The sequence below is a fragment of the Cupriavidus sp. 05T42 genome, assembly GCF_056396345.1.
Map to the genome: position 1 here is coordinate 1 of NZ_JBFTLH010000023.1, position 56872 is coordinate 56872.

57 protein-coding genes (1 of these 57 cut by a window edge) are annotated in these 56872 nt (G+C 65.5%); 32 read left to right on the plus strand and 25 right to left on the minus strand.

All coding sequences use genetic code 11. The annotated features are described in order from the left end of the window. A partial coding sequence (locus AC1EJR_RS23495) for an IS3 family transposase (RefSeq protein ID WP_284454490.1) occupies positions 1 to 113 on the plus strand: 113 nt, incomplete at its 5' end. A gap of 85 nt (positions 114 to 198) precedes the next feature. On the opposite strand, the gene AC1EJR_RS23500 is transcribed toward AC1EJR_RS23495, so the two are convergent. From AC1EJR_RS23500 to mutL, 3 genes are read right to left on the minus strand one after another with little or no spacing between them, the layout of a single operon-like run. After that, positions 199 to 696, minus strand: coding sequence for an N-acetyltransferase family protein (locus AC1EJR_RS23500; RefSeq protein WP_477113656.1), 498 nt, complete (start codon positions 694 to 696; stop codon positions 199 to 201). Between the two features lie 42 nt (positions 697 to 738). After that, complete coding sequence (gene miaA / locus AC1EJR_RS23505) at positions 739 to 1713, minus strand: tRNA (adenosine(37)-N6)-dimethylallyltransferase MiaA (RefSeq protein ID WP_477147625.1); 975 nt, start codon at positions 1711 to 1713, stop codon at positions 739 to 741. A gap of 10 nt (positions 1714 to 1723) precedes the next feature. Further along, positions 1724 to 3682, minus strand: coding sequence for a DNA mismatch repair endonuclease MutL (gene mutL, locus AC1EJR_RS23510; protein WP_477147626.1), 1959 nt, complete (start codon positions 3680 to 3682; stop codon positions 1724 to 1726). 110 nt (positions 3683 to 3792) lie between these two features. On the opposite strand from mutL, the gene AC1EJR_RS23515 reads away from it, so the two are divergent. Beyond that, positions 3793 to 4458, plus strand: coding sequence for a VTT domain-containing protein (locus tag AC1EJR_RS23515; protein WP_092301041.1), 666 nt, complete (start codon positions 3793 to 3795; stop codon positions 4456 to 4458). Positions 4459 to 4476: 18 nt separating this feature from the next. On the opposite strand, the gene AC1EJR_RS23520 is transcribed toward AC1EJR_RS23515, so the two are convergent. Next, positions 4477 to 5325: a SirB1 family protein gene (locus AC1EJR_RS23520; protein WP_092301038.1), complete on the minus strand. Its 849-nt coding sequence runs from the start codon at positions 5323 to 5325 to the stop codon at positions 4477 to 4479. Between the two features lie 13 nt (positions 5326 to 5338). Then, positions 5339 to 6889, minus strand: a complete 1551-nt coding sequence (murJ, locus tag AC1EJR_RS23525) for a murein biosynthesis integral membrane protein MurJ (protein WP_477147627.1) — start codon at positions 6887 to 6889, stop codon at positions 5339 to 5341. Between the two features lie 285 nt (positions 6890 to 7174). Between murJ and rpsT the strand changes: the two genes are divergently transcribed. Continuing rightward, positions 7175 to 7441, plus strand: coding sequence for a 30S ribosomal protein S20 (gene rpsT, locus AC1EJR_RS23530; protein WP_477147628.1), 267 nt, complete (start codon positions 7175 to 7177; stop codon positions 7439 to 7441). A 159-nt stretch (positions 7442 to 7600) separates the two neighbouring features. Here the strand turns inward: rpsT and AC1EJR_RS23535 are convergent, their stop codons facing one another. Further along, positions 7601 to 7906: a DUF3579 domain-containing protein gene (locus tag AC1EJR_RS23535; protein ID WP_092301029.1), complete on the minus strand. Its 306-nt coding sequence runs from the start codon at positions 7904 to 7906 to the stop codon at positions 7601 to 7603. A gap of 424 nt (positions 7907 to 8330) precedes the next feature. Here AC1EJR_RS23535 and argF point away from each other — a divergent pair, with 424 nt between their 5' ends. Together argF and ppnP are read left to right on the plus strand one after the other, a co-directional pair. Then, a complete protein-coding gene (gene argF, locus AC1EJR_RS23540; protein WP_477147629.1) occupies positions 8331 to 9254 on the plus strand; it encodes an ornithine carbamoyltransferase in 924 nt (307 codons plus the stop codon). A 77-nt stretch (positions 9255 to 9331) separates the two neighbouring features. Then, positions 9332 to 9643: a pyrimidine/purine nucleoside phosphorylase gene (gene ppnP, locus AC1EJR_RS23545; RefSeq protein ID WP_441592300.1), complete on the plus strand. Its 312-nt coding sequence runs from the start codon at positions 9332 to 9334 to the stop codon at positions 9641 to 9643. A 31-nt stretch (positions 9644 to 9674) separates the two neighbouring features. Here ppnP and murB read toward each other — a convergent pair whose 3' ends face one another. Further along, positions 9675 to 10685, minus strand: coding sequence for a UDP-N-acetylmuramate dehydrogenase (gene murB, locus AC1EJR_RS23550; protein ID WP_477147630.1), 1011 nt, complete (start codon positions 10683 to 10685; stop codon positions 9675 to 9677). 78 nt (positions 10686 to 10763) lie between these two features. Here murB and AC1EJR_RS23555 point away from each other — a divergent pair, with 78 nt between their 5' ends. Further along, a complete protein-coding gene (locus tag AC1EJR_RS23555) occupies positions 10764 to 11249 on the plus strand; it encodes a YajQ family cyclic di-GMP-binding protein (protein ID WP_092301017.1) in 486 nt (161 codons plus the stop codon). 42 nt (positions 11250 to 11291) lie between these two features. Here AC1EJR_RS23555 and AC1EJR_RS23560 read toward each other — a convergent pair whose 3' ends face one another. From AC1EJR_RS23560 to AC1EJR_RS23570, 3 genes are all read right to left on the minus strand, one after another. Continuing rightward, positions 11292 to 11753 (minus strand): DUF192 domain-containing protein, encoded by a 462-nt coding sequence (locus AC1EJR_RS23560; protein ID WP_092301014.1) that lies wholly within the window; start codon positions 11751 to 11753, stop codon positions 11292 to 11294. Between the two features lie 168 nt (positions 11754 to 11921). Beyond that, positions 11922 to 12113 (minus strand): hypothetical protein, encoded by a 192-nt coding sequence (locus AC1EJR_RS23565; RefSeq protein ID WP_092301011.1) that lies wholly within the window; start codon positions 12111 to 12113, stop codon positions 11922 to 11924. Positions 12114 to 12223: 110 nt separating this feature from the next. Beyond that, entirely contained in the window at positions 12224 to 12850 is a 627-nt protein-coding gene (locus AC1EJR_RS23570; protein WP_092301008.1) for a pseudouridine synthase, read from the minus strand. 238 nt (positions 12851 to 13088) lie between these two features. Here AC1EJR_RS23570 and icd point away from each other — a divergent pair, with 238 nt between their 5' ends. Continuing rightward, positions 13089 to 14339: an NADP-dependent isocitrate dehydrogenase gene (gene icd, locus AC1EJR_RS23575; protein WP_441643883.1), complete on the plus strand. Its 1251-nt coding sequence runs from the start codon at positions 13089 to 13091 to the stop codon at positions 14337 to 14339. A 90-nt stretch (positions 14340 to 14429) separates the two neighbouring features. Here icd and AC1EJR_RS23580 read toward each other — a convergent pair whose 3' ends face one another. Next, positions 14430 to 15161 carry a carbonic anhydrase gene (locus AC1EJR_RS23580; RefSeq protein ID WP_477113652.1) on the minus strand — a complete coding sequence of 244 codons (732 nt, stop codon included), beginning with the start codon at positions 15159 to 15161 and terminating at the stop codon, positions 14430 to 14432. A 200-nt stretch (positions 15162 to 15361) separates the two neighbouring features. Between AC1EJR_RS23580 and AC1EJR_RS23585 the strand changes: the two genes are divergently transcribed. Further along, the gene (locus AC1EJR_RS23585) at positions 15362 to 15826 is read left to right on the plus strand and encodes a VOC family protein (RefSeq protein ID WP_092300999.1); all 465 of its coding nucleotides are present in this window, start codon (positions 15362 to 15364) and stop codon (positions 15824 to 15826) included. Positions 15827 to 16032: 206 nt separating this feature from the next. On the opposite strand, the gene AC1EJR_RS23590 is transcribed toward AC1EJR_RS23585, so the two are convergent. Beyond that, positions 16033 to 16239 (minus strand): cold-shock protein, encoded by a 207-nt coding sequence (locus AC1EJR_RS23590; RefSeq protein WP_092300996.1) that lies wholly within the window; start codon positions 16237 to 16239, stop codon positions 16033 to 16035. A 538-nt stretch (positions 16240 to 16777) separates the two neighbouring features. On the opposite strand from AC1EJR_RS23590, the gene clpS reads away from it, so the two are divergent. The 4 genes from clpS (at position 16778) to AC1EJR_RS23610 (ending at position 21439) form a co-directional block, all read left to right on the plus strand. Further along, positions 16778 to 17104 carry an ATP-dependent Clp protease adapter ClpS gene (gene clpS, locus AC1EJR_RS23595; protein WP_008644942.1) on the plus strand — a complete coding sequence of 109 codons (327 nt, stop codon included), beginning with the start codon at positions 16778 to 16780 and terminating at the stop codon, positions 17102 to 17104. Next, on the plus strand, positions 17101 to 19398 hold the full coding sequence (gene clpA, locus AC1EJR_RS23600) for an ATP-dependent Clp protease ATP-binding subunit ClpA (protein WP_477147631.1): 2298 nt from the start codon (positions 17101 to 17103) through the stop codon (positions 19396 to 19398). The genes clpS and clpA overlap by 4 nt, the downstream gene beginning before the upstream one ends. Positions 19399 to 19582: 184 nt before the next feature. Then, on the plus strand, positions 19583 to 20590 hold the full coding sequence (locus tag AC1EJR_RS23605) for a tripartite tricarboxylate transporter substrate binding protein (protein ID WP_092300991.1): 1008 nt from the start codon (positions 19583 to 19585) through the stop codon (positions 20588 to 20590). A gap of 3 nt (positions 20591 to 20593) precedes the next feature. Further along, entirely contained in the window at positions 20594 to 21439 is an 846-nt protein-coding gene (locus AC1EJR_RS23610; RefSeq protein WP_477147632.1) for a VOC family protein, read from the plus strand. A 22-nt stretch (positions 21440 to 21461) separates the two neighbouring features. Here AC1EJR_RS23610 and dut read toward each other — a convergent pair whose 3' ends face one another. The 6 genes from dut to AC1EJR_RS23640 all read right to left on the minus strand — a co-directional run bounded on the left by dut (position 21462) and on the right by AC1EJR_RS23640 (position 28846). Next, positions 21462 to 21959, minus strand: coding sequence for a dUTP diphosphatase (dut, locus tag AC1EJR_RS23615; protein ID WP_454757327.1), 498 nt, complete (start codon positions 21957 to 21959; stop codon positions 21462 to 21464). 84 nt (positions 21960 to 22043) lie between these two features. Further along, positions 22044 to 23078 (minus strand): LLM class flavin-dependent oxidoreductase, encoded by a 1035-nt coding sequence (locus tag AC1EJR_RS23620; RefSeq protein WP_477110298.1) that lies wholly within the window; start codon positions 23076 to 23078, stop codon positions 22044 to 22046. 12 nt (positions 23079 to 23090) lie between these two features. Further along, the gene (coaBC, locus tag AC1EJR_RS23625; RefSeq protein ID WP_441643881.1) at positions 23091 to 24290 is read right to left on the minus strand and encodes a bifunctional phosphopantothenoylcysteine decarboxylase/phosphopantothenate--cysteine ligase CoaBC; all 1200 of its coding nucleotides are present in this window, start codon (positions 24288 to 24290) and stop codon (positions 23091 to 23093) included. Positions 24291 to 24312: 22 nt separating this feature from the next. After that, entirely contained in the window at positions 24313 to 24855 is a 543-nt protein-coding gene (gene lspA / locus AC1EJR_RS23630; protein ID WP_092300975.1) for a signal peptidase II, read from the minus strand. Next, complete coding sequence (gene ileS, locus AC1EJR_RS23635; RefSeq protein WP_477147633.1) at positions 24855 to 27734, minus strand: isoleucine--tRNA ligase; 2880 nt, start codon at positions 27732 to 27734, stop codon at positions 24855 to 24857. Before ileS ends, lspA begins: the two co-directional genes overlap by 1 nt. Before the next feature lie 113 nt (positions 27735 to 27847). Further along, complete coding sequence (locus AC1EJR_RS23640; RefSeq protein WP_477113649.1) at positions 27848 to 28846, minus strand: bifunctional riboflavin kinase/FAD synthetase; 999 nt, start codon at positions 28844 to 28846, stop codon at positions 27848 to 27850. A 190-nt stretch (positions 28847 to 29036) separates the two neighbouring features. Between AC1EJR_RS23640 and AC1EJR_RS23645 the strand changes: the two genes are divergently transcribed. Continuing rightward, a complete protein-coding gene (locus AC1EJR_RS23645) occupies positions 29037 to 30842 on the plus strand; it encodes an ATP-binding response regulator (protein ID WP_477147634.1) in 1806 nt (601 codons plus the stop codon). Positions 30843 to 30911: 69 nt separating this feature from the next. Here AC1EJR_RS23645 and AC1EJR_RS23650 read toward each other — a convergent pair whose 3' ends face one another. Beyond that, positions 30912 to 31571, minus strand: coding sequence for a response regulator (locus tag AC1EJR_RS23650; protein ID WP_477147635.1), 660 nt, complete (start codon positions 31569 to 31571; stop codon positions 30912 to 30914). Between the two features lie 234 nt (positions 31572 to 31805). Between AC1EJR_RS23650 and purN the strand changes: the two genes are divergently transcribed. The 6 genes from purN (at position 31806) to nadC (ending at position 38835) form a co-directional block, all read left to right on the plus strand. Next, positions 31806 to 32465, plus strand: coding sequence for a phosphoribosylglycinamide formyltransferase (gene purN / locus AC1EJR_RS23655; RefSeq protein ID WP_092300963.1), 660 nt, complete (start codon positions 31806 to 31808; stop codon positions 32463 to 32465). Next, positions 32462 to 33862, plus strand: a complete 1401-nt coding sequence (locus AC1EJR_RS23660) for an RsmB/NOP family class I SAM-dependent RNA methyltransferase (RefSeq protein ID WP_092300960.1) — start codon at positions 32462 to 32464, stop codon at positions 33860 to 33862. Before purN ends, AC1EJR_RS23660 begins: the two co-directional genes overlap by 4 nt. 12 nt (positions 33863 to 33874) lie before the next feature. Further along, the gene (locus tag AC1EJR_RS23665; protein WP_092300957.1) at positions 33875 to 35188 is read left to right on the plus strand and encodes a mechanosensitive ion channel family protein; all 1314 of its coding nucleotides are present in this window, start codon (positions 33875 to 33877) and stop codon (positions 35186 to 35188) included. 302 nt (positions 35189 to 35490) lie between these two features. After that, entirely contained in the window at positions 35491 to 36681 is a 1191-nt protein-coding gene (locus tag AC1EJR_RS23670) for a DesA family fatty acid desaturase (protein ID WP_477147636.1), read from the plus strand. A gap of 139 nt (positions 36682 to 36820) precedes the next feature. Next, positions 36821 to 37975 carry a quinolinate synthase NadA gene (gene nadA, locus AC1EJR_RS23675; protein WP_092300951.1) on the plus strand — a complete coding sequence of 385 codons (1155 nt, stop codon included), beginning with the start codon at positions 36821 to 36823 and terminating at the stop codon, positions 37973 to 37975. Then, entirely contained in the window at positions 37972 to 38835 is an 864-nt protein-coding gene (gene nadC, locus AC1EJR_RS23680; protein WP_441643879.1) for a carboxylating nicotinate-nucleotide diphosphorylase, read from the plus strand. The genes nadA and nadC overlap by 4 nt, the downstream gene beginning before the upstream one ends. 58 nt (positions 38836 to 38893) lie before the next feature. Here nadC and nadB read toward each other — a convergent pair whose 3' ends face one another. The 4 genes from nadB to radC form a co-directional block, all read right to left on the minus strand. Then, a complete protein-coding gene (nadB, locus tag AC1EJR_RS23685) occupies positions 38894 to 40513 on the minus strand; it encodes an L-aspartate oxidase (protein WP_477147637.1) in 1620 nt (539 codons plus the stop codon). Positions 40514 to 40693: 180 nt separating this feature from the next. Next, positions 40694 to 40864: a 50S ribosomal protein L33 gene (gene rpmG / locus AC1EJR_RS23690; RefSeq protein ID WP_008644909.1), complete on the minus strand. Its 171-nt coding sequence runs from the start codon at positions 40862 to 40864 to the stop codon at positions 40694 to 40696. A 13-nt stretch (positions 40865 to 40877) separates the two neighbouring features. Further along, positions 40878 to 41111, minus strand: a complete 234-nt coding sequence (gene rpmB / locus AC1EJR_RS23695; protein ID WP_006575661.1) for a 50S ribosomal protein L28 — start codon at positions 41109 to 41111, stop codon at positions 40878 to 40880. A gap of 204 nt (positions 41112 to 41315) precedes the next feature. Beyond that, positions 41316 to 42008 carry a RadC family protein gene (radC, locus tag AC1EJR_RS23700; RefSeq protein ID WP_092301061.1) on the minus strand — a complete coding sequence of 231 codons (693 nt, stop codon included), beginning with the start codon at positions 42006 to 42008 and terminating at the stop codon, positions 41316 to 41318. A 118-nt stretch (positions 42009 to 42126) separates the two neighbouring features. Here radC and AC1EJR_RS23705 point away from each other — a divergent pair, with 118 nt between their 5' ends. The 7 genes from AC1EJR_RS23705 (at position 42127) to AC1EJR_RS23735 (ending at position 49335) form a co-directional block, all read left to right on the plus strand. Then, a complete protein-coding gene (locus AC1EJR_RS23705; protein ID WP_092300942.1) occupies positions 42127 to 42618 on the plus strand; it encodes an FKBP-type peptidyl-prolyl cis-trans isomerase in 492 nt (163 codons plus the stop codon). Between the two features lie 26 nt (positions 42619 to 42644). Further along, on the plus strand, positions 42645 to 43610 hold the full coding sequence (ispH, locus tag AC1EJR_RS23710) for a 4-hydroxy-3-methylbut-2-enyl diphosphate reductase (RefSeq protein WP_177220010.1): 966 nt from the start codon (positions 42645 to 42647) through the stop codon (positions 43608 to 43610). Between the two features lie 676 nt (positions 43611 to 44286). Further along, complete coding sequence (locus AC1EJR_RS23715) at positions 44287 to 45489, plus strand: branched-chain amino acid ABC transporter substrate-binding protein (RefSeq protein WP_092300936.1); 1203 nt, start codon at positions 44287 to 44289, stop codon at positions 45487 to 45489. A gap of 218 nt (positions 45490 to 45707) precedes the next feature. After that, complete coding sequence (locus AC1EJR_RS23720; protein ID WP_477147638.1) at positions 45708 to 46643, plus strand: branched-chain amino acid ABC transporter permease; 936 nt, start codon at positions 45708 to 45710, stop codon at positions 46641 to 46643. A 13-nt stretch (positions 46644 to 46656) separates the two neighbouring features. Then, positions 46657 to 47811, plus strand: coding sequence for an ABC transporter permease subunit (locus AC1EJR_RS23725; protein WP_092300930.1), 1155 nt, complete (start codon positions 46657 to 46659; stop codon positions 47809 to 47811). A gap of 13 nt (positions 47812 to 47824) precedes the next feature. Then, the gene (locus AC1EJR_RS23730; protein ID WP_092300927.1) at positions 47825 to 48601 is read left to right on the plus strand and encodes an ABC transporter ATP-binding protein; all 777 of its coding nucleotides are present in this window, start codon (positions 47825 to 47827) and stop codon (positions 48599 to 48601) included. 17 nt (positions 48602 to 48618) lie between these two features. Continuing rightward, a complete protein-coding gene (locus tag AC1EJR_RS23735; protein WP_092300924.1) occupies positions 48619 to 49335 on the plus strand; it encodes an ABC transporter ATP-binding protein in 717 nt (238 codons plus the stop codon). A gap of 79 nt (positions 49336 to 49414) precedes the next feature. Here the strand turns inward: AC1EJR_RS23735 and AC1EJR_RS23740 are convergent, their stop codons facing one another. After that, positions 49415 to 50602 carry an acetylornithine transaminase gene (locus AC1EJR_RS23740; RefSeq protein WP_092300921.1) on the minus strand — a complete coding sequence of 396 codons (1188 nt, stop codon included), beginning with the start codon at positions 50600 to 50602 and terminating at the stop codon, positions 49415 to 49417. Positions 50603 to 50880: 278 nt separating this feature from the next. Continuing rightward, complete coding sequence (locus AC1EJR_RS23745) at positions 50881 to 51936, minus strand: CDP-6-deoxy-delta-3,4-glucoseen reductase (protein ID WP_092300918.1); 1056 nt, start codon at positions 51934 to 51936, stop codon at positions 50881 to 50883. A gap of 10 nt (positions 51937 to 51946) precedes the next feature. Between AC1EJR_RS23745 and AC1EJR_RS23750 the strand changes: the two genes are divergently transcribed. The 6 genes from AC1EJR_RS23750 to hutH form a co-directional block, all read left to right on the plus strand. Beyond that, the gene (locus tag AC1EJR_RS23750; protein ID WP_477147639.1) at positions 51947 to 52975 is read left to right on the plus strand and encodes an NAD-dependent epimerase/dehydratase family protein; all 1029 of its coding nucleotides are present in this window, start codon (positions 51947 to 51949) and stop codon (positions 52973 to 52975) included. A gap of 216 nt (positions 52976 to 53191) precedes the next feature. After that, on the plus strand, positions 53192 to 54154 hold the full coding sequence (locus AC1EJR_RS23755; protein WP_092300912.1) for an ABC transporter substrate-binding protein: 963 nt from the start codon (positions 53192 to 53194) through the stop codon (positions 54152 to 54154). A gap of 52 nt (positions 54155 to 54206) precedes the next feature. Beyond that, complete coding sequence (locus AC1EJR_RS23760; protein WP_477147652.1) at positions 54207 to 55052, plus strand: ABC transporter permease; 846 nt, start codon at positions 54207 to 54209, stop codon at positions 55050 to 55052. Continuing rightward, positions 55049 to 55828: an ABC transporter ATP-binding protein gene (locus tag AC1EJR_RS23765; protein WP_092300909.1), complete on the plus strand. Its 780-nt coding sequence runs from the start codon at positions 55049 to 55051 to the stop codon at positions 55826 to 55828. Before AC1EJR_RS23760 ends, AC1EJR_RS23765 begins: the two co-directional genes overlap by 4 nt. Before the next feature lie 5 nt (positions 55829 to 55833). Further along, complete coding sequence (gene hutC, locus AC1EJR_RS23770; RefSeq protein ID WP_477147640.1) at positions 55834 to 56607, plus strand: histidine utilization repressor; 774 nt, start codon at positions 55834 to 55836, stop codon at positions 56605 to 56607. A gap of 145 nt (positions 56608 to 56752) precedes the next feature. Next, positions 56753 to 56872: the start of a histidine ammonia-lyase gene (gene hutH, locus AC1EJR_RS23775; RefSeq protein WP_477147641.1), read on the plus strand. The gene runs 1443 nt beyond the window's last position; 120 of the gene's 1563 nt are visible here — the first part of the coding sequence; it begins with the start codon at positions 56753 to 56755; its stop codon lies beyond the right edge, outside the window.

Here is a 56872-nt window from a genome sequence, read left to right on the forward strand (position 1 = left end):
AACTGCAGGATGGACTGCGCCAATACATTCACTACTACAATCATGACCGCATCAAGCTCAAACTAAAAGGGCTGAGTCCCGTGCAATACAGGACTCAGCCCTTTCCGGCCTAGCCATCAACCGTCCAACTTCTGGGGGTCAGTTCACAACATCGGGCGTTTTTGTTTTTGGGCTTGCTCGATGCAGGGGCGCAGGGCCTCAGGGCTGGCCGCCGAGCTTGGTCAGCGCATCCCCGGTCACGCGGCAGATGCGCCAGTCCGGCATCACGTTGGCGCCCATCGCCTGATAGAAATCGATCGACGGCTGGTTCCAGTCCAGCACCGACCATTCGAAGCGCCCGCAGCCGCGCGCCACGGCGATGCCGGCCAGATGGCGCAGCAGCGCCTTGCCCAGTCCGTGGCCGCGCCACGCGGGCTCCACGAACAGGTCTTCGAGGTACAGCCCCGGCTTGGCCAGAAAGGTCGAGAAATTGTGAAAGAACAGCGCGAAGCCGACCGCCTGCCGGCCTTCGTCCGTCTCCACTTCCACCAGCACCGCCTCGGCATGTGGGCGGTCGCCGAACAGCGCGGTCTGGATTTTTTCCGGCGTGGCTTCGACGAGATGGGTGAGCTTTTCATACTCGGCCAGCGCGGCGATCAGGCGAAATAGCGTGGTGCTGTCTGCGGGCTCGGCAGGGCGGATGGCGAAGGCGGTCATGGGAACGGTAGTAAGCGGCGAATGCGGGAGCGTGCGGGAATGCTACCCCAACATCCCAGCCAGCCGGGCCACCTGGGCCACGTAGTCCGGGGCGAGGCAGTCCACGCTGACGCGCTCGGGCGTGCTGCGCAGCCAGGTGAGCTGGCGCTTGCAGAGCTGGCGCGTGGCGGCGATGCCGCGTTCGCGCATGGTCGAGGCATCGCAGGCGCCGTCGAGGAACTCCCACACCTGCCGGTAGCCGACGCAGCGCATCGACGGCAGGCCGAGATGCAGGTCGCCGCGCGCGCGCAGCCGTTGCACCTCGTCGATCAGGCCGCCGGCCAGCATCGCATCGAATCTTTCCKAGATCCGCGTGTGCAACACCGCGCGATCCGACGGCTCCAGCGCAATCACGCGGTAGCGCGCATCGGCCGCGCCGGTGAAGGTGCGGGCATCAGCCTGGCGGGCCAGCAGCGCGGACATCGGCTGTCCGCTTAGTCGGAAAATCTCCAGCGCGCGCTGGATGCGCTGCGCATCGTTGGGCGCCAGCCGGGCGGCGGTCACCGGGTCTACCTCGGCCAGCATCGCGTGCAGCGCCGGCCAGCCGCGTTCGGCCGCCCGGGCGTCGAGTTCGGCGCGCAGCGTGGCGTCGGCCTGCGGCAGGTCGTTCAGGCCCTGCGTCAGCGCCTTGTAATAGAGCATGGTCCCGCCCACGATCAGCGGCGCCCGGCCGCGCGCGCGGATCTCGGCGATCAGCCGCTCGGCATCGGTCACGAACTGCGCGGCGGAGTAGCTGTCGACTGGATCGATGATGTCGATCAGATGGTGCGGCACGCTGGCCAGTTCGTCGCGCGTGGGTTTGGCGGTGCCGATGTCCATCTCGCGATAGACCAGCGCGGAGTCGAGGCTGATGATCTCCACCGGCGTGTGCGCGGCCAGCGCCAGCGCGGCGGCGGTCTTGCCGGAGGCGGTGGGGCCGAGCAGGCAGACGACCGGCGGCAGGGCGGAAGACAGCGGAGCGGAAGACAGCGCAGACATCGACGAACTGTTACTGGCCACGCAGGAACAGCCGGTCCAGCTCGGCCACAGTGAGCTGCACCCAGGTGGGGCGCCCGTGGTTGCATTGGTCGGCGCGCTCGGTCTGCTCCATCTGGCGCAGCAGCGCGTTCATCTCTTCCAGCGTGAGCTTGCGATTGGCGCGCACGGMGCTGTGGCAGGCCAGCGTGGCGAGCAGCTCGTTCTGGCGCTCGGCCAGCACGCGCGAGCCGCCATAGGACTGGAGGTCGCGCAGCACGTCGCGCGCGAGCGCCTCGGCATCGGCCTGCTTGAGCAGTGCGGGAATGGCACGCACGGCCAGCGTGGTCGGGGAGACCGGGGCGATGTCGAAACCGAGCAGGGTCAGCGTTTCCTGATGTTCCTCGGCCGCGCCGATCTCGACCGGGCTGGCCGGCAGCGTGACCGGGATCAGCAGCGGCTGTACGGCCAGTTCACGCGCTTCGAGTGCCATCTTGATCTGCTCGTACAGGATGCGTTCGTGCGCGGCATGCATGTCCACCAGCACCAGCCCGCGCGCGTTCTGCGCCAGCACGTAGATGCCGTGGAGCTGGGCCACCGCGTAGCCGAGCGGGTGATCGGCCTCGGCGCCGTCCGTATCGTGCTGGACGAAGGGCGAGGAGGTGCCCATCGGCAGGCGGTCGAGCAGGCTGGGCGGTTCGTCGGCCCGGGCGGCCTGGGCATCGGCCAGCCAGGCGGGCGGCTGCGCGGACGGCTGCCAGGCGCGGCCGGCGCCATCGCCGGTGGCCTCGCGCACCATGCCGAGATAGGCCTGACGCGGCTGAGCGATGCCGAGTTCGGTCTGGCGGCCTGCGGAGTAGTTAACCCACTGCGGCGCCGCGCCGGGTACGCCGCCGGCCATGCCGCTGCCCCCGATCGGGCTTGCGTTCGGCATCATGGCGCCATCCGCTGCATCGGTATGCAGGCTGTCGCCCTGTTCGCCGGCCTGCCGCGCCAGGCAGCGCTGCACGGCGTGGTAGACGAACTGGTGCACCGCGCGGGATTCGCGGAAGCGCACCTCGATCTTCGACGGATGCACGTTCACATCGACCATTTCCGGCGGCAGGTCCAGGCACAGCACGTACGACGGGAAGCGGTCGCCATGCAGGACGTCCTGATAGGCGCTACGCACGGCGTGGTTGAGCAGCTTGTCGCGCACAAAACGGCCGTTGACGAAGAAGTACTGCTGGTCCGGCCGCCCCCGGGACGCCGTGGGCAGCCCCGCGAAGCCATAGAGGTGCAGCGTGCCGGCTTCCTCGTCCAGCGCCAGCCGGGCGCGTGCGAAGTCGGTGCCGAGCACCTGCGCGGTGCGCGTGGCCACGTCGCCGCCGTTCCAGTGCTCGAGCGGCTTGCCGTTGTGATGGACCGAAATCGTGACATCGGGCCGCGCCAGCGCCACCCGCCGGATCATCTCCAGGCAGTGTCCCAGCTCGGTTTGTTCCGTTTTAAGGAACTTTCGGCGCGCTGGCGTGTTGAAGTACAGGTGCTGCACATCGACCATCGTGCCGACCCCGCCCGAGGCGGGCTGGAGATGGCCGGTGTCGGCGCTGACCTGGGTGGCATGGGCGGCATCGGCGGTGCGGCTGGTCAGCACGAGGTGCGAGACCGAGGCGATGGACGCGAGCGCCTCGCCCCGGAAGCCCAGCGTGAGCACCGACTCCAGTTCGTCGAGCGAGGCGATCTTGCTGGTGGCGTGGCGCGTCAGCGCGACGGGCAGTTCGTCGGCGGGAATGCCGCAGCCGTTGTCCGTGATGACCATGCGCCGCACGCCGCCTTCTTCGAGCCGGATGGCCAGCTGCGTGGCGCCGGCATCGAGTGCATTTTCGAGCAGTTMCTTGACCACCGAGGCGGGCCGTTCCACCACCTCGCCGGCGGCGATCTGGCTGATCAACTGGTCCGGCAGGGCGCGGATGGGGCGGCTGGGCTGGGTGGTGCGGAGGGCGTCGGCAGGCATGCGGCGATTATACGTGCGGCCGGACACCTTTTCGGCACACTTGGGCCGCCCGGGTGACGGACGCGCCCGGCGGCTCTTGTATCATGGGGACCTTCTTCTAGGGGATCAGTTTGGACACCGTATTGCAACTGCTGGACATGGTCCTGCACATCGACAAATTCCTCGGCCAGTTCGTTCAGGACTATGGCGTCTGGGTGTACGGCATCCTGTTCGCCATCGTCTTCGCCGAGACCGGCCTGGTGGTGCTGCCGTTCCTGCCCGGCGACTCCCTGCTGTTCATTGCCGGCGCCATGTGCGCCACCGGGGCGATGAACGAGTGGGTGCTTTGCGGCCTGCTGTTGGTGGCCGCGATCACGGGCAACACGGTCAACTACTTCGTGGGGAGCTGGATCGGGCCGAAGGTGTTCGACCACCAATGGCGCTTCCTGGACCAGAAGGCGCTGCGCAAGACGCACGACTTCTACGAGCGCCACGGTGGCAAGACGCTGGTGATGGCGCGTTTCATCCCGATCGTGCGGACTTTCGCGCCGTTCGTGGCGGGGGTGTCGCAGATGACGTTCGCGCGCTTCCAGATGTTCAACGTGCTTGGCGCGGTGGCCTGGGTCTGCGGACTGGTGTTCGCCGGCTACTTCTTCGGCAATCTGCCCTTCATCAAGCAGTACCTGAACCTGATCGTGCTGGCGGGCATTGGTGCGGCGGTGGTGCCGCTGGTGCTGGGCGGGCTGTGGAAGCTGGTACGCGGCAAGCCGCGCACCCGTGCGGATCTCAAGGACTGATGGGGATGAGCCCAGCGATTAGCTGAGGCTCCGGCTCATCATCCGCAGCGCCGGCATKCGGTCGCGGATCTGGGTCGTATCGGCCGCATCGGGACGGGCCTGGACGTAGGCTTCCAGGTCCTCCAGCGCCGGCCGGAAGCACTCCAGGTTGGCATACGCCAGCCCCCGATCGCGCACTTCCTCGATCGAATTCGGCAACAGGATCACCAGGCGGTTCTGCACCGCCAGCAGCCGTTGCCAGCGCGATTCCTGCAGGTAGATCGCCTTCAGGTTGCGCAGCAGGCGGGCGACGATCTCGCGGTGGCTCGCCACCTGCAGGAACAGCCCCAGCGGCACCTGGTTCGGGTCCGAAATCCCCTCCCGTTCGAGGTAGGGGTCCAGCATCTCCTGCAACTGCTCCTTCGACAGCGTCTCCCCGGTGAGCGGGTCCAGCACCACCTCGCCGGCGGGGATGGTCATGCGCACGAGGAAATGATTCGGGAACGACACGCCCTTCAGCGGCAGCCCAATCTGCTGCCCCAACTCCATATAGAGCACCGCCAGCGTGATCGGAATGCCGCGCCGCTGGCGCAGCACCACGTTCAGGTAGGAATTGTCCGGATCGTAGTAGTCGTTGGCGTTGGCGCCGAAACCGAGATCGCGGTAGAAGAAATGATTGAGCAGGCGCAGGCGCTGGATGGCGGGCGTGCCCTCGGCAATCCGCCGCTTGAGCCGCAGCGCGAGTACGTCGAGGGAGGCCAGTTCGGCTTGGAGGTCGAGGTCCGGGTACGCGTCCTGGGCGATGGAGAGCGCGGTTTCCGTCAGCGGGATGCCGTTTTCGTCGGCCACGAGGCTGGCGAAGTAATCCAGGACTTTCGTGGATGTCATTGCGGGTTCCTGACTAGCCGGCGCGGCGCCGGAAGGCGGCGTAACGCAGCCCCATGATCCACAGTGTACCGAAGTAGACCACCGCCGCAAGTACCAGGCACGACGCCATCAGCGCGATGCGCGCAAGCGGCGTGGCGCCCATCGCCACCCAGTCGAAGTTCCGGGCGAACCACAGCAGCATGCCCGCCAGGATCAGCACCGCCGCGAGCAGCCGGGCGAGAAACAGGCCCCAGCCCGGGGCCGGCCGGTAGAAGCCGCGCCGGCGCAGGCCGAAGAACAGCAGCAGGGCGTTGACGGTGGCGCCGAAGCTGATCGACAGCGCCAGCCCGGCGTGGCCCAGCAGCGGCACGAAGACGTAGTTMGACGCCTGCGTGATGACCAGCACCAGCAGCGCGATCTTCACCGGCGTGCGGATGTCCTGCCGCGCGTAGAAGCCCGGCGTCAGGATCTTGATCAGGATCAGCGMCACCAGGCCGGTGCCGTACGACACCAGCGCCTGGCGCGTCATTTCCACCGCGTGGGCGTCGAACTTGCCGTAGTGGAACAGCACGGCCGTCAGCGGCGTGCCGAACACGAACAGGCCCACAGCGGCGGGCACGGCCAGCAGGAAGGTCAGGCGCAGGCCCCAGTCGAGCAGGCCCGAGTACTCCTCGCGGTCGTCCGTGGCGCTGGCGCGCGAGAGGCTCGGCAGCAGGATGGTGCCCAGCGCCACGCCCAGCAGCGCGGTCGGGAATTCCATCAGGCGGTCCGCATAGGTCAGGTACGAGACGCTGCCGGCGGCCAGGTGCGAGGCGATATTCGTGTTGATGATCAGGCTGATCTGCGCCACCGACACGGCCAGCAGCGCCGGCAGCATCTGACGGATCACGCGCCGCACGCCGGCGTCCGACCAGGCCGCGCGCAGGTTGAACGAGAGCCGCGGCATCACGCCGAGCCGGCGCAGCGCCGGCACCTGGATGACCAGCTGGAGCACGCCGCCCGCCAGCACGCCCCAGGCCTGGGCATAGATCGGCTGGCTCATGTGCGGGCCGACGAACAGCGCCGCCACGATCAGGCAAAGGTTCAGCAGCACCGGGGTGAAGGCCGGCACGGCGAAGTTGCGCCAGGTATTGAGGATGCCCGACGCCAGCGCCACCATCGAGATCAGGCCGATGTACGGGAACATGACGCGCGTCATGAACACTGCCGAGTTGTAGGTCTCGGAGTCGCCCCGGAAGCCGGTGGCCACCACCGTCATCACCACCGGGGCGCCGATCACGCCCAGCACGGACACCGCCACGAGCACCCAGGACATCACCGTGGCCACCGCGTCGATCAGGTGGTGGGTCTCGTCCGGCCCGCGCTTGCCGTGGTATTCGTTCAGGATCGGGACGAAAGCCTGCGAGAATGCGCCCTCGGCAAAGACCCGGCGTAGCAGGTTAGGTATGCGAAACGCCACATTGAAGGCGTCGGTCATGTCCGAGGCGCCGAAGGCCCGGGCAATCAGGATTTCGCGCACCAGCCCCGTGATGCKGGAGAGCATGGTCAGGCTGCTGATGGTGGCAAGCGCTTTGAGCAGGTTCAAGATGGGCCGTGAAAGTTGCTGCGGCGCCACGTATGAGGCGGGGGCCGGCTGGGAATGTGGCGGCTATTATACGGATCGGGCCGCGCGGCACGCCCAGGATGCGGCAGGTGCGTATCGGTCTTGCCCACCGTGCCGGCATGTGTGTATAATCGCCGATTCGCAAAGGACAGTCGCGTTCCGGATTCGTGTGTCAGAGCATCCCGGGTCGCACGATGTGACTTAATTGTTGCGTCCCAAATTATTGCGTCGCCCCGGGCGCGCATTCTGAATTCAGGAAGAAATTACATGGCAAATTCCGCACAAGCCCGCAAGCGCGCGCGCCAGGCCGTCGCCCAGAACGCTCACAACTCGAGCCTGCGTTCGCGTCTGCGCACCGCCGTCAAGGCCGTTCGCAAGGCAATCAACGCTGGTGACAAGGCCGCCGCTGCCGAGATCTTCAAGCAGTCGCAGACCGTGATCGACAGCATCGCCGACAAGAAGATCGTGYACAAGAACAAGGCTGCACGTCACAAGTCGCGCCTGTCGGCTGCCATCAAGTCGATGGCTGCCTGATTGCCGCACGGGCCGCTTCGGCGGTCCTGTAGCAGTCCGAGTGGTACCGCAGTGCGCCGGATCGGCATCGGTCCGGTATGAAAAAAGCTCGTCAATGCGACGAGCTTTTTTGCGTTCTGACGCCAGCTTGGCCCGGGTGTCCGGGCCGGGCAGGGATCTTCAGTCGTTCAGGAAGCAGGCTTCCACCACCTGGAGATTGTTGTCGCGGGCGAAGTTGAGGACGAAGTCGAGCGCCTTCGGCTCGATGTCGCGCAGGCGGGTGTCGACCACCACGTTCTTCACGCCGGCCACGATCACGGGCCGCACATAGGGCGAGTAGGTCAGGCGGGGATCGCCAGTGTCGCCCTCGGGGCGAAATTGCGCCATCACGCCGCACAGCCGCTCCGCCCAATCGCTCGGTCGAAAGGTCTTGCCTTCCTTGGTGACGCCTTGGATGAAGTATTCGCGAACGTTGGGGGTGGTCATGGGACTGCGGGGATAAGACGGTGACTCGACGGTAAACCCGCTGGACGGGCGCCCGTTTGACGTGTCCGGCCGGCGATTGGTTCGCACGCATCCGGATGGGAGAGCGGGGCGCTTTGTCTGCGGGGGCACTTTTGATGCCGGCGGCGGGCGGTGGCATGGGTATGCCGGGGCCCCGCGTGAATCAGCCAGTATTATATCTTATATAAGACCTGCGCATAGGGGCGAATCCTGTCGGGAAGCTGTCAGCGCGAGCATGCGGGCTGATCTGCCCGGGCTCGCCAAAGCTGGAATAATCCCTTATGATTCTTGCAATTACATTGCGTAAGCGACGCGAAAGGCGGCTCCGCGACACGCTCCGACCCTCAGGGACAGCCAGTACCGGCTTCCGGGTTGCGTGTCCTGATCGAGCCGCCTTCTTTGTTTTATGARCCCAACCCCGATCAAGCATTACCTCCAGTTCAGCGATTTCGGACCCGAAGAGTACGAATACCTGCTGGACCGCGCGCGGATCCTCAAGGCCAAGTTCAAGAACTACGAGACATGGCACCCGCTGCACGACCGCACGCTGGCCATGATCTTCGAGAAGAATTCCACACGCACGCGTCTGTCGTTCGAAGCCGGCATCCACCAGCTCGGCGGCCATGCGGTGTTCCTGAACACGCGTGACTCCCAGCTGGGCCGCGGCGAGCCGATCGAGGACGCCGCGCAGGTGATCTCGCGCATGGTCGACATCATCATGATCCGCACGTTCGGCCAGGAGATCCTGGAGCGTTTTGCCGCGCATTCGCGCGTGCCGGTCATCAACGGGCTCACCAACGAATACCACCCGTGCCAGGTGCTGGCCGATATCTTCACCTACATCGAGCAGCGCGGCAGCATTGCCGGCAAGACGGTGGCGTGGATCGGCGATGCCAACAACATGGCGTACACCTGGATCCAGGCCGCCGAGCGCCTGGGTTTCACGTTCCATTTCTCGGCGCCGCCGGGATACCAGCTCGATCCGGCCATGGTGCCGGCCACGGCCGCACACCTCGTCAAGGTGTTCGATAATCCGCTCGATGCCTGCCAGGGCGCGCACCTGGTGACCACCGATGTCTGGACCAGCATGGGCTTCGAGGCCGAGAACGACGTGCGCAAGCGCGCGTTCCAGGACTGGATGGTGACCACGGCGATGATGGACCGCGCCACCGATGACGCGCTGTTCATGCACTGCCTGCCCGCCCACCGTGGCGAGGAAGTGGAAGCGGCGGTCATCGACGGCCCGCGCAGCGTGGTCTGGGAGGAAGCCGAGAACCGCCTCCACGTGCAGAAGGCGCTGATGGAATTCCTGCTCTGCGGCCGCTACTGAACACCGCGCCACACCCGACGAAATGGGGCCTGCAAGGGCCCCGTTTTTACGTCCAAATCCCTGAGGAGAATGAACAAATGAGTCAGTTCGACAATGTTTCCGTCGTCAAGAAGGCCAACCTGTACTTCGACGGCAAGTGCGTGAGCCACACGGTGGTGTTTCCCGATGGCACGCGCAAGACGCTGGGCGTGATCTTCCCGGCCACGCTGAACTTCAATACCGGCGCGCCGGAGATCATGGAGATCAACGGCGGTAGCTGCCGCGTGCGTCTGGCCGGTTCGGAGGAATGGAAGACCTATGCTGCGGGCCAGCAGTTCGACGTGCCAGGCAACAGCAATTTCGATATCGAAGTGACCGAGACGCTGGACTACGTCTGCCACTTTGGCTGATTTGCCGGGGTGAGGGGGCCGCGCAGCGGCCTCAGAGGATCACCGGCTCCGGCTCGATCCGCACGCCGAAGCGCGCCTGGACCGTATCGACGATGCGGTCCGCCAGCTTCAGCAGCGCGGCACMCGTGCCGCCGCCGTGGTGTACCAGCACCAGCGCCTGTTTACCGTAGACGCCCACCGGGCCGTCGTCCAACCCCTTGAACCCGCACTGATCGATCAGCCAGCCCGCCGCGAGCTTGTAGCCGCCATCGGGCTGTGGATAACTGACCAGCGACGGGTGCGCGGCCAGCAGCGCGTTGCGCAGCGCGGCATCGACCACAGGATTCTTGAAGAAACTGCCAGCGTTGCCGATCTTGGCCGGGTCCGGCAGCTTGCGCGAGCGAATGGCCACCACGGCATCGCGGACCCGGGCCGCATCGGGCGCCGCCACGGGGTCCAACTCGCGCGCCAGTTCGCCATAGTTGAGCACCGGCACCCATGCCTTCGGCAGGCGCAGCGTGACGGCGGTGATCAGGTAGCGCTCGCGCCCCTCGCGCTTGAACAGGCTGTCCCGGTAGCCGAATGCGCACTGTTCGCGATCCAGGGTGACGAAGACGCCAGTCTGGCGGTCATAGGCGCGCAGGCTGGCGAAGCGCTCGCGCAACTCCACGCCATAGGCGCCGATGTTCTGGATCGGCGCCGCGCCGGCCGTGCCGGGGATCAGGGCGAGGTTTTCCAGCCCGGGGTGGCCGTCCGCGATGGTGCGGCCCACCAGCCCGTGCCAGTTCTCGCCGGCGCCGGCGGTGACCAGCCAGTCGTCGCCGTCTTCCGCCACCGCGTAGCCGGGAATTTCCATCAGCAGCACCAGCGCGTCGAGGTCGCCAGTCAGCACCACGTTGCTGCCGCCGCCCAGCACCACCAGCGGCAGGCCCTGCGCGCGCGGGTCGGCCAGCGCGGCCAGCAGGTCGGCTTCGGAGCGAATGTGGGCCGCGAGGCGCGCCCGGACATCGAAACCGAATGTATTGTGCCGGCGCAGGGGATAGAATTCGTGGAAATCTGCCATCAAGGGAAGGGTTTGCGGCCGCCGCGGCGGGCGACCCGGACTGCGGGGTAGGCCCGATTATACGTAGGAGAATCGAAAATGCCGTCGTTCGACGTAGTGTGTGAAGCCAATATGGTGGAAGTGAAGAACGCCGTGGAGCAGTCCAACAAGGAAATCTCCACGCGCTTCGACTTCAAGGGCTCCGACGCCCGTGTGGAGCAGAAGGAAGGCGAGCTGACCGCGTTTGCCGACGATGACTTCAAGCTCGGCCAGGTCAAGGACGTACTCATCAACAAGATGGCCAAGCGCAACGTGGACGTGCGCTTCCTCGACTACGGCAAGACCGAGAAGATGAGCGGCGACAAGCTCAAGCAGGTCATCACGATCAAGAAGGGCGTGACTGGCGACCTGGCCAAGAAGATCGTCCGCATGATCAAGGACAGCAAGATCAAGGTGCAGGCCAGCATCCAGGGCGACGCCGTGCGCGTCTCCGGCACCAAGCGCGACGACCTGCAGTCGGTGATCGCACTGCTGCGCAAGGATGTTTCCGACGCGCCGCTGGACTTCAACAACTTCCGCGACTAAGCGCCCGCCGGCGCGGCGGCCTGCGCCGCGCCGAGACCTGTCTTATTGCGCCTGCCGCGCCTGCTGCGGCAGGCCGCCAATCTTCGCGCCCGGCTTGATGCCCTTCTGCGCGAACCATCCCTTGTTCATCTCGAGCGCATAGCGCACCGCCGCGCGCGGGCAGTGGTTGTCTTCGCTCTGCGGGGCCATGTCCTCGATGTTCACGATGCTGCCGTCGTCGGCCAGGAAGGCGATCGAGAGCGGCAGGTTCGTGTTCTTCATCCAGAAGCAGTGACCCGCCTTCTCATCGAAGACGAACAGCATGCCGGCGTTGGCGGGCATGGTCTTGCGATACATCAGGCCACGCTCGCGCGCCTCCGGGGAGGCGGCCACTTCGGCCTGGATGGCATACATGCCGGCCGTCAGCGGGATCACGGGCAGCGCGGCCTGCGCCTGGGCGAGGCTGGCGAAGGACGTCAGCGCGGCGGCGCCGGCGGCCAGCAGAATCTTGGGCACGAGTTGCATGGCTTGGGAGAGGATTTGGATGTTCGACCGCCGAGAGCATAGCGCAGCCCGGCGCCACCGCGCTTGCGCGGACACATCGGCGCAAGAAAAAAGGCAGGCCGCCGATGCGCGCCTGCCTTTCCGAGGGGCGGCGCGCCGGGCTTGCGCCGGGCCGCCGCAGCACCGCCCTTACTGGGTGGTGGTTGCCGAAGCTGCCTTCTTGGTGGAGGCGTGCTTCGTGTGCTTTTTCTTGCTGGTCTTCGCGGGCTTGGTGGCTTCCTTGGCGGCCGGTGCAGCGTCCGTGGCGGGAGCGGCCGGAGCCTGGGCAAACGCGCCAGTGGCGAACAGTCCGACAACCAGGGCAGCGATCAGTTTTTTCATTGCGAGTACCTCAAAGTGGGTTCTGCGTAGGGAAATCGACGGGACCGTGGCTGTCCCGTCTGCCCTCTGAAACGGCGCGCGCAATCGCGCCGTTGACGTCGCGCTTGTCACTATTTGTAACGGCGCCTTACCGGTGGACGAGCCTGCGGGCGAGGGGATGGCCTTGGCGACGACTGCGGCAGACCGAGCACGGCCGGGTCGATCTCGCACCAGGCGCCAGGCGCCAGTCCCAGCTCGGGCAAGGCCAGCGCGCCGATGCCCACGCGCACCAGCCGCAGCGTGGGAAACCCCACGGCGGCGGTCATCCGCCTGACCTGGCGATTCTTGCCCTCGCGGATCTGCAATTCCACCCAGGTGGTGGGGATGGCCGCGCGGAACCGGATTGGCGGATCGCGGGTCCAGAGCCAGTTGGGTTCGTCGACGATGCGCGCCGAGGCGGGCAGCGTGCGGAAATCGCCAAGATCGACGCCGGCGCGCAGCGTGGCCAGCGCGGCGGCATCCGGCACCCCTTCGACCTGCGCCAGGTAGGTCTTGGCCAGCTTGTGGTGCGGGTCCGCGATGCGGGCCTGGAGCGCGCCATCATCGGTCAGCAGCAGCAGGCCCTCGCTGTCGGCATCCAGCCGGCCGGCCGGATAGACGCCGGGCACGCGCACGCAGTCGGCCAGCGTCGGCCGCGTAGGGTGCGCGGAGAACTGGCTCATCGTGTTGAACGGCTTGTTCAGGGCAATCAAGGTCATGGGCGCGAAGTATGCCAGCGCGGGCGGACTGCGGACAGCGGCCCGATTTGGCGAATCCCAAATCCATGTTGCATAATAATAAGACTAGTCTTATGTCTTATATAAGACTCATTTGACAATATCCATGCGAACCGAGCAGCGAGGCGGGCTTCCCCTCTACAATGCCTCGCATCAGTCACGCATTGGCGTTGCCGGGCACCGGCCGGGCAGCGGACACAACCCGCAAGTGGAGACGTTCATGTACCAGCACATCAAGGTCCCGGCAGGCGAGAAGATCACGGTCAACGCCGACTCCTCGCTCAACGTGCCGGACAATCCCATCATTCCGTATATCGAGGGCGACGGCACGGGTGTGGATATCACCCCGGTGATGCTCAAGGTGGTGGACGCAGCCGTGGAAAAGGCCTACGGCGGCAAGCGCAAGCTGGCCTGGATGGAGATCTACGCCGGCGAGAAGTCCACGCGCCTCTACGGCCCGGACGTGTGGCTGCCGGACGAGACGTTGCAGGTGGTGAAGGACTACGTGGTGTCGATCAAGGGTCCGCTGACCACGCCGGTGGGCGGCGGCATCCGCTCCCTGAACGTGGCGCTGCGCCAGCAGCTCGACCTTTACGTCTGCCTGCGCCCGGTACGCTACTTCAAGGGCGTGCCCTCGCCGGTGCGCGAGCCGGAGAAGATCGACATGGTGATCTTCCGCGAGAATTCGGAAGATATCTATGCCGGCATCGAGTGGGAGGCTGGCAGCGAAGGCGCCAAGAAGCTGATCAAGTTCCTGCAGGACGAGATGGGCGTCAAGAAAATCCGATTCCCGGAGACGTCGGGCATCGGCGTGAAGCCGGTTTCGCGCGAGGGCACGCAGCGGCTGGTGCGCAAGGCGATCCAGTATGCAATCGACAACGACAAGCCGTCGGTCACGCTGGTGCACAAGGGCAACATCATGAAGTTCACCGAGGGTGGCTTCCGTGACTGGGGCTATGAGCTGGCGCTGCAGGAATTCGGCGCGGAGCTGGTCGACGGCGGCCCGTGGTGCAAACTGAAGAATCCGAAGACGGGCCGCGATATCGTCATCAAGGACGCGATTGCCGATGCCTTCCTGCAGCAGATCCTGCTGCGTCCGGCCGAGTATTCGGTCATCGCCACGCTGAACCTGAACGGCGATTATGTCTCTGACGCGCTGGCGGCCCAGGTGGGCGGCATCGGCATTGCGCCGGGCGCGAATATGTCCGACACCGTGGCCATGTTCGAAGCCACCCACGGCACTGCGCCGAAATATGCCGGCAAGGATTATGTGAATCCAGGCTCGGAAATCCTCTCGGCAGAAATGATGCTGCGCCACATGGGCTGGACCGAAGCGGCCGACCTGATCATCCGGTCGATGGAAAAATCGATCCAGTCGAAAAAGGTGACCTACGACTTCGCGCGGCTGCTGGAAGGCGCCACGCAGGTGTCCTGCTCGGGGTTCGGACAGGTGATGATCGACAATATGTAAGGGCGGTTCCGGCCTCACTGGCCGAAGTCGAAGACAAAACCCCGGTGGCTGAAAGGCCGCCGGGGTTTTTTGTTGGATTGCGGGTACCCCTTACTGACTCAATCCAATCGTCCGCCCATTCAACGGCTGTACCGGCCGGGCGTTCATTGGATAAAGCGCCTTGAATGCCGCGATCTGCGCCGCCGAGATTCCTACCGGCTGCTTTATCACGTGCCACAGCACGCCCTCGCTGCATGGCGGCGTGGTCAAGCTGCCGGTGTAGGCAAAATAGGTGCGATCCTTCGGCAGCAGTGCCTCCGGGTTCAACGTGCCAGCCAGTTTCACCGGCTCGGCGCCGTGGGCCGGCATGGACGAGAAAACCTGTTCGATGATTGGATTGGCGCCGCCCTCCTCGAATAGCACGGCCACGACGGCGAATTGCCCGGTACTGTTCATATGGACCATGTGCGCGACCATCGGATAGGTCTTGCCGTCGATGACCTCTTCGCTCGGGGTATGGAAGTGGAACTGGATGAGTTCGTAGTCGCCCGAAGGCAGGTGCGCCTTGCTGCCGCTCTCTGGCCGCACGGCGATGGTGTGGCCGTTGTTGAGCACCTTGGCGCTGCCGGCGGCGTACGCGAAGTGGATCGGCTTGAACCCGCCGGGCACGGCACCGCGGATGTCAATCGGCGATTGTTCCTTGCCGAGCTTGCAAGTCGCGTATTCGGCGTCCAGGTCGCCCCAGGCGGGGCTTTCGTAGGTCCACGGTGCGTGATGCGGCGCTGCCGCAATCGCGCTCAAGGCGCACGTGGATAAGAGGGCGGCGGACAGCAACTGTTTCATGTGAAATTCCGTTTCTGAGGGGCGCGGCGCGCAGTMTACCGGCTCGCGTGCCGGACCAGAACGTCAAGACGGTATTTTCAGAAATGCACGATGTGCATGCCGCCGCGCCATATGCATTGCACCGCGACATGGTCCCTTCTGGCGATTGACCTCGCCATCCGCTACAACATCAGAACTCAGTGTTTTACGAGGAGACCTTCATGGATGACCCGTTTGGAAGACGCGCGCTCGGGGCGGCGCTCTTCTACAAGGATCCGCTGACCGCGCTCGACTGGCTCGAACGCGCGTTTGGCTTCGAGCGCGTGATGGTGATTACCGACAAGGAGGGCCATCTCGTGCATTCGGAGATGCGCTATCGCGACAGTTACCTGATGGTGGGGAGCGAGTGGGCCGACTACACGGCCAGCCCGGCGTCGGTTGGCGGCAAGAACACGCAGGCGGTGCACGTGCACATGCCGGACGGTCTCGACGACCATTGCGAGCGGGCGCGCGCCGCCGGCGCGGTGATCGTGCGCGAGCCGGAAGACCAGTTCTACGGCGATCGCGTCTATTCGGCGCGCGACCCGGAGGGCCATGTCTGGAGTTTCGGGCAGTCGGTGCGCAAGGTCAGCCGCGAGGCGGCCGAGCTGTCCAGCGGGCTGAATATCGAGGGGTGGACTGGCTGACGCATGCCGCGCCGACCGTGCAAAACAAGAAGCCCGGTTTTCACCGGGCTTCTTGTTGGATGCGTGGCGTGTCGCTTGTGAACCGCTACTGCAGCGTGCCGCGCTGGCGGACCAGCGTGGCACAGGATCCCGTTCCGGGGGAGCGCGTCCCCCCGCATCCGTTTGACCGCCGCGGCTCTGAGGCCCGTACGGTCGCGGCGCGACTTTTACTGCGCGTCCTGGATATTCGTGGCCTGCTTGCCCTTAGGGCCCTGCACCACCTCGAACTCCACGCGCTGGCCTTCCTTCAGCGTCTTGAAACCCGCCATCTGGATTGCCGAAAAGTGCGCAAACAGTTCTTCCTCGCCATCGTCCGGCTTGATAAAACCGAAACCCTTGGCGTCATTGAACCATTTGACGATACCGCTAGCCATAAACTCCCCCAACGAAAAAACAGATTTTCAAGCGGGGAAACCTGTGGCCAGCCGCATGACGCCGGCGCGCCCGCCGGGCCGATCCTTGTCGKATTCGGCCGGTGGAATCGCCGGGTCTTGTGGAGCGCGTGGCAAGACATTGCGATCCGCCTGATAATCAGGTGGAAAACGTCGTGCCGACGCCGGTCGTGGGCCTCCCTGCTCACGGAATCATCCGGGCCGGCCTTGTACGTTTGGCTCGCCGGTCGGGCCTGGATGTGCGACCGATTTTTCTGGMAAACCACCATACTGTCAAGCTGGCAGATTCCCCACTCGGCGTAGGGTGTGGCGGGATTGAAACGGCGCGGAATGGTACCTTTGCGACAGGCGTGCAGCCTGCCCGAAGGCCGGGCGCGCMGTGCACCACGGACGTGCGGCGTAAGTCGTTTGCGGCATTTCCGTGCGTTCGGACACGTTGGAACTTTCCGAAGGTGTGGCCCTTGAATACGTGGCCATTTCCCCAAATTGCAGACTTGTGAGTAAGGGTTAGAATAAAGCCATGGCGACACGGCTGGCGAATACCCCACAACGCGAGACAGGCACCGTCATCGAACGGAAGGAGCAACAGCTCAAACCCCCGGCGATGTACAAGGTGGTCCTGCTCAACGACGACTACACACCGATGGAGTTCGTCGTGATGATCCTGCAGCAGTATTTCAGCAGGGACCGGGAAACGGCGACGCAGATCATGCTCACCGTCCACCGGGAAGGCAAGGGCGTTTGCGGTATCTACACGCGGGATATCGCGGCGACCAAGGTCGAGCTTGTATCAACCCATGCGCGGCAGGCGGGCCACCCGTTGCAGTGCGTGATGGAGGAAGCATGATTGCGCAAGAATTGGAAGTAAGCCTGCACATGGCTTTTGTCGAAGCCCGCCAGGCGCGCCACGAGTTCATTACCGTGGAACACCTGCTGCTGGCGTTGCTCGACAACCCGACGGCAGCCGAAGTGCTGCGCGCGTGCGCAGCCAATATCGAGGACTTGCGCACCAGCCTGAAGAACTTCATTGCCGATAACACCCCAGTCGTACCGGGGTCGGACGAGGTGGACACGCAACCCACGCTGGGCTTCCAGCGGGTGATCCAGCGCGCCATCATGCACGTGCAGTCCACGTCCAACGGCAAGAAGGAAGTCACTGGCGCCAATGTTCTGGTGGCTATCTTCGGCGAAAAGGACTCACATGCGGTCTACTACCTGCAACAGCAGGGAGTGACGCGCCTCGATGTCGTCAATTTCATCAGCCACGGCATCCGCAAGGACCAGTCCGAGCCGGCCAAGCACGGCGAGGGTAATGCCGAGGGCGAGGGTGGCGACGGCAAGGAAAGTCCGCTCGAGCAGTACACCCAGAACMTGAACGCCCTGGCCAAGGCCGGCAAGATCGATCCACTGATTGGCCGGGATTCCGAGGTGGAGCGCGTGGTGCAGGTGCTGTGCCGCCGACGCAAGAACAACCCGCTGCTGGTGGGCGAGGCTGGCGTGGGCAAGACCGCCATCGCCGAGGGTCTGGCGTGGCGCATCACCAAGAACGAGGTGCCCGACATCCTGGAAAAGGCTGTGGTGTACTCGCTCGACATGGGCGCGCTGCTGGCCGGCACCAAGTATCGGGGCGATTTCGAACAACGCCTGAAGGGCGTGCTGAAGTCGCTCAAGGACAATCCGAACGCGATCCTGTTCATCGACGAAATCCACACGCTGATCGGCGCAGGCGCCGCCTCGGGCGGCACGCTGGACGCCAGCAACCTGCTCAAGCCGGCGCTGTCGTCTGGGGCGCTCAAGTGCGTCGGTGCGACCACGTTCACCGAATATCGCGGCATTTTCGAGAAAGATGCGGCCTTATCGCGTCGTTTCCAGAAGATCGACGTGGTCGAGCCCTCGGTAGACCAGACCGTGCAGATCCTGCGTGGCCTGAAGTCGCGGTTCGAGGAGCACCACGGCGTCAAGTACGCCGCCGCGGCACTGACTGCTGCAGCCGAACTGTCGGCGCGCTTCATCACCGACCGTCATCTGCCGGACAAGGCCATTGATGTGATCGATGAGGCAGGTGCTGCGCAGCGCATCCTGCCGAAGTCGAAGCAGAAGAAGACCATTGGCAAGGGCGAGATCGAGGACATCGTCTCGCGCATCGCGCGGATCCCGCCGCAGAGCGTGAACCAGGACGATCGCAGCAAGCTGCAGACGCTGGATCGCGACCTGAAGTCGGTGGTGTTCGGGCAAGACCCGGCCATCGAGGCGCTGTCGTCGGCCATCAAGATGTCGCGGGCTGGCCTGGGCAAGACGGACAAGCCGATCGGCTCGTTCCTGTTCTCGGGCCCGACCGGTGTCGGCAAGACCGAAGTCGCCAAGCAGCTCGCCTTCATCATKGGCATCGAGTTGCTCCGCTTCGACATGTCCGAATACATGGAGCGCCACGCGGTCAGCCGCCTGATCGGTGCGCCTCCGGGCTATGTCGGCTTCGATCAGGGTGGTTTGCTGACCGAGGCGGTGACGAAGAAGCCGCACTGCGTGCTGCTGCTCGATGAGATCGAAAAGGCGCATCCGGATATTTTCAATATCCTGCTGCAGGTGATGGACCATGGGGCGCTGACCGATAACAACGGCCGGCGCGCTGACTTCCGCAACGTGATCATCATCATGACCACGAACGCGGGGGCGGAGACCATGAACCGCGCCACGATCGGCTTCACGAGCGCGCGCGAGCAGGGCGACGAAATGGCGGACATCAAGCGTATGTTCACGCCGGAGTTCCGCAACCGCCTGGACGCGACCATCAGCTTCCGTTCGCTGGATGAGGAAATCATCCTGCGCGTGGTGGACAAGTTCCTGATGCAACTGGAAGAGCAGTTGCACGAGAAGAAGGTGGAAGCGAGCTTCACCGAGACCCTGCGCAAGTTCCTGGCCAAGAAGGGCTTCGATCCGCTGATGGGTGCGCGGCCGATGCAGCGCCTGATCCAGGACATGATCCGCAAGGCACTTGCCGACGAACTGCTGTTCGGCAAGCTGGTGACCGGCGGCAAGGTGGTCGTGGACCTGGACGAGGGCGATCAGATCAAGCTGACGTTCTCCGAGGCCGATCCGGAACCGCCGGAGGCACCGGAAAGCGAACAGCGCGCCGAGGCCTGAACCTGACGAGGCGTTGCGGGCCGGCCTCAGTGCCGGCCCGTTTGTTCCTGGATTGTTCCATTTCTGGGCGATCAACGATGCCCGCGCCAGCAACGTGGGCGATCATCGGGCAAAATGGAGGGTGGCGGCGTGCCGCCCTTTCTTTTTTGTACGCGGTCGGTTGACCGCCCAGCCTGAGTTATCGATGTCTTCTCCCGAACGCGCGCGGCTCCGCCGCCTGCTGCTTAAGACGCTGCCGATGGGGGCCATGCCCGCGTCCCTGGCGTCCTTCGCTGCCGTGACCCATGCCGACACCGGTATCGGCAACCGGCCGATTGCGATGGTGTTGCCGTTCCCACCGGGTGGCAGCGTGGACATCGTCGCGCGCCAGCTGCAACCGGGGCTGAAGACTGGCCTCGGCCAGACCGTCGTGGTCGACAACAAGCCCGGCGCGGGCGGCCTGATCGCCAGCAGCACCGTGGCGCGCGCCAAGCCGGACGGCACGACGCTGCTGATGGCGTTCGATACGCACGCGATCAACCCATTTGCGTACAAGAACCTCCCGTACGACACCTTCAAAGACTTCACGCCGATTACCCAGTTGGTGCGTTTTCCGCTGGTCATTGCCGCGAACCCGGGCGTGGGTGCATCGAACGTCAAGGAATTGATCGAGCTGGCCAAGGCCAAGCCGGGCGGCATCCGCTACGCCTCGTCGGGCATCGGCAGCCTGAATCAGCTTGCCGCCGAGGCGCTGGCCACCGAGGCGGGCGTGCAGTTCCTCCACGTGCCCTACAAGGGCGGCGGCCCTGCCGTGCAGGCCGTGCTGGCGGGCGAGGTGGACGTGTTCTTCAGCAGCTTCGCGGCAGTGCAGGCGCACGTCGCGGCCAAGACCATCAAGGTGCTTGGCGTGACTGGCACGAGCCGCATCCGCCAGTTGCCGCAGGTGCCGACCGTGGCCGAGCAGGGCTTCAAGGGCTTCGAGGCCTATTCGTGGATCGGCGTGTTCGGCCCGGCCGGCATGCAGCCCGCCACGGTGATGCGACTGCACGACGCGTTGGCGGAATCGATCCGTCAGCCCAAGGTGGTCGAGGCGCTGTCGGCACAGGGGTTCGAGATCGCCGTGGGTACGCCGGCGGACCTCGGCAACCTGGTGCGGCACGAGCACGACAAATGGCAGGCCGTGGCCCGCAAGGCCAATATCCAGTTCGAATAAGCGATGACGGCTGTCTCCGAACCGTTCGATCACGCCGTGGTGGTCTGCGGCGATCTTGATGCCGCCGCCGCCAATTGGCGTGCACTCGGCTTCACATTGACCCCGCGCGGCTATCACACGCTTGGTTCGCAGAACCACTGCATCATGCTGGCGCGCGATTATCTCGAGCTGCTCCACGTGACCGCGCCGAGCCCGAGCCGCCAGTATTACTGGGACGCCCAGCAGCGCGGCGACGGTTGCGCGGCGATGTCCTGCAAGAGTCGCGATGCGTTTGCCACGGCGGCACGACTGCGTGCGGCGGGCTACAAGACATCCGATCCGATCGAATTCTCTCGGCCGGTGCKGCTGGACGATGGTTCGGAGCATCCGGCCACCTTCCGCGTGACGGCTCTCGACGAGGCCCCCGGCGCGCGTTACTTCGTCTGCGAGCACCGCACGCCCGAGCTGCTGTGGCGTCCGGAATGGCTGGCGCACGCAAACGGCGCCACCGCCATCGAGGCAGCCTACTTGGTTGTGGAAGCGGGGCAGGTGGGGGCGGCGGCTGCCGCCTATGTGGAGATCACGGCCGGCAAGCTGATTGCCGCCGATGATCGCGTCGCGCGCATCGCGGTGGATGGCGCCGAACTGGTTATCTCGACGGCCGACGCGCTCGCCGAGGTGACGGGTACGCTACAAATCACCGCCGAATCGACGGGCTATGCCGCGATCCGGCTCAGGACCTCGGATCTGGCGAAAGCGCGCACTTACTGGGGCACGCAGTCGATTGCCACCGTGGACCTTGGCCCGCAGGCCACACTGATCCCGGCGGCCAGCGCCAACGGCGTGGCGCTGATCTTCGCGCAGGCCTGATCGAGCCTTACAGGTTCGGCGCTCAGCCGGCCTTGGCGTGATGCACGCCGGTCGAGCCGAAGCCGCCCGCGCCGCGGGCGGTGTCCGCCGAGAACTCGGTCACGGTCGTGAATACGGGCCGCAGCACCGGCACGAACATCATCTGGGCGATGCGCTCGCCGGGCTGGATCACGATCGGCTCGGTGCCGGGCGCATTGCGATTCCACACACTCACCATGATTTGGCCTTGGTAATCGGCGTCGATCACCCCAATCGAATTGCCGAGCACGAGACCTTTCTTATGTCCCAGGCCCGAACGCGGCACGATGGTGGCGGCCATGTACGGATTGCCCATGTGCACGGCGATGCCGGCCGGCACCAGTTGCGCGGCGGTGCCGGGGGCGATGCTGACCGGGCCGTCCACGCAAGCATGCAGGTCGATGGCGGCGGCCATGTCGCTCTGGTAGGCCGGCAGGCCCCAGTCATTGAGGCGGGTGTCCAGGACCTTGATTTCAACGGCGGGGTTCAGGGGTGCGGTCATGTGCAAATCCGGGTAGTTGGCTCAGGAAAGAGCCAGGAAAGTATCTGAAGAAGGCGGGATGGGATGATACCGCGCGTGCGCGGCTCAGCCGGCCGACGCGCCGGAGAGGTCGAACGCCTCGGCGAGCAACTGGTAGGTGCGCAGCCGCGCCGCGTACGAAGCCGTCACGCTCAGCACCACCAGCTCATCGGCCGCGAAGCGCTCGCGCAGCGCCAGCATGCGCTCGGCCACCACCTCGGGCGTGCCGCAGATGGTGCGCGGACGTTCGCGCTCGATGATCATGCGATCGCGCTCGCTCGGCGTGAAATCGGCCGCCTGGGCCAGCGAGGGGATCGGCGCGTTGACGCCATACGCCATCTGCAGGCGGCGGATGTCCACGGCGCGCTCCAGTTCTGCCGCTTCCGCCTCGGTATCGGCGCAGATCACGAAGACCGCCGCCGCGCTGTAGGGGGCATCCTCATAGCCGGGTTCGAAGCCGGCCCGGTACTGCTGCGCCACGGCGTGCCCGCCATGGGCATTGATGAAGTGGGCGAAGGCAAAGCGGAGGCCGAGCTTGGCGGCCAGCGCGCCGCCGAAATCGCTTGAGCCGAGCACCCAGAGTTCGGGCCGGGTGTCGATGGCCGGCTGCAGCAGCACGCCTTCGGCCACGTGGCCGGGCGGCACCTCGCCGCGCAGCAGCCAGGCCAGGTCCTGCACCTGCTGGGGAAACTGGTCGCCCCGGTTGTACTGGCCCATGGACACGGCCTGCGCCGTGCGCATGTCGCCGCCGGGCGCGCGGCCCACGCCCAGATCGATCCGGTTCGGGAACAGGCCTTCGAGCATGCGGAACTGCTCGGCCACCTTGAAGGGGCTGTAGTAGGGCAGCATCACGCCGCCCGAGCCGAGCCGGATACGGTTTGTCACACTGCCGAGCCGCGCCAGCATGACCTCGGGCGCCGGGTTGCACACGCCCTGCAGGCCATGGTGCTCGGCGCACCAGTAGCGGGTGTAGCCGAGGTCGTCGGCGAGTTGGGCCAGTTCGACGGTGGCGGCCAGCGCGTCGCGCGCGCTGTGGCCGGCAATCACCGGGCTCTGGTCGAGCACGGACAGGCGCAATTTGGGACGATTCACAGCAGTCATGCTTACGAAGGCTCAGACGGGTTTGCGCGGCAGGCGTTGGCCGATGGCGGCCACGAGGTCGCGTGCGAGCGAGAGCTTGTCCGCGCGCGGCAGCCGGGTCATGCCGCCCGCATCGAACAGCACGATCTCGTTGTCGTCCATACCGAAGGTGTGGTGGCCGATGTTGCCCACCAGCAGCGGCACGCCCTTGCGCTGGCGCTTCTGCTCGCCGTACTGCTCCAGGTTCTCGCTTTCGGCGGCGAACCCCACGCAATAGGGCGCATCGGCGCGCGCGGCCACGGCGGCCAGGATGTCCGGATTCTGGATGAACTGCAGCGTTGGCGTGTCGGTGTCGTTGGCCTTCTTGATCTTCTGCCGGGAGACCTCGGCGGGGCGCCAGTCGGCCACCGCTGCCACGGCGACGAAGACGTCGACATCACGCAACTGCGCCATCACCGTGTCGTGCATCTGCTGGGCGCTGCGCACGTCGGTGCGCACCACGCCGCGCGGCGTGTCCAGCGCGGTGGGGCCGGCCACGAGCAGGACATCGGCGCCGGCCTCGCGAGCGGCGCGGGCAATCGAGAAGCCCATCTTGCCCGACGACAGGTTGGTGATGCCGCGCACAGGATCGATCGCCTCGAAAGTCGGCCCAGCCGTGATCAGCACGCGCTTGCCGGCGAGCGGCTTGGGCTGGAAGAAGGCGACGAGATCCTCGACGATCTCCGCCGGTTCCAGCATCCGACCGTCGCCAATCTCGCCGCACGCCTGGTCGCCGGTGCCCGGGCCGAGGATCGCCACGCCGTCCGCGCGCAGTTGCGCGGCGTTGCGCTGCGTGGGCGCGGCGGCCCACATCTGGCGGTTCATCGCCGGCGCCACCAGTAGCGGGCATTCACGCGCGATGCAGAGCGTTGTCAGCAGATCGTCGCACAGGCCGTTGGCCACCTTGGCCAGGAAATCGGTGGAGGCTGGGGCGATCAGGATGGCATCGGCCTCGCGCGAGAGGTCGATGTGGGCCATGTTGTTATCGATGCGCGCGTCCCACTGCGACAGGAACACGGGTCGCCCCGAGAGCGCCTGCATGGTCACGGGCGTGATGAAGTGCGTTGCCGCCTCGGTCATCGCCACCTGCACGGTGGCCCCGGCCTTGGTCAGCAGGCGGACCAGCTCGGCCGACTTGTAGCAGGCGATGCCGCCGGTCAGGCCAAGGACGATGTGCTTGCCTCGCAGATCCATGGGTAGGCTCTCAGGGTTCCAGTCAGTGACGACGAACGCGTCGCAGTTCGTCCAGAATCAGCAGCACCGCGCCGACCGTGATGGCGCAATCGGCCACGTTGAACGCCGGGAAATGCATGTTGCGCCAGTGGAAGTCGAGGAAGTCGATCACATGGCCGTACAGCACGCGATCCACGACGTTGCCGATGGCGCCGCCCAGGATCAGGGACACCGCCAGGCAGAACAGCTTCTGTCCCGTATGGCGGTACAGCAGCCAGACGATGAACCCGCCCACCACCACGCCCAGCAGCGTGAAGAACCAGCGCTGCCAGCCGCCGGCATCGGCCAGGAAGCTGAACGCCGCGCCCTTGTTATAGACCAGCACGAGGTTGAAGAAGCGCGTGACCGGGCGCGACTCGCCGTACTGGAACGACCGCGTGATCAAGATCTTGAAGAACTGGTCGATCAGGACCACCAGCAGCGCGAAGGCCATCCAGAGCCACGGCGTGACGTTGGCACTGCCACGGCTCTTGGAGGTTTTGCGGGCCGGCGTGGCGCGCGTCGATCGGGTGGAGGACGATGCCATCAGGCGTGGCTCCTGTGTTCACCGGCGCCGAACAGGTTGCTGTCGCAGCGGCCGCAAAGGGTCGGATGTTCGGGGTTATGGCCCACATCGGCGCGGTAATGCCAGCAACGCTCGCACTTTGCGTGCGCCGACGGCGTGACTGTGACGAGCAGGTCGCCGCCTTCCGGCGCGGCCGTGACCTTGGCCGCAGAGGTCAGCAGCACGAAGCGCAGGTCGTCGTGCAGGCTTTGCAGGGCCTCCAGCACCGGGCCGCCGGCCGCGATCGTGACTTCGGCCTGCAGCGACGAGCCGATCTCGCCTTCCACACGCACCGACTCCAGCTGCTTGGTCACTTCCGCGCGCACGGCGCGGATTTCGTGCCACTTTTGCAGGAGATCGTCGGCGTTGTCGACGGCGGGCACCGCGTAGTACGTGCTCGTGAAGATGGTGTCCGTGTGCTCGGTGCCGTGGGCGAAGATCTGCCATGCTTCCTCGGCCGTGAACGACAGGAACGGCGCCATCCAGTGCAGCATGGCCTGGGTGATGTGATACAGCGCGTTCTGGGCGGCGCGGCGGGCCTGCGAGTCGGGCGCCGTGGTGTACAGGCGGTCCTTGAGCACGTCCAGGTAGAAGCCGCCCAGGTCTTCCGAGCAGAAGGTCTGGAGCTTGGCCACCACCGGGTGGAACTCGTACGCCTGGTAGTGCGACAGCACTTCMTTCTGCAGGCGGTCCGTCAGGGCCACGGCGTAGCGGTCGATCTCGAGCCATTCCGAGGCCGGCAGCGCATGCTTGGCGTGATCGTAGTCGGTCAGGTTCGACAGCAGGAATCGCAGCGTATTACGAATCCGGCGATAGCCTTCCACCACGCGCTTCAGGATTTCGTCCGAGATCGACAGTTCGCCGGAGTAGTCCGTGGAAGCCACCCACAGGCGGATGATCTCGGCACCCATCTTATTGGAGATGTCCTGCGGCGACACGGTGTTGCCGACCGATTTGGACATCTTGCGACCTTCGCCGTCCACGGTGAAGCCGTGGGTCAGCAGCGCCTTGTAGGGCGGCTTGCCGTACAGCATCGAGGCGGTCAGCAGCGACGAGTGGAACCAGCCGCGGTGCTGGTCCGAGCCTTCGAGGTACAGGTCTGCCAGACGGCCATCGGGGGTATCGGCGGACGGATCGTAGAGGTCGTCACGGTGCGAGCCACGGATCACGGTCCAGTGCGTGGTGCCGGAGTCGAACCAGACGTCGAGCGTGTCGCGGTTCTTCTCGTAGACGGCGGCCTCATCGCTTAGCAATTCCTTCGGATCGAGCGCCTGCCAGGCCTCGATGCCGTGCTGCTCCACGCGCTGGGCGATCTGCTCCAGCAGCTCCGGCGTGCGCGGATGCAGGGCGCCCGTTTCCTTGTGGACGAAGAACGCCATCGGCACGCCCCATTGGCGCTGGCGCGAGAGCGTCCAGTCCGGACGGTTGGCGATCATATTGTGCAGCCGCTGCTTGCCCCAGGCTGGGAAGAACTCGGTGGCCTCGATGCCGGCCAGCGCGGTTGCGCGCAGCGTGGGGCCGTTGTCGACCGGGTTCACGTCCATCCCCGCGAACCACTGCGAGGTGGCGCGGTAGATGATCGGCGTCTTGTGACGCCAGCAGTGCATGTAGCTGTGCTCGTACTTATGCGAGTTGAACAGGTTTCCAGACTCGCGCAGCACCTCCACGATCTTGGGGTTCGCGGCCCAGATCGACAGCCCGCCGAACAGCGGCAGCGTGCTGGCGTAGACGCCATCGCCCATCACCGGGCTGATGATGTCCGCGTCGGGCATGCCGTGCGCCTTGCACGACTGGAAGTCTTCCACGCCATAGGCCGGCGCCGAGTGGACGATGCCGGTACCGGTATCGGTGGTCACGTAGTCGCCGAGGTAGACCGGCGAGGTGCGCGCGTAGCCGGCATCGATCTTGGCCAGCGGGTGGTGGAAGCGGATTTCCGACAGCGCGTCGCCGCGCGCGGTGGCCACCACGCTGCCTTCCAGCGCGTAGGTCTTGAGCTGTTCCTCGACGCGGTCCTTGGCCAGGATCAGGAAGCCGCGCGGCGTGTCCACCAGCGCGTATTCCACTTCCGGGTGCATGTTCAGCGCCTGGTTGCTCGGGATGGTCCACGGCGTGGTGGTCCAGATCACCACCCAGCCGGGCTTGCCTTCGAGCTGCGCCACCGGCACGTGGAAGGCGCGCGCGAGCTTGTCGACTTCCGCGAACGGGAAGCCCACGTCGATCGACAGGTCGGTCTTGTCCTTGTACTCGACCTCAGCTTCGGCCAGCGCCGAACCGCAGTCGAAACACCAGTTCACGGGCTTCAGGCCGCGGAACACGTAACCCTTCTCCATGATCTTGCCCAGCGCACGCAGCTCATCGGCTTCGTTGCTGAAGTTCATGGTCAGGTAGGGGTGGTCCCAGTCGCCCAGCACGCCCAGGCGCTCGAAGTCCACCTTCTGGCGGGCGATCTGTTCGGTGGCGTAGGCGCGGGCCTTGGCCTGCACTTCCTGCACCGGCAGGCCCTTGCCGAATTTCTTCTCGATCTGGATCTCGATCGGCATGCCGTGGCAGTCCCAGCCCGGCACATACACGGCGTCCAGCCCTGTCAGCCCGCGCGCCTTGATGATCATGTCCTTGAGGACCTTGTTCACGGCGTGGCCAATGTGGATGTCGCCGTTGGCATACGGGGGGCCATCGTGCAGCACGAACTTCTTCGCGCCCTTACGCGCGGCGCGAATCTTCTTGTAGAGCTGCTTGTCCTGCCACTGCTTCACCCATTGCGGCTCGCGCTTGGGCAGGTCGCCACGCATGGGGAAGGGGGTATCCAGCAGGTTCACCGGATACTTGCTTTTCTCGGGCTTGGCGCGTTTCTCGTCGGACATGTTCGATTCTCGGGGCAATTCAGTGGGGCGCGGCGGGTGGAATGGCCGGCGCGCTGGTCATGGGGTATGGCGGGGCGGGTCCCGGCTGCTGCACCTTCGGCAGCGGCCGGCCGCTAGCTAATTCGGTCGGTGGCGGAGGTGGCGAAGTCGCGCCGGCCCGGGCCGGCCTCGGTGCCGCCGGGGGCGGCCAGGCCGAAGAAGGCGCGGGCGTCGAGGGTGTCCTGGGCGATGGCCGCCGTCAGGGCCTCGAGCGTGTCGAAGCGCGCTTCATCGCGCAGCTTCTTCATGAATTCCACGCGGACCAGCTTGCCGTAAAGGTTCTCGTTGAAGTCGAACAGATGCACTTCCAGCAGCACGCGGCCGGCATCCTCGACGGTGGGGCGCACGCCGATGCTGGCCACGCCGGGCAGCGGATGATCGGCCAGCCCGTGCACCTGCACCACGAAGATGCCGTTCACGGCGGGCCGCTTGTGCGAGATCTTGAGGTTCAGCGTCGGGAAACCGAGGTCGCCGCCGAGCTTGCGGCCGTGGATCACGTGGCCGCTGATGGCGTAGCCATGGCCCAGCAGGCGTCGGGCGTGTTCGAGGTCGCCGTCGGCCAGCGCCTGGCGCACGGCCGAGCTGGAGATGCGGATGCCGCCTTCGGAGACGGAGCCCATTTGTTCGACGTCGAAGCCGAACTGGCGGCCCGCTTCCTCAAGATAGGCAAAGTCGCCGGCGCGGCGGGCGCCGAAGCGGAAATCATCGCCCACCAGCACCCAGCGCGCGTGCAGCCCGTGCCAGAGCACGTTCTCGACGAAGGCTTGCGGAGACTGGGCGGCGAAATGGGCGTTGAAGTGCTCCACCACCACGCGGTCCACCCCGTTGCGGCGCAGGGCGTCGAGCTTGTCGCGCAACAGCGCGATGCGCGTGGGCGCGCGCTCGGGTGTGAAGAATTCGCGCGGATGCGGCTCGAACGTCATTACACAGAGCGGCAGGCCGCGGGCATCCGCGGCGGCGCGCGCGCGCGCGAGCAACGACTGGTGGCCGCGATGCACACCGTCGAAATTGCCGATGGTGAGCGCGCAGGGCGCCCGGCTTTCGGCGTTGGGCAGGCCGCGGAAGACTTTCACGAGGACGGCGGACTAAGCGTTTTGGGGAAAGGGGGCATTATAAGGCGAATGGGGCGGCTTGCCCCGCTTTGGGGGCGGACCGGGGCGGGCAGGGCGGCGCCTTGCCCGCAAGCGTTGACTTTGTGCGTCATCCGGCCCGCCAGGCGTGGCGCCCTCAGGCAAAAGGCGGCATGATATGCGCGACTCCGACATGCCACGGCCCCCTTTGAACGCGCTGCTCAACAAGATCTTGCCCCCGCCCGGGCCACAACTGGACACCGAGACGCGGGCCAAGCTGCTTGCCACGGTGCACCGCGTTTCGCCCACCGGCATCGCCGCGTCGGTCCTGCTACCGTGGCTGACCGCCGCTGCCTTCTGGAGCGAGGCCAACCACTTCGCCCTGCTGGCCTGGTGCGCGATCATGGCGGTCCTGACCGCCGGCGGCACCTGGTTCTACCTTGGCTACCAGCGCGACGCCGGCAAAATGAGCCGTTCGGCGCACACGCGCAAGTGGTGGAACCACATGCGCGCGATTGCCTTCCTCACCGGCCTGACCTGGGGCAGCTCCGCGCTGCTCCATCTGTATTCCAGCTCCGTGGTGTTCTCGAGCGTGCTGTACCTGCTCACGCTCGGCGTGCTGGCGGGCGGCGCCACCTCGCAGTCGCCTATCCCGTCGAACCTTGTCTTCGCGGGCGTCCCGATCCTCGTGCCGAATGTCTTGCTGGCCGATTTCGCCTTCCCGAACCATGGCGGCTACGTGCAGGTGCTGCTCGCCCTGTACGCGCTGATGCTGGCGCGGCACGCGCTGAACCTGCAKCAGACGCTGGTGCGCGCCATCCAGCTGGAGAGCGAAAGCCGCCGGCTGGCCAAGCAGTTCCAGGAGGAAAAGGAGCGCGCGCTCCACGCCAGCGAGGAGAAATCCCGCTTCCTGGCCGCTGCCAGCCACGACCTGCGCCAGCCCGTGCATGCGCTGGTCATGCTCGTGGAAGCGTTGCGTGCGCGCAACCAGTCGAGCTCGCTCCATCCGCTGGTGGAGCAGGTGGCGGCCGGCACGCAGACCATCGACCTGCTGTTCCGGTCCTTGCTCGACCTCTCCAAGCTCGAAGGCCGCAAGGTGCTGCCGACGCTGGAGCCCTGCGAGCTGAGTTCGCTGATCAACGATGTCATGAGCCAGTTCGCCGCCGATGCGCGCGACAGCGGCCTGACCCTGAGCCCGCGCGTGCCGAGCGAGCTGTACGCGATGGCCGAGCCGGTGCTGCTGCGCCGCGCGCTGTTCAACCTCGTGCAGAACGCGCTGCGCTATACCAAGCGCGGCGGCGTGCTGGTGACGGCGCGGCAGCGGCGCAAGCACATCCGGCTCGAAGTCTGGGACACCGGCGCCGGCATCACGCCCGAGCACCTGCCGGACATTTTCTCGCCGTATTACCAGGTCCATAACCCGCAGCGCGACCCCTCGCAGGGCCTGGGGCTGGGTCTGGCGATCTTCAAGGAATGCGTGCGGTTGATGCGCGGCACCTACGGCGTGCGCTCGGTGCCGGGCAAGGGCTCGGTGTTCTGGTTCGCGCTGGCGCCGGTGCCGGCGGAGACCATCGAAGCCGTGCGCGCCATGCGCGCCAACGTCCAGGCGCAGGAGGCCAAGCCGGAACGGCTGCGCGGCACCGTGCTCGTGGTGGACGACGACAGCCAGATCCGCAAGGCCTGGATCGCGCTGATGGAGGCGTGGGGCATCCGCGTGGCCTGCGCCGCCCATGGCGCCGAGGCCGACGCGCTGTTCGCCAAGGGGCTGAAGCCGGACATCATCTTCTGCGACCTGCGCCTGCCCKGCAGCGAAAACGGGCTGGACCTGCTCGAACGCTGGCAGACCACGCAGCCCCAGGCGCGCAGCGCGCTGCTAACCGGCGACCTGAAATCGGCGGCGCTCCAGGCGGCCGAGGAGGCGGGCTACTTCGTGCTGCCCAAGCCGGTGGACCCGAGCAACCTGCGCATGCTGCTGCGGCGCTGGCTCCATCCGGCCTGATCGCTGTTCTGCAATGCAAAACGCCACCGCTAGGGGGGTGGCGTTATTGCTTGAAGATCCTACGATGAATTACTGGCGAAGCCGGAACCGTTCCATGCGCGACATGACCTGCATCCGCGTGCGCACGCCCAGCCGTTGCAGAATGGCGGAGACGTGCTCCTTGACCGTATTCTCGGTGAGGCCCAGCTTGCGGGCGATGACCTTGTTCGGCAGTCCTTCCAGCACCAGCGCGAGCACCGAGCCCTGGCGCGGCGTCAGGCCCAGTTCGGCCGGCGTCACGGGAATGCCGTGGGCGGGGCCGAAGGACTGGGAGCGCCCGGAGAGCGCCTCGTCGGTCGGGAAGCTGGTATCGCCGGCCAGCACTTTGCGCACGGCGGCCGTGAACGCGTTGGCATCGAGGTGCTTGCCCACGAAGCCGCAGGCGGAGAGCGCCCGCGCGCGGCCCACGATCTCTGGCGTGGCCTCGGCGGACATGAAGATGAAGCGCGCGCTMGGGATCACGGTCTTGAATGCCAGCATGGCATCGAAGCCGGTACCGTCGTTCAGCCAGATATCGAGCAGCACGATATCGGGGCGCAATCCCTGGTTTAGCGAGTGGAGGGCTTMCTTGGCACTKCCCGCCGCGTGGACGGCGACATCGGGCATCACCTCCGCGAGAAATGCGGTGGTGCCTGAGAGGGCCATAGGATGATCATCGACCACCAACAAAGTCGGTGCAGCGTTCGACATGCGTATTCCCGTCTAATTTCCCGTCTCGTCCTTGTTGTCACCTACTTGCACAGTGGCGCGTGGACGTAGTGACCACTCTATCAGAGCGGGGGAGGCGTCACAATCCATCACACAGGGGTATATGCATCGTACTGGGCGCCGCGCGCCCGCTCCGGAGGCCGGTTTCGCGTGAATTAAGTACCTAATGTGCTCGCTTTGCAAGCGTTTGGACCACAGCTTGGTAGAATCGCGCCGATGAAAAATATTGTGATCCTGATTTCCGGGCGTGGCAGCAACATGGAAGCCATCGTCCGGGCCTGCGCCGCGGAGCAGTGGCCGGGGCGCGTGGCGGCGGTGCTGTCGAACCGTCCCGACGCCAGCGGTCTGGCGTTTGCGGGGGAACACGGCATTGCCACGGGCGTGGTGGACCACAAGCAGTACCCCGATCGTGCCGGTTTCGATGCGGCGATGCGCGATGCCATCGACGCGCATCAGCCCGATCTCGTTGTGCTGGCGGGCTTCATGCGCATCCTGACGCCCGAATTCGTGGAGCATTACGCGGGCCGGATGCTGAATATCCACCCGTCGCTGCTGCCCAGTTTCCCGGGTCTCCATACCCATCGCCAGGCCCTTGAGGCCGGCGTCAAGTTTCACGGGGCGACAGTCCATTTCGTCACTCCGGAGCTCGATCATGGTCCGATCGTGCTGCAAGCAGCACTCGATGTTCTGCCTGGCGACACTCCCGAGTCGCTCGCCACGCGTTTGCTCGACTGCGAGCATGTGATGTATCCCCGCGCCGTCCGCTGGTTTGTGGAAGACCGTCTGCAGGTACGAGACGGCGTGGTTCAAGTTCAACCGGCCGAACCGCAGTGGTTCCTGGCCCTCTCCGCTCCGGCGGCAGGCATCTCTCAATGAGTCGTAATCCCGCAACACCTCAGGACAAAAGCCAGCGTTCGCGCGGCAGCAAAGGCAAGGGCAGCCCGATCCGCATGGCCCCCACGCCGCGCCCGCAAGGGGTGGATGGCGCACATGGACGCTCGGGTAGCCTGCAGGCTTTCCACCTGCAACACATCGAACGGCTGCTGGGCAAGGTGCTGCTGTTCGCACGCCCGGCCGACGCCGTGGTCAGCTACTACTTCCGCGAGAACGCGAAACTCGGTCATCGGGATCGCGGCATCATTGCCGAGGCGATCTATGCAGTGTTGCGCCGACGCGTCGAATTCGGCCAATTCGCCGAAAGTGGCACCGGTGCGGCCACCCGCCGACTGGGCCTGCTGGGCCTCGCCGCGACGCTGGGCCGCGATGTCCTGAGCCCGTTCCTTTACCCGGATGAAGCCGAGTGGCTGGACCGTCTGACGACGATCGAGCGCTCCAGCCTCTCGCCGCGCGTGCGGGCGAACCTGCCGGAATGGCTCTACGACGACCTCGTCGCGCACCATGGCGAAGCCTTCACCACCGCCCTCGGCGATGCGTGGCTGCGTCCCGCGCCGCTGGATCTGCGCGTGAACACGGCCAAGATCTCCCGCGAAGAAGCGCTGGCCGAACTGGAAACGGCTGGCATCGCCGCCGAAGTCGCCCCGATGTCGCCCGCCGGCATCCGCCTCAAGGGCAAGCCCGCGCTGAACCAGTTGCCGCTGTTTATCAACGGCGGCGTGGAAGTGCAGGACGAAGGCAGCCAACTGCTGTGCCACCTCGTGGCGCCCAAGCGTGGCGAGATGGTTGTGGATTTCTGCGCCGGCGCGGGTGGCAAGACGCTGTCGCTGGGCGCCGCCATGCGCTCGACCGGCCGGCTCTACGCCTTCGACGTCTCCGAGAAGCGTCTGGCCAACCTGAAGCCGCGCCTGGCGCGCAGCGGGCTGTCGAACGTCCATCCGGTGCTGATCGATTCCGAACGCGACGCCAAGATCAAGCGTCTGGCTGGCAAGATCGACCGCGTACTGGTGGATGCGCCTTGCAGCGGCCTCGGCACCCTGCGCCGCAACCCGGACCTGAAGTGGCGCCAGTCGCCGGAGTCGGTGGTTGAGCTGACCGCGAAGCAGTCGGCCATCCTTGACTCGGCGGCCCGCCTGGTGAAGGGCGGCGGACGAGTCGTATATGCGACTTGCAGCGTGCTGGAAGCTGAAAACGAGGCAATCGTCCGCGATTTCCTGGCAACCCACGAGAATTTCCGCCTCGTGCCGGTGGCTGAAGTGCTGGCCGAGCAAAAGATCGAAGTGCCCCAGTTGCCGGCAGAAGGCGGCATGTTGGCGCTGTTTCCGCATATCCATCAGACCGATGGCTTCTTCGCGGCGGTGTTGGAACGCACCCGATAAGCCCCGGCGCCCATGGAGCATTCCGGATTTGGCAAGATGCTGGACGACCTGCTCCGCGATGCAGGCGGGCCGGGCTTCTTCTGGCAGCTTGGGGTGCTGGCCGCCTGCCTGGTGGTGGCATGGCCGCTCGCGCGCCATGTGACCCGCCGGCTGGAAGCGCGCTACGAATCCTCGAGTTTCTCGCTCCGGCTGGCCGCCGTCAGCCTTGAGCGGGCGATGTTTCCGCTGATTGGCTGGCTGCTGGTCCTGGCCGCGCGCTTCGCGCTGGCGCCGTTCCTGTCGATCAGCGTGCTGCGGCTGGCGCTGGTGCCGCTGTTCGGCATCACCTCGCTTTATGTCGGTTTCTATATCCTGCGGCGCGTATTGTCGGGCAACGGGCAGTTGCACGGCATGCTGGTGCTGGTGGAGAAGGTGCTGACCACGGTGGTCTGGCTCGGCATGGCGCTGTACGTGCTGGGCGTGCTGTCCGACGTGATGGCGTGGATGCATGCGGTGCGCTTCTCGATCGGCGGCAAGCACGACGTCAGCCTGGCCAGCACGCTGATGGCCGTGGTCTGGATTCTGCTGACCGTGCTCGCGGCGATGTGGTTTGGCTCGTGGCTCGAGGAGCGGTTGATGCGCGCGCCGAGCCTGGATTCGAACCTGAAGGTGGTGCTTACGCGCATCGCCAAGGCGTTGCTGCTGCTGGTGTCGCTGCTGCTGAGCCTGTCGCTGGTCGGCATCGATCTGACCGTGCTGTCGGTATTCGGCGGCGCGCTGGGCGTGGGCCTCGGCCTGGGCCTGCAGAAGATTGCCAGCAACTACATCTCGGGCTTCATCATTCTGCTGGACCGCTCGGTCAAGCTCGGCGACCAGATCACGGTGGACAAGTACACCGGCATCGTCTCGCAGATCCGCACCCGCTACACCGTGGTGCGTAATGGTGACGGCGAGACGCTGGTGCCGAATGAGCAACTTGTCGCCCAATCGGTGCAGAACCATTCGTTTTCAGGGACAAATGTGCGCGTAGCGACACGCGTGCAGGCCGACTACGCCGCCGACCCCGAAACGGTGATCACGCTGCTCCAGGATTGCGTGCGCGGCCTGCCGCGTGTGCTGCCCGAGCCGGCCCCGGCTGCGTTTCTTGTCATGTTTGCGGACAGCGGCATCGAGTACGAGGTGGCGGTCAACATTGCCGACCCGCAAAACGGCAAGCTCGGGGTGCAATCGGCGATGAATCGTGCTATTTGGCGCACTTTCCGCGAACATGGCATCGCGATCCCGTATCCCCAGCGGGAGATGCGCGTGCTGGCATCCCAGGCGGCGCCTGCGCCACCCCTCGCATGAAAGGGGAACGAAAGCCATAGGGGGCACTCAAAGTCGGGGAAAAAGCGGATGTTCGAGTGGCGCCGATCCGGTAGAATACCGGGTTGACGCGCGCTTGCAGAGCAAGCCGCAGCCCCACACAAAACAGCCGCCAGATTGCAGCGGCTCGTGCCTTCGCCCGGCTCCCATACTGTTTCGACAGGTTGCGCCAGGCGCCAGTAATAATCGCAATCGCCTGATTTCGCAGTCTTTTTTCTGCGCGTTCGCCGTGCCGCACCATTGTGCCGCGCTGCAAGACCTTCGATTCACAGACGGAGAACAGTTTGTTCGACTCAATTCTTGACTGGGCCGCCAACGGCCTTGCCAACTGGTCCTGGTGGGAGATCGTGATCTTCACCCTCGTGGTGACGCATATCACGATCGCCGGCGTGACCATTTTCCTGCACCGCTGCATGGCGCACCGGTCGCTGGACCTGCACCCAATTGCGCAACACTTCTTCCGCTTTTGGCTCTGGCTGACGACGGGCATGGTGACCAAGGAATGGACCGCCATCCACCGCAAGCACCACGCCAAGTGCGAGACCGAGGACGATCCGCACAGCCCGCAGACCCGCGGCATCCGCAAGGTGCTGCTGGAAGGCGCGGAGCTGTATCGCGAGGAAGCCAAGAACAAGGAAACCGTCGCCAAGTTCGGCCATGGCACGCCTGACGACTGGGTCGAGCGCAACGTGTACTCGCGCTTCGCCTGGCAGGGCGTTGGCCTGATGCTGATCATCGACGTGGCGCTGTTCGGCGTGATCGGCCTGTCGGTCTGGGCCGTGCAGATGCTCTGGATCCCGATCCACGCGGCCGGCATCATCAACGGCCTGGGCCACTGGTGGGGCTATCGCAACTACGATTGCGAGGATGCTTCGACCAACGTGTCGCCGTGGGGCTTTATCATCGGCGGCGAAGAGCTGCACAACAACCACCACACGTATCCGACGTCGGCCAAGTTCTCGATCAAGTGGTACGAGATCGATGTGGGCTGGTGGTACATCCGTGCGATGCAGTCCGTGGGCCTGGCCAAGGTCAAGAAGACCCCGCCCAAGGCGCGTCTGGTGGATGCCCGCCCGGTGGACCACAACACGCTGGAAGCGATCATCGCCAACCKCTACGACGTTATGGCGCGCTACGCCAAGGCCGTGAAGAGCGCATACAACGAGGAACTGGAGAAGCTGAAGGAAGGCCGTGCGGCCGACTACAGCCACTTCAAGCTCGCCCGCAAGTGGTTCCATCGCGAGGAAGGCAAGCTGGCCGCGCCGCAGCGCCAGCAACTGGCCAGCATCGTCGAGCAGAACAAGGCGCTGCATACCTTCGTGGAAATGCGCCGCGAACTCGCCGCGATCTGGGGTCGTTCGAGCCTCACGCGCGAGCAGCTGCTCCAGCAACTGCAGGCGTGGTGCCATCGCGCCGAAGCCAGCGGAATCCAGGCCCTGCAAGAGTTTTCGCTGCGCCTGCGCCGGTACGCCTGATACAATTCTCGTCGCGCCCGCATGGTAAAAGCCCCGCCCCTGGCGGGGCTTTTCTTTTCGCTACACTCCCCCATGTCCAGGTCAGACCGCGTGCTTCCAAGCGCGGCGGCCCACGGGTGCCCCGAGGAGTACTGCTGAGATGACCCCACAAACGATCAAGTCCATCGAGTTCGAGAAACCGAACCTGACGGATACCGAAAGCGCAGCCGGCGGCAGTTGCGTGGCCCATGCCTGGGCCAAGGTACCGCCCGCGCTGACCCCCGACGAGCGCCAGGCACTCAAGGCCCGCATCCGCAAGCTGCTCAAGGAGCGCAACGCGGTGCTCGTGGCGCACTATTACGTCGATGCCGACCTGCAGGACCTGGCCGAGGAAACCGGCGGCTGCGTGTCGGACTCGCTGGAAATGGCGCGCTTCGGCCGCGATCATGCGGCTCAGACGCTGGTCGTGGCCGGCGTGCGCTTCATGGGCGAGACCGCCAAGATCCTGAGCCCCGAGAAGACCATCCTGATGCCGGACCTCGACGCCACGTGCTCGCTGGATCTCGGCTGCCCGGCTGACGAATTCTCGGCATTCTGCGACGCCCACCCGGATCGCACGGTGGTGGTCTATGCTAATACCAGTGCGGCCGTGAAGGCCCGTGCGGATTGGATGGTGACGTCGAGCATCGGCCTGAAAATCGTCGAACATCTACACGCGCGCGGCGAGAAAATTCTTTGGGCACCGGACAAGCACCTCGGCGGCTACATCCAGAAGGAAACCGGCGCCGACATGCTGCTGTGGCAGGGCTCCTGCCTGGTGCATGACGAGTTCAAAGGCATCGAGCTGGACCTGCTGCGCAAGGACTATCCGAATGCCAAGATCCTGGTGCACCCGGAATCCCCGGCCAATGTGGTGGCGCAGGCGGACGTGGTGGGTTCCACGAGCCAACTGATCGCGGCGGCCCAGCACCTCGACGCCAACGAGTTCATCGTGGCCACCGACAACGGCATCCTGCACAAGATGCGGATGGCCGCGCCGGGCAAGCACTTCATCGAGGCTCCCACGGCCGGCAACAGCGCCACCTGCAAGAGCTGCGCGCATTGCCCGTGGATGGCCATGAATGCGCTGACCAATCTGGCCGAAGTGCTGGAAACGGGGCGCAACGAGATCCAAGTGGACCCGATCATCGGCCAGCGCGCCGTTACCTGCATTGATCGGATGCTCAACTTCGCCGCGCAGCAGAAGGCCAATGTGCGGCCGGCCAGCGATCTGGCCCAGACGGGCGCGCTGTTCCAGGGAGTGGGCCCGGCATGACTGTGAATTCCGTGTTCGATAGTTACGGCCCGGCGCTGCCCGCGGCGCTGGCAGCCAACGTGCAGGCCGCGATTGCCGAGGATGTGGGCACCGGCGACCTGACGGGCCTGCTGATTCCGGCCGACAAACCCGTGCAGGCGCGCGTGATCGTGCGCGAGAGCGCGGTGCTGTGCGGCCAGCCCTGGTTTGAGGCGTGTATGGCGGCCGTCGATGCGCGGCTCCAGGTGCGCTGGCTCAAGGAGGAGGGCGCGCGGATGGCCCCCGATGATGTGGTGTGCGAGATTGCCGGCCCGGCCCGTGCGCTGCTGACGGCGGAGCGGCCATCGCTGAACTTCCTGCAACTGCTGTCCGGCGTGGCCACGGCCACCCGGCGCTATGCGGATCTGATTGCCGGCACGCGGGCCCGCGTGCTCGACACCCGCAAGACGCTGCCCGGCCTGCGCCTGGCGCAGAAGTACGCGGTGCGCATCGGCGGCGGCGAGAATCAGCGGCTGGCGCTCTATGACGGCATCCTGATCAAGGAAAACCATATCGCGGCGGCGGGCAGCATCACGGCGGCCATGCAGGCTGCGCTGGCGCTGGGCACGGACGCCTCGGTGCAGATCGAGGTGGAGTCAATCGCCGAACTGGAAGAGGCACTCGCTGCCGGCGCCAAATCGGTCCTGATCGACAACTTTACGGTGCCTATGATGCGCGAAGCGGTGGAAATCAACCGTGGTCGGGCGCTGCTGGAGGTGTCGGGCGGCGTCAATGCCGAGTCGATTCGGGAATTCGCCGAAACGGGCGTGGACCGGATCTCGGTGGGCGCGCTGACCAAGGATGTGCGCGCGACCGACTATTCGCTGCGGATCGTTGGGTAACGCGCAAAGCGCATCGCAAAAGGGAAGGGGCCGTATCGGCCCCTTTTTCACGTCTGTTTTACGACTTTTGCTTGTTCTGTCGATGCTGCGCCGCGCGGCCCAGCAGCGGCTGGAGCACGGTCGGCAACGCCTTGGGCAGCGTGTCGGGGTAGTCGCGGCTGAAGTGGAGGCCCCGGCTTTCGTGGCGCGAGTACGCGCTGTCGACGATCAGCGCCGCCACTTCGACCAGATTGCGCAGTTCCAGCAGGTCGCGCGTGACGCGGAAGTTGGCGTAGTACTCGGCAATTTCCTCGCGTAACAGACCAATCCGGTGCTGGGCGCGCTMGAGGCGCTTGTCCGTGCGGACGATGCCGACGTAGTTCCACATCATGCGGCGCAGTTMGTCCCAGTTGTGGGACACCACCACTTCCTCGTCCGCATCGGCCACGCGGCTGGCATCCCAGGCGGGCAGGCTGATATCCGGCGCGCCGGCCTTGTCCTGCCGGGCGATGTCCTCGGCGGCTGCGCGACCGATCACCATGCATTCGAGCAGCGAGTTGGAGGCCAGCCGGTTTGCGCCGTGCAGGCCGGTGCAGGCGGTCTCGCCCACGGCATAGAGGTTCGACAGGTCCGTGCGACCCGCAGTGTCGGTCACCACGCCGCCGCACGTGTAGTGGGCGGCCGGTACCACGGGAATCGGCTCGCGGGTGATATCGATGCCCAACTCCAGGCAACGTGCGTAGATCGTCGGGAAATGTTCCTTCAGGAACGCTTCCGGCTGGTGCGTGATGTCGAGGTAGACGCAGTCGAGGCCGCGCTTCTTCATCTCGAAGTCGATCGCGCGCGCCACCACGTCGCGCGGTGCCAGTTCGGCACGCGGATCGTGGTCGGGCATGAAGMGGGTGCCGTCGGGCAACTTCAGCAGGCCACCTTCGCCACGTACCGCCTCGGAAATCAGGAACGACTTKGCGTAGGGGTGGTAGAGGCAGGTCGGGTGGAACTGGATAAATTCCATGTTCGACACCCGGCAGCCGGCGCGCCACGCCATGGCGATGCCGTCGCCGGTTGCGGTGTCGGGGTTGGTCGTATAGAGATAGACCTTGCCCGCGCCGCCGGCGGCCAGCACCGTGTGGGTGGCCGTGATGGTACGCACGGCGCCCGTGGTGTCGTCGAGCACATAGAGGCCGTAGCAGCGGTTGCCTGGCAGGCCGAGCTTGGTGGCCGTGATCAGGTCGATCGCGAAGTGGTCCTCGATGATCGTGATGTTCGGGTGCTGGCGTGCCTGCTCGGTCAGCGTGGTGACCACGGCGTGGCCCGTGGCGTCCGCCGCGTGGATGATGCGGCGCCGGCTGTGGCCGCCTTCGCGCGTCAGGTGGAAGCCCAGTTCTGCCTGGGCATCGCGGGTGAAGGGCACGCCCCGGTCGATCAGCCACTGGATGGCCTCGCGTCCATGCTCCACGATGTAGCGCGTCGCGCCTTCGTCGCACAGGCCGGCGCCGGCGACCAGCGTGTCCTGCGTGTGTTCGTCGTGGCTGTCGCCGGAGTCGAGCACTGCGGCGATGCCGCCCTGGGCCCAGTCGCTGGCGCCATGCGTCATGGCGCGCTTGCTGAGGATGACAACCCGGTGGCTATCGGCCAGTTGCAGCGCGACGGTGAGGCCGGCCAGCCCGCTGCCGACGATCGCGACGTCGAAGTTCATGGTGCAGGGTTCGCGCGGAGCGAATGCGCGTCAGGGAAAGCTGGAAAGTGTACACCCGCATACCGGTTCGCGGACGCCCCAGCCCTTGCCGCATAAGGGTTTGCGGTCAATAAAAACGGGCAACAAAAAACCCCGCGAAGCGAGGTGCTCGGCGGGGTTCTTCATCGGAGACCGGATCAATTACTTGATCTTGGTTTCCTTGTAAGGCACGTGCTTACGGGCGACGGGATCGAACTTCGAGATCTCCATCTTTTCCGGCATGGTGCGCTTGTTCTTGGTGGTCGTGTAGAAATGACCCGTACCTGCGGTCGATTCCAGCTTGATCTTGTCGCGTCCGCCTTTGCTGGCCATGTTGTACTCCTATTTAGACTTCGCCGCGTGCGCGCAGGTCGGCGAGCACGGAGTCGATGCCTTTCTTGTCGATCAGGCGCAGGCCGGCGTTCGAGACGCGCAGGCTCACCCAGCGGTTTTCCGATTCAACGAAGAAGCGGCGATTCTGCAGATTGGGCAGAAAACGGCGCTTGGTCTTGTTGTTTGCGTGGGAAACGTTGTTGCCGACCATCGGCGCTTTCCCGGTCACTTGACAGACGCGTGCCATGAAGCACTCCTAAATCTTATTCGTGGACAATGTTCGCAACAGATCAACAAAAGGCGCGCGGGCCCGGACTGCAGCGGATTGAGACTTCAGCAAAACGAACATTATAGACCGGAAACGACTGGCGAATCAACGCCTTCCGCGCTGAGGGGAAGACTTAGTGTTGTGCCGCAGGTTTGCCGTGCTGCCGGGATCACGTGGACGCGCTCACGTGGGCGGGACGGCGGGCAGCCGGTCATGCTCGGCGAACGAATAGATATCGCTGCCGGCGACAATGTAATGGTCCAGCAGCCCGATGTCCAGCACGGCGAGCGCCCGGGCGAGGTGCCGTGTGGTGGAAAGGTCAGCGAAGCTGGGTTCTACGGGGCCGTGCGGGTGGTTGTGGGCGACGATGACATGGGCGGCGTTGTATGAAAGCGCTTCGCGCGCCACTTCTCGTGGATAGACCGTGACGCCACCCAGGGATCCGCGTCCAAGCTCTACATTGGCGAGCAGGCGGTACGCACTATCCAGATAGAGGGCGATGAAGACCTCGTGCGGCAGGCGCGACAGCGTCAGCCGCAGGTAGGCGCGGACCGCGCGCTCGGAATCCAGGCCGCGCGGGGCCTTGAGCGTCTCGGCCAGCGCGCGCCGGGTCAGTTCCGGCACCACGCGCAGCTGGGCCTGCTTGGCGGCGCCCATGCCCTTGATCGTGGCAAGGGTATCGGTATCTGCGGCAAACAGCCGCGTCAGCGAGCCGAAGCGCCCCAGCAGCTCCCGGGCGAGGTCCACGGCGCTCTTGCCGGGGCTGCCCACACGTAGGAAAACAGCGAGTAATTCGGCGTCGGACAATGCTCCCGGGCCGCCCAGCGCCAGCTTTTCGCGGGGGCGCTCCTGGGCGGGCCAGCGGGGAATTGGCAGCATCGACATCGAATCGTCTCCAGAAATTGCCACACTAACTGTCATGCCGGCTGCGACGGAGGCCGGCGGCAGACGGGCCAGTCGAATACAATACGGGTTGTTGACCGGTTGATCACCCATGAATTTGCAAACTTTTGCGTCAGAAGCGGAAGGCGGCGGCGCGGCTGCCCGCAAGACAGTCCTGGCGGACTCCTTCCTGACCCTCCACTACAGCATCTCCCTCGAGAACGGCACCGAAGTCGTGAGCACGTTCGAGGAAAAACCCGCCACGCTGCTGCTTGGCCAGGGCCAGCTCGCGCCCAACCTCGAGGCGGCGCTGCTCGGCATGCCCGAGGGCCAGCGCATGACTTACCGCCTGGCGCCGGAGCATGCCTTCGGCCCGCGCAACCCCGAACTGCTGCAGTGGGTCTCGCTGGCCACGCTGCGCGAGAACAGCTCGTTCGAGGAAGACTATTCGCCCGGCGACCTCGTGGAATTCAATGCACCGAACGGCGGCAAGTACGCCGGCGTGCTAAAGGAATTCGGCGAGACCGCCGCGCTGTTCGACTTCAACCACCCGCTGGCCGGACAGACCATCCTGTTCGATGTCCAATTGATCGGAATTCTCTGATGTCAGCCGTTGTGACGGACCCCAGCATGCCCGAGCTCACCCTCCCCATCGACGCCGAGATCCTGATGGCGCAGCCGCGTGGCTTCTGCGCCGGCGTGGACCGCGCGATCGAGATCGTCGAACGCGCGCTGGCGCTGTTCGGCGCGCCGATCTACGTGCGCCACGAGATTGTCCACAATGCCTACGTGGTGGCCGATCTGCGCAACAAGGGCGCGGTGTTCGTCGACGAACTCGACGAAGTGCCACCCGGTTCGACCGTGATCTTCAGCGCGCATGGCGTGTCGAAGGAAGTGCGCGCAGACGCCACCGCGCGTGGCCTGACCGTGTTCGACGCCACCTGCCCGCTGGTGACCAAGGTGCACGTCGAGGTAGGCAAGATGCGCGCCGAAGGCTGCGAGATCATCATGATCGGCCACAAGGGGCACCCCGAGGTGGAAGGCACGATGGGCCAGGCCGAGCGCGGCATGCTGCTGGTGGAGTCGGTCGAGGACGTCAACCGTCTGGCCGTGTCCGACCCGTCGCAACTGGCCTACGTCACGCAGACCACGTTGTCGGTGGACGAGACTGCCGAGATCGTGGCGGCGCTGAAGGCGCGCTTCCCGGATATCCGCGAGCCCAAGAAACAAGACATCTGCTATGCCACGCAGAACCGCCAGGACGCCGTGAAGTTCATGGCGCCGCAGGTGGAAGTGGTGATCGTGGTGGGCAGCCCGAACAGCTCGAACTCGAACCGCCTGCGCGAGCTGGCGGACCGCCTCGGCGTGCCGGCCTACATGGTCGACGATCCTGACCAGCTCAAGCCCGAGTGGGTGGCAGGCAAGCGCCGGATCGGCCTGACCGCAGGGGCCTCGGCCCCCGAAGCACTGGCCCAGGCCATCGTCGAGCGCCTGCGCACGTTCGGCGTGCGCAGCGTGCGAGCGCTGGAAGGCGTGGAGGAGAACATGTCCTTCCCGCTGCCGCGCGGCCTCGCCAGCGTGTCCGTGCAGTCCTGATCCTGCCTGTTTCCGCCTGATTGCCGGACATCGACCTGAAACGGGTCGGTGTCCGCGCCCGTCGTTMTCCCGTCCCGCCGCTTCTTCTTCCTTCCCCGTTTTTCGCTGTTCTGCCATCGCACCGCGCTGGTGCGTATCGTTGCGTCCGCTATTTTTGTCGCGACGTGCGCTGCCGCACTATCGGAGACATTTAAGGACTTACAAAACCGCGCCCGGCGCCATAATGCCGCAATACGTGTCTTAACACCCAGACAATATCAGGGTAATCCCCGAGGATGGGGTTTTCCCTATTATGGTGCGGCGCTACATTCTGCACATTAGAGAGGCGGCCCGGTATTTGAAATGAAATACCTAATTAATACCTGGCCATTATATGTGGCGCGGCGCAGGCTTGTGACGTGGCGCAAGCGCCTCCGGCGAGACACGGGCACGATTCTTGTAAGCACAGGTGACGGGTCTGCCAAATGGGCGGAGATTGCCCCAATCTGTGCATTGGGGAAATTCCCTAGCGCAATTGGTGGGTAAATGGTTCAGGTTGTTGCGTCGCGTATTGCATCCGCAAAGAAAGGGGATACAATGCGCGCGTTTCAAATTGAAACTAAACAAAGGGCGGTCCAGGGAATACGTCCGGGAGGCGTAGTATTTCCCTGTTTTTGTGAATCCTAGGAGATCACTCATGCAATTCACGTTTGCCAAGATTCTGCCGATCGCGGCMGCTGTGGCGCTGGTCGCTGCATGTGGCAAGAAAGAAGAAAAGCCGGCTGATGCGGCAGCATCGGCACCTGCCGCGGCGGCACCGGCTGCAGGTGGCGGTGAAACCATCGTCAAGATCGGCCACGCGGCTCCGCTGACGGGCGGCATTGCCCACCTTGGCAAGGACAACGAAAACGGCGCGCGCCTGGCCGTGGAAGAAGTCAACAAGACCGGTCTGGAAATCGGCGGCAAGAAGATCAAGCTGGAACTGGTGGGCGAAGACGACGCCGCCGATCCGAAGACCGGCACCGCCGTGGCCCAGAAGCTGGTGGACGCGAAGGTCGTCGCCGTGGTGGGTCACCTGAACTCGGGCGTCTCGATCCCGGCTTCGAAGATCTACAGCGATGCCGGCATCGTCCAGATCTCGCCGTCGTCGACCAACCCCGACTACACCAAGCAAGGCTTCAAGACCACGTACCGCGTGGTGGCTACCGACGCCCAGCAGGGTCCGGCACTGGCCAACTACGCCGCCAAGAGCCTGGGCGCCAAGAGCGTGGCCATCGTCGACGATGCCACCGCCTACGGCAAGGGCCTGGCCGACGAGTTCGAGAAGACCGCCAAGGCTTCGGGCGTGAACGTGGTGGCACGTGAAGCCACCAACGACAAGGCCACGGACTTCAAGGCCATCCTGACCAAGATCAAGGGCAAGAAGCCGGACGTGATCATGTACGGCGGCATGGATGCCACCGGCGGTCCGTTCGCCAAGCAGGCCAAGGAACTGGGCATCACCTCGAAGATCGTGGGCGGCGACGGCGTGTGTACCGACAAGGTGGCTGAGCTGGCCGGCGATGCCGTGACCAACATCATCTGCTCGGAAGCCGGTCTGGCCCTGTCGAAGATGGAAGCCGGCGACGACTTCCAGAAGCGCTACCAGGCACGTTTCAACGCCCCGGTGCAGATCTACGCACCGTTCACGTATGACGCCGTGATGGTGGTCGTCGATGCCATGAAGCGCGCCAACTCGTCCGAGCCGGCCGCCATCCTGGCCGAAATGCCCAAGACGAACTACAAGGGCGTGATCGGCAACATCGCCTTCGACGAAAAGGGCGACATGAAGGAAGGCACCATCACGCTGTACGAGTACAAGGACAAGAAGAAGTCCGTCCTCGACGTCGTGAAGATGTAATTCCGGGCTTACCGGCCCATCCGAACGGCACCGTGAGTATTTTGCGGTGCCGTTCTTTTTAGTCTCGCCAACGGTTGACAGCATCCTTACCATGGATGGAACAGGGCGGGCAGCACACCAGCAAGTCATCACCTCTCTACCMGACCCATCCAACATTACCGTCCCACCCACGGCATCCACACCATGCCGCGCGGCCTGGGGCTGAAGCAGGAGTTTTCATGGATATCTTTATCCAGCAGATCGTGAACGGTCTGGTGCTCGGCAGCATCTATGCGCTGATCGCACTGGGCTACACCATGGTCTACGGCATTCTGGGCATCATCAATTTCGCGCACGGCGACGTGCTGATGATTGGCGCGCTGACCGCGCTGTCGGCCATCATGGGGCTGCAGAAGTTCGCGCCCGGCCTGCCCGAGTGGCTGACGCTGGTGATCGCCACGCTGATCGCCATGCCCGTCTGTGCAGTACTGTCCTTTTCGATCGAGCGGATTGCCTACCGGCCGCTGCGCAACGCGCCGCGCCTGGCCCCGCTGATCACCGCCATCGGCGTCTCCATCATCCTCCAGACGATGGGCATGCTGATCTGGTCGCGCAACCCGCTGACCTTCCCGCAGCTGCTGCCCTCGAGCCCGATCGACATCGGTTCCACGGGCGCCACCATCACCGGCAAGGAAATMGTCATCATCGGCATGGCCGTGATGGTGATGGCTGGCCTGCTGGCCCTGGTCAACCGCACCAAGCTCGGCCGCGCGATGCGCGCCACCGCCGAGAACCAGAAGGTGGCGGGCCTGATGGGCGTGAACCCCAACTTCGTGATTTCGGCCACGTTCATGATCGGCGCCGCCCTGGCGGCGCTGGCAGGCGTGATGATGGCCACCAACTACGGCAACGCGCACTTCTACATKGGCTTCATCCCCGGGCTGAAGGCGTTCACCGCCGCGGTGCTGGGTGGCATCGGCAACCTGGCCGGCGCGATGGTCGGCGGCATGCTGCTGGGCCTGATCGAAGCACTGGGCGCCGGCTACATCGGCGACCTGACCAACGGGGTGTTCGGCTCGAATTACCAGGACGTGTTCGCGTTCGTCGTGCTGATTACCGTACTTGTGTTCCGTCCGTCCGGCATCATGGGCGAACGCGTGGCCGACCGCGCCTGAGGAGAGCGAATCCATGAATACTCCGATTCCATCCACGGCCGTCGCGGCACCGTCGCGCGTGCCGGCCAAGACGCTGGCGGCCCTGCTGGGCTTCCTCGTCGTGGCGCTGTGCGCGCCATTCTTCGTCCAGACCTTCGGCGGCAACTACTGGGTGCGCGTGCTCGACTTCGCGCTGCTCTACATCATGCTGGCGCTGGGCCTGAACATCGTGGTCGGCTTTGCCGGCCTGCTGGACCTGGGCTACATCGCGTTCTACGCGGTGGGCGCCTACCTGATGGCGCTGCTMGGTTCGCCGCACCTCGCCAACCAGTTCGAGTGGATCCACCAGCTGTTCCCGAACGGGCTGCATCTGTCGATGTGGTTCGTGCTGCCCATTGCACTTGGGGTGGCGGCGCTGTTCGGCGTCATGCTGGGCGCGCCTACCCTCAAGCTACGGGGCGACTACCTGGCCATCGTGACGCTGGGCTTCGGTGAGATCGTTCGTATTTTCATGAACAACCTGGACCGCCCGGTCAACATCACCAACGGCCCCAAGGGCATCACGGCGGTAGACCCGGTGCACATCTTCGGCTTCGACTTCTCGAAATCCCACGAGATCTTCGGGCTGAAGTTCACGCCGGTGTTCATGTACTACTACCTGCTGGTGTTCCTGGTCATCGTGATCGTGTTCATCTGCCTGCGCCTGCAGAACTCGCGGATCGGCCGGGCCTGGGTGGCGATTCGTGAAGACGAGATTGCCGCCAAGGCGATGGGCATCAACACCCGTAACGTGAAGCTGCTGGCGTTCGCCATGGGCGCCTCGTTCGGTGGTGTGTCGGGTGCTGTATTCGGCGCATTCCAGGGCTTTGTCTCGCCCGAGTCGTTCACGCTGTGGGAATCGATCTACATCCTGGCCATCGTGGTGCTGGGCGGCATGGGCCATATCCCGGGCGTGATCCTGGGCGGCATCCTGCTGGTGGGCTTCCAGGAACTGCTGCGCGTGGTGGCGGAGCCGATGCAGACCGGCCTGTTCGGCCATGTCATCGTCGATGCCGAGGTGCTGCGCCAGCTGATGTTCGGCCTGGCACTGGTGGGGGTGATGCTGTATCGCCCGGCCGGCATCTGGCCGTCGCCGCGCAAGGAAGATCGCCCGGTGGTGCGCCGGGCGGGCAGCGTTGGCCGTTTCTGACCAGGAGGACATCATGAGCAACAACGAATTCCTCCTGTCCGTACAGGGGGTCAACAAGCGCTTCGGCGGCCTGCAGGCCCTGTCCGACGTGGGCCTGCAGATCCGCAAGGGCGAGATCTACGGCCTGATCGGCCCCAACGGCGCCGGCAAGACCACGTTCTTCAACGTTATCACCGGCCTGTACACGCCCGATTCGGGCGAGTTCGTGCTGGGCGGCAGCGCCTACCAGCCGACGGCCGTGCATGAAGTGGCCCGGACCGGCATTGCCCGCACGTTCCAGAACATCCGCCTGTTCGGCGAGATGACCGCGCTGGAGAACGTGATGGTGGGCCGCCACGTGCGGACCAAGGCCGGCGTGCTCGGCGCGATCTTCCGTCCGCCCTCGGTACGGCGCGAGGAAGAGGGCATCGAGGACATGGCCCACGATCTGCTGGACTACGTCGGCATCGGCAAGTACGCCAACTTCACCGCGCGCAACCTCTCCTACGGCCACCAGCGCCGCCTGGAGATTGCCCGCGCGCTGGCCACCGAGCCCAAGCTGCTGGCGCTGGACGAGCCTGCGGCCGGCATGAACGCCACCGAGAAGGTGGAGTTGCGCGGCCTGCTCGACAAGATCCGCAACGACGGCCGCACCATCCTGCTGATCGAGCACGATGTGAAGCTGGTGATGGGCCTGTGCAACCAGATGACCGTGCTGGACTACGGCAAGGTCATCGCCCAGGGCCTGCCGCAAGACGTGCAGAACAATCCCGCGGTGATCGAGGCTTACCTCGGCGCATCGGCACACTAAGGCGGGAGAGACGCGCAATGAAACAGACAGTACTGAAGATTTCCGGCCTGAAGGTCGCCTACGGCGGCATCCAGGCCGTCAAGGGCGTGGACCTGGACATCCACGACGGCGAGCTGGTGACGCTGATCGGCGCCAACGGCGCGGGCAAGACCACCACCATGAAGGCCATCACCGGCCTGCAGGGCTGGGCCGGCGGCGACGTGGAGTACATGGGCAAGTCGATCAAGGGCGTGCCCAGCTACACGCTGCTGAAGCAGGGTCTGGCGATGGTGCCGGAAGGCCGCGGCGTGTTCGCGCGCATGACCATCACCGAGAACCTGCAGATGGGCGCGTACACGCGCAACGATGACGCGGGCATCAAGCGCGATATCGACCGCATGTTCGAGACCTTCCCGCGCCTGAAGGAGCGGGCGGACCAGCTGGCCGGCACGATGTCTGGCGGCGAGCAGCAGATGCTGGCCATGGCGCGCGCGCTGATGAGCCAGCCCAAGCTGCTGCTGCTGGACGAGCCGTCGATGGGTCTCTCGCCGATCATGGTCGAGAAAATCTTCGAGGTGGTCCGCACGGTGTCCGCGCAGGGCGTGACCGTACTGCTGGTGGAGCAGAACGCGCGCCTGGCGCTGCAGGCTGCCCACCGCGGCTACGTGATGGAGTCCGGCCTGATCACCATGAGCGGCGACGCCAAGCAGATGCTGGACGACCCCAAGGTGCGCGCGGCCTACCTGGGCGAGTAATCGCCCGGCAGCATCCCGGCCAGTAAAAAAGCCTCGCGATTCGCATCGCGAGGCTTTTTTTATCGACCGAAGCCGGGGATCAGGCCAGCTTCTTGAGCAGCGTGCGTAGCATGCCGATCATCTGGTCGATCTCGCCGCGCGTGACGTTCAGCGCCGGCATGAAGCGCAGCAGGCCCGGACGCGGGGCGTTCAGCAGCAGTCCTTCCGGCCCCATGTCGCGGGCTTCTTCCACGATCTGCGCGCCGATCTCCTTGTTCAGCACCAGCGCGCGCAGCAAGCCTTCGCCACGCTCGCCACCCAGGCCGAATTCGGCCGACAGCGCCAGCAGCTGCTCGCGCAGGTACTCGGCCTTGGCCTTTACCTCGTCCAGGAAGCCCGGCGCGGTCAGCTGGGCGATCACGCTGCTGCCCACCGCCGTCATCAGCGGGTTGCCGTTGTAGGTGCCGCCCTGGTCGCCGGCCTCGAAGCTGGCCACCTCGGCCTTGCAGAGCAGGGCGGAGAGCGGCACGCCGCCGCCGATGCCCTTGCCCAGCGTCATGATGTCCGGCTCCACGCCCGACAGCTCGTAGGCGAACAGCGTGCCGCAGCGGCCGCAGCCGGTCTGCACTTCATCGACGATGAACAGCAGCTTGTGCTTGTCCGCCAGCGCGCGCAGGCCTTGCATGAACTCGCGCGTGGCGGGAATCACGCCGCCTTCGCCCTGCACCGGCTCCAGCATGATGCCGACGGTCTTGTCGGTGATCAGGGCCTCCACGGAAGCCAAATCGTTCAGCTCCGCCTTCGGGAAGCCCGGCACCTGCGGCGCGAAGATGGTGTCCCAGCCGGCCTTGCCCGACGCGCTCATGGTGGCGAGCGTGCGGCCATGGAAGCTGTGGTCCATGGTGATGATCTCGTACGCGCCGTTCTTGTGCTTGCGCCCCCACTTGCGGGCCAGCTTGATGGCGCCTTCGTTGGCCTCGGCGCCGCTGTTGGCGAAGAAGACCTTGTCGAAGCAGCTGTTGTCGGTGAGCTGCTTGGACAGCACCAGCATCGGCTCGTTGTAGAAGGCGGGGCTCGGGTTCAGCAGCTTGCGGGCCTGCTTCTCCAGCGCCTCGATCATGCCTTCGTTCGAATGGCCCAGGCTGTTCACCGCCCAGCCCTGCACGAAGTCCAGGTATCGCTTGCCGTTATGGTCCGTCAGCCAGGAGCCCTTGCCTTCGGTGAAGACCAGCTCGGGGCGGTTGGTGATGTACATCAGGGATTGGACGGGAAAATCGGCAAATGCCATGGCGGACTCCTGGGTTCGGCGAGTAAGGGGTGAGAGGATCAGACCGGCAAAAACAAAAAGCCACGGGGGTTGCCCGTGGCTTGTCGACCTGAACAGATGCGATGGACGGTCAGCCGCGAGGCACCCTGAGAGGGAGCGACGTACGTGCGCGGCGTCGGAGCATGATCGTGTTCATGTCGGCCAATATAAGGCGCATGCACCCGGGTGTCAAAACCAAATGTGGAAAGTCTGGCAGACCCGGGTGGCATTGTTGTGTCGACGGAACGGCTTGGGGGTGGTCAGGCGGCCCCGGCCGGGTGCATGTCGGCCTCGGACGTGAACGAATCGGCGAAGAACGCGTCCTCGTGCAGTTTGCACTGGGCGGTGAAGTCCGTGCGGGCCGCGTTGACCATCACCGGGGCGCCGCAGGCGTAGACCTCGTGGCCGGACAGGTCCGGATGATCGTCGATCACGGCCTGGTGCACGAAGCCGGTGCGGCCAGCCCAGTTGTCGTCGGGCTGGGCGTTGGAGATCACCGGCACGTACTGGAAGTTCGGCAGGTCGCGCGCCCACTGCTCGCACAGCGTGTGCATGTAGAGGTCGGCCGGGCGGCGGCCGCCCCAGTACAGCGTCATCTTGCGGTCGATGCCGGTATAGGCGGCATGCTCGACGATGGCCTTGATCGGCGCGAAACCCGTGCCGGAGGCCAGCAGGATGATCGGCTTGTCCGAGTCCTCGCGCAGGAAGAAGCTGCCCAGCGGGCCTTCGAAGCGCAGGATGTCGCGCTCCTTCATGGCCGGGGCGCCTTCCTTGGCACCGAACACGTAGTCGGTGAACGCGCCGCCGGGCATATGGCGGATGTGCAGCTCGATCGGGCCTTCCTCGTGCGGCGGCGTGGCGATGGAGTAGCTGCGGCGCTTGCCGTCCCGCAGCAGGAATTCCACGTACTGGCCGGCCAGGTACTGCATGCGCTCGGTGGCGGGCAGTTGCAGGCGGATGGCGATCACGTCGTCCGCCAGGCGCTCCAGCGTGCTCACGCGGCAGGGAATCTTCTTGATGGGGATGTCACCGGCGCCGTGTACTTCGCGGCACTCGATGGTGATATCCGAAGTGGCGTTGGCGCAGCAGAACAGCGCGCGGCCTTCGGTCTTTTCCTGGGCCGTCAGGGCCGAGGCGGCATGGTCGCCCTGGACGAAGCTGCCTTCGACCACACGGCCCTTGCAGGAGCCACAGGCGCCGTTCTTGCAGCCGTAGGGCAGGCCGATGCTGTGGCGCAGGGCCGCGCCGAGGATGGTTTCATCGGCAGCCACCTCGAACTTGTGGCCGCTGGGCATGACGGTTACTTGATAAGCCATAATCAGGTCTATGAGCCAAATTCTGTCGCCGCATGCGGCATTGTCTTACTCCCGGGCGGGTCGCCGCCTGGGCCGTCCGCGCCTGCTGATCGTCGGCTGCGGTGATGTCGGTTCGCGGGTGCTGCGCCTGCTGGCGACGCGCATGCGCGTGTTCGCCGTGACGTCGCAGCCTGCCCGGCGGGCCGAGTTGCGCGCCGCGGGCGCGGTGCCGCTGGTGGCCGATCTGGACCRGCCTGCCACGCTGGCAAGGCTGCGTGGACTGGCGGACCGGGTCATCGACCTGGCCCCGCCGCCCGCGCAGGGGAATGGCGATCCGCGCACACGTGCCTTGCTGGCTGCGTTGCGCCGTACGGCATGGCGCCGCGCCCGGTCGGGGCGCATGGCTGCCCACGCCGCCAGCGAGGCCGCCATTCTACCCGAGCGAGGCTGGCACCGCGCGTTTGAGGCGGCGGCCCGGCATCAGTCCGCCGGAGCCTTTGTCTATGCCAGCACGACTGGCGTCTATGGCGATCGGGGCGGCGCCCGCGTCCAGGAATTCGACACCGTGCGGCCGAAGACGCCCCGGGCGCGCCGCCGCGTGGCGGCCGAGTCCGCCGTGCGCCAGTTCGGGCGCGACGCAGGCTGGCGCGCCAGCATCGTCCGCATTCCCGGCATCTACGCGGCGGACCGCCTGCCCGTAGCCCGCCTGCACAAGGGCACGCCGGCGCTGGCGCCGCAGGACGACGTCTACACCAGCCATATCCACGCCGACGACCTCGCCCGCACCATGATCGCGGCGCTCTGGCGCGGCCGGCCCCAGCGCGTGGTGCACGCCAGCGACGACACCGAGCTGCGCATGGCCGATTACTTCGACCTCGTGGCAGACCGCCGTGGCCTGCCCCGGCCCCCGCGCATCACCCGCGAGCAAGCGCGCGAGGTGATCGAGCCGGCACTGCTGAGCTTCATGAGCGAATCGCGCCGGCTCGACAACGGCCGGCTCAAGCGCGAGTTGCGGCTGCGGCTGCGCTATCCCACCGTCACGGACTTCTTCGACGCCTGACTGGGCCCTGACCCAGCCTGCGGCTCCCCTGGCACACCGCTTGCGATCCCTATCGCCGCGGTGCTGCTGTCTATACAGGACTGTGCACAATCACCCCATAACGGTGCGATTCAAGGCGTATTCGGCGCTTTTATAGGGCCTCGCCTAGTGCAAACCCCGCGTTGACTTGTATAGACAGGCATTGCACCATTGCCCGACCACAAAGGAGCCGACAGCATGACCCTGCACCGCCGCGCAACGCTCGCCGCCATCGCCCTCGCATCCCTCGTCACCACGCTCGCCGTCCCGGCCCACGCGCAGAACACGCCCGTGACGCTCGGCATGAGTGGCTGGACCGGCTTCGCCCCGCTCACGCTCGCCGACAAGGCCGGCATCTTCAAGAAGAACGGCGTGGACGTGGATATCAAGATGATTCCGCAGAAGGACCGTCACCTGGCGCTGGCCTCGGGCGCGATCCAGTGCGCGGCCACCACGGTGGAGACCCACGTGGCCTGGAATGCCAACGGCGTGCCGATCACGCAGATCGTGCAATTAGACAAGTCTTATGGCGCGGACGGCCTGGCCGTGCGCGGGGATGTGAAGTCCTTCGCGGACCTCAAGGGCAAGACCATTGGCGTGGATGCGCCGGGCACCGCGCCGTACTTCGGCCTGGCGTGGATGCTCAAGAAGAACGGCATGACGCTCAAGGACGTGAAGCTGACCACGCTGTCCCCGCAGGCCGCGGCGCAGGCTTTCGTGGCCGGGCAGAACGATGGCGCGATGACCTACGAGCCGTATCTGTCGACGGTGCGCGCCAATCCGGACAAGGGCAAGATCCTCGCCACCACGCTCGACTACCCGATGGTCACCGACACCCTCGGCTGCGCGCCGAAATGGCTCAAGGACAATCCCAAGGCCGCCCAGGCGTTGGTGGACAGCTACTTCGAGGCCCTTGAGATGATTCGCAAGGATCCGGCCAAGTCGAACGAGATCATGGGTGCGGCGGTCAAGCAGACCGGCGAGCAGTTCGCCAAGTCGTCGGCCTACCTGCGCTGGCAGGACAAGGACGCCAATCGCACCTTCTTCGCGGGCGAGCTGGCCAGCTTCAGCAAGGAGGCCGCGGCCGTGCTGCTCGATATCGGCGTGATCCGCCAGGCGCCGGACGTGACCACGCTCTATGACGCCCGATTCCTCAAGTAAGCCGGAGGCCGCCGTGAGCCAGATTTCCCAGGTTTCCACGCCCGTGGCGCGCATGCCCGCACCGGCGAACGGTGCAAGCGGCGATGACAGCACCGCCGCCGCGCGCCGCCGCCATCCGTGGCTGTCGCCGCTGGTGCCGGTGGGCGGCCACGCGCGCTGGCTGCTCGGCCTGTCGTTCTTCGCGGTCTTCTTCGCGGTGTGGGCGGCGGTCACGCTGGGCGGCTTCGTGCCGCGCACCTTCCTGGCCGACCCGCTGACCATGGCGCGCGAAGGCGTGGTCCTGTTCACGCAATACAACTTCCTCGGCGACATCGGCATGACGGTGTGGCGCGTGGTCGGCGGCTTCTTGCTGGCCGCCGTGCTGGCCGTACCGCTCGGCATCTTCATGGGCGCGTACAAGGCGGCGGAAGCGTTCTTCGAGCCCTTTGTCTCGTTCTGCCGCTACCTGCCGGCCTCGGCCTTTATCCCGCTGCTGATCCTCTGGGCCGGCATCGGCGAGACGCAGAAGCTGCTGGTGATCTTCATCGGCTCGTTCTTTCAGATTGTGCTGATGGTGGCGGTGACGGTGGGCGGGGCGCGCAAGGATCTGGTGGAGGCCGCCTACACGCTCGGCGCCACGCCGCGCGGCATCGTGCGGCGCGTGCTGATTCCGGGCGCGGCGCCGGAGATTGCCGAAATCCTGCGGCTGGTGCTGGGCTGGGCCTGGACCTATGTGATCGTGGCGGAGCTGATCGGCTCGTCGTCCGGCATCGGCCACATGATCACGGACAGCCAGGCGCTGCTCAACACCGGGCAGATCATCTTCGGGATCATCGTTATCGGCTGCATCGGGCTGGTGTCCKATCTCGTCTTCAAGCTGGCCAACCAGCGCCTGTTTCCGTGGAGTTCGATCAAATGAGCGCGCTGTCGATCCAGCAGGTTTCTCGTACTTTTTCGAATCCGCGCGGTGGCGTCACCCAGGCGCTGCTGCCGGTGGACTTCGATGTGCGCGATAACGACTTCGTCACCATCCTTGGCCCGTCAGGCTGCGGCAAGTCCACGCTGCTGCGCATCGTGGCAGGGCTGGACACGCCCTCGGGCGGGCGCGTGCTGCTCGACGGCCAGCCGGTGGCCGGGCCGGGCGCCGATCGCGGCATGGTGTTCCAGTCGTACACGCTCTTTCCGTGGCTGACCATCGAGCAGAACGTGCGCTTCGGCTTGCGTGAGCGCGGCATGAGCGCGGCGGACCAGAAGGAGCGGAGCGACTATTTCATGGCCCGCGTGGGGCTGCGCGGCTTCGAGCACCACTACCCGAAGCAGCTCTCGGGCGGCATGCAGCAGCGCACGGCGATTGCCCGCGCGTTGGCCAACGACCCCAAGATCCTGCTGCTCGACGAGCCCTTCGGCGCGCTGGACAACCAGACCCGCGTGCTGATGCAGGAGCTGCTGCTCGGCATCTGGGAGTCCGCGCGCAAAACGGTATTATTCGTCACGCACGATATCGACGAGGCCATCTTCATGGCCAACCGCGTGGCGGTGTTTTCCGCCAGACCGGGTCGGATCAAAAGCGAGATCGCGGTGGATTTCCCCCATCCGCGCCATTACACGATCAAGACTTCGCCCGAGTTCTCCGCGCTGAAGGCGCGGCTGACCGAGGAAATTCGTGCCGAGGCCATGGCCGCGGCCGAGCACTGACCGCCATGAATCACCCCGCTGCCGGCCCCATCCCGACCAACCCCTCCACGCCTTCGGCGCCCTCCGCGCTCTATCAGCAGGTGAAGGAGTACATCGCCCGCCAGATCCAGAGCGGCGCATGGCAGCCGGGCGACCGCGTGCCGTCGGAGCAGGAGCTGGTGACCCGGTTCTCGGTGTCGCGCATGACCGTCAACCGGGCGCTGCGCGAGCTGTCCGAGCAGGGCAGGGTGGTGCGCGTGGCCGGCGTGGGCACCTTCGTGGCGGAGCACAAGCCGCAATCGACGCTGCTCTCCGTGGTCAACTTGCAGGACGAGATCCGCATGCGCGGCCATGACTATGCGTGCGATGTGATCCTGGTGGAGCGCGTCTCGGCGTCGATCGAGGTGGCGGCGGCGCTCGAGCTGCGCACCGGCGAGTCGGTCTATCACTCGGTCTGCGTGCATCGCGAGGACGGCGTCCCGGTGCAGTTGGAAGACCGCTACGTCAATCCGCGCGTGGCGCCGGACTTCATCACCCAGGATTTCCGCGATACGCAGCCGGGCGAATACCTGCTGCGCAACGTGCCTTACGACCAGGTGGAACACGTGGTCGATGCGATTGCCGCTACCCCCKAGCAGGCCGCGCAACTGGAAATGCCGCCGACCCAACCGTGCCTGCTCCTGACGCGGCGCACCTGGACGAGTGGCGTGCCGGTCACGTTCGTGCGCTGCCTGCATCCGGGCAACCGCTATCGCCTCGGCAGCCGCTTCCGCGCCGACGGCAATCCGGCCTTCGGCTAAAACTGAGTAGCTGGGGCCAGTTAGTACTGGCCTTCGGCCCCCATTTTCGACTAACCTGTATAGACAGGCTCATACAACTGATTTTAGAACGCGGTTGAGCCGATTCTCAAAAGATCCCCAAAGATCCAACAGGACGATGCAGCACATGACCACTCCCGATTCCCGCCCCGACCTGACGCTGGACCCCGGCCACGTCACCCTGGCCGACCTGCGCCGCATCTACCGGGGCGAAGTGCGCCTGGTGATGGCGGACGCGGCCTGGGCC

Coding starts and splice junctions, on each gene's coding strand:
- AC1EJR_RS23500 (WP_477113656.1), bottom strand. CDS start 696: ATGACCGCCTTCGCCATCCGCCCTGCCGAGCCCGCAGACAGCACCACG.
- clpS (WP_008644942.1), top strand. CDS start 16,778: ATGGCGACACGGCTGGCGAATACCCCACAACGCGAGACAGGCACCGTC.
- nadC (WP_441643879.1), top strand. CDS start 37,972: ATGACTGTGAATTCCGTGTTCGATAGTTACGGCCCGGCGCTGCCCGCG.
- AC1EJR_RS23705 (WP_092300942.1), top strand. CDS start 42,127: ATGAATTTGCAAACTTTTGCGTCAGAAGCGGAAGGCGGCGGCGCGGCT.
- AC1EJR_RS23605 (WP_092300991.1), top strand. CDS start 19,583: ATGTCTTCTCCCGAACGCGCGCGGCTCCGCCGCCTGCTGCTTAAGACG.
- icd (WP_441643883.1), top strand. CDS start 13,089: ATGTACCAGCACATCAAGGTCCCGGCAGGCGAGAAGATCACGGTCAAC.
- AC1EJR_RS23570 (WP_092301008.1), bottom strand. CDS start 12,850: ATGACCTTGATTGCCCTGAACAAGCCGTTCAACACGATGAGCCAGTTC.
- dut (WP_454757327.1), bottom strand. CDS start 21,959: ATGACCGCACCCCTGAACCCCGCCGTTGAAATCAAGGTCCTGGACACC.
- AC1EJR_RS23765 (WP_092300909.1), top strand. CDS start 55,049: ATGAGCGCGCTGTCGATCCAGCAGGTTTCTCGTACTTTTTCGAATCCG.
- nadA (WP_092300951.1), top strand. CDS start 36,821: ATGACCCCACAAACGATCAAGTCCATCGAGTTCGAGAAACCGAACCTG.
- AC1EJR_RS23660 (WP_092300960.1), top strand. CDS start 32,462: ATGAGTCGTAATCCCGCAACACCTCAGGACAAAAGCCAGCGTTCGCGC.
- AC1EJR_RS23565 (WP_092301011.1), bottom strand. CDS start 12,113: ATGAAAAAACTGATCGCTGCCCTGGTTGTCGGACTGTTCGCCACTGGC.
- ispH (WP_177220010.1), top strand. CDS start 42,645: ATGCCCGAGCTCACCCTCCCCATCGACGCCGAGATCCTGATGGCGCAG.
- AC1EJR_RS23730 (WP_092300927.1), top strand. CDS start 47,825: ATGAGCAACAACGAATTCCTCCTGTCCGTACAGGGGGTCAACAAGCGC.
- AC1EJR_RS23620 (WP_477110298.1), bottom strand. CDS start 23,078: ATGACTGCTGTGAATCGTCCCAAATTGCGCCTGTCCGTGCTCGACCAG.
- AC1EJR_RS23665 (WP_092300957.1), top strand. CDS start 33,875: ATGGAGCATTCCGGATTTGGCAAGATGCTGGACGACCTGCTCCGCGAT.
- purN (WP_092300963.1), top strand. CDS start 31,806: ATGAAAAATATTGTGATCCTGATTTCCGGGCGTGGCAGCAACATGGAA.
- AC1EJR_RS23755 (WP_092300912.1), top strand. CDS start 53,192: ATGACCCTGCACCGCCGCGCAACGCTCGCCGCCATCGCCCTCGCATCC.
- AC1EJR_RS23555 (WP_092301017.1), top strand. CDS start 10,764: ATGCCGTCGTTCGACGTAGTGTGTGAAGCCAATATGGTGGAAGTGAAG.
- AC1EJR_RS23590 (WP_092300996.1), bottom strand. CDS start 16,239: ATGGCTAGCGGTATCGTCAAATGGTTCAATGACGCCAAGGGTTTCGGT.
- AC1EJR_RS23560 (WP_092301014.1), bottom strand. CDS start 11,753: ATGCAACTCGTGCCCAAGATTCTGCTGGCCGCCGGCGCCGCCGCGCTG.
- AC1EJR_RS23535 (WP_092301029.1), bottom strand. CDS start 7,906: ATGACCACCCCCAACGTTCGCGAATACTTCATCCAAGGCGTCACCAAG.
- rpmG (WP_008644909.1), bottom strand. CDS start 40,864: ATGGCCAGCAAAGGCGGACGCGACAAGATCAAGCTGGAATCGACCGCA.
- AC1EJR_RS23580 (WP_477113652.1), bottom strand. CDS start 15,161: ATGAAACAGTTGCTGTCCGCCGCCCTCTTATCCACGTGCGCCTTGAGC.
- AC1EJR_RS23585 (WP_092300999.1), top strand. CDS start 15,362: ATGGATGACCCGTTTGGAAGACGCGCGCTCGGGGCGGCGCTCTTCTAC.
- coaBC (WP_441643881.1), bottom strand. CDS start 24,290: ATGGATCTGCGAGGCAAGCACATCGTCCTTGGCCTGACCGGCGGCATC.
- AC1EJR_RS23735 (WP_092300924.1), top strand. CDS start 48,619: ATGAAACAGACAGTACTGAAGATTTCCGGCCTGAAGGTCGCCTACGGC.
- rpmB (WP_006575661.1), bottom strand. CDS start 41,111: ATGGCACGCGTCTGTCAAGTGACCGGGAAAGCGCCGATGGTCGGCAAC.
- AC1EJR_RS23745 (WP_092300918.1), bottom strand. CDS start 51,936: ATGGCTTATCAAGTAACCGTCATGCCCAGCGGCCACAAGTTCGAGGTG.
- ppnP (WP_441592300.1), top strand. CDS start 9,332: ATGAGTCAGTTCGACAATGTTTCCGTCGTCAAGAAGGCCAACCTGTAC.
- AC1EJR_RS23740 (WP_092300921.1), bottom strand. CDS start 50,602: ATGGCATTTGCCGATTTTCCCGTCCAATCCCTGATGTACATCACCAAC.
- lspA (WP_092300975.1), bottom strand. CDS start 24,855: ATGGCATCGTCCTCCACCCGATCGACGCGCGCCACGCCGGCCCGCAAA.